A 57,671-nucleotide genomic window follows, 5' to 3' on the forward strand; every position below is an offset into this window, starting at 1 on the left:
CAGGTGGACCTTGCCGCGTGCGAACGGATCGACCGATTCGACGGCCTTGATCTGTTCGCGCTCGCTGACGAGAATCAGGTCGGCGTCGCGCACGATCCGGCGCGACAGCCGCCGCGAGCGGTGCGTCGTGGCATCGACGCCGCGCTCGGCGAGCAGTTGCCGCATCACCGGATCGATGCCGTCGCCGTCGTTCGCACGCACGCCGGCGGAGTGGAACGTCACGCGCGGGCCGCCGCGCGACGCGGTGTGCGACTTGAACAGCATTTCCGCCGCCGGACTGCGGCAGACGTTCGCGTGACAGACGATCAGGATGTTCCGGAACATGGCGTCTCGATTCGGTAACGGGTAACGACGGGTACGGGCCGCGCGCCGGTTACGCGTTCGCGCGCACGGCGCCCGGCACGCGGGCGGCGACGGCCTGGCGCGAGCCGGGGCGGCCGATCGGGTGATACTCGATGCCCTGCTCGCTCATCGTCTCCGGCTCGTACAGGTTGCGGCCGTCGAAGATCACCGGCGACTTCCACTGCCGGCCGAGCGCGGCGAAATCCGGGCTCTTGAACGCCTTCCATTCGGTGACGATCACGAGCGCATCGGCATCGCGCGCGGCCTGCGCCTCGTCGTCGACGAAGGTGAGGCGCTCGAGCCAGCTCGGGTGATTCGCGAGATCGAGCGCGAGCACGCGACGCGCTTCCTGCTGCGCGACCGGGTCGTACGCCGCGATGCGCGCGCCGCGCGACAGCAGCTCGGCGATCAGCTCGCGGCTCGGCGCTTCGCGCATGTCGTCGGTGTTCGGCTTGAAGGCGAGACCCCAGATCGCGAACGTGCGGTCCGTCAGGTCCTCGCCGAAGCGCGCGACGATCTTGTCGGCCAGCACGCGCTTTTGCGTCGCGTTGACCGACGACACGGCCTTCAGGATCTGCAGCGACTGGCCGTGCTCGTCGGCGGTACGGATCAGCGCCTCGACGTCCTTCGGGAAGCACGAGCCGCCATAGCCGCAGCCCGCGTACAGGAAGTGGTAGCCGATGCGCGGATCGGAGCCGATCCCGCGGCGCACGGCCTCGATGTCGGCGCCGAAGCGGTCGGCCAGGTTCGCGAGCTCGTTCATGAACGAGATGCGCGTGGCGAGCATCGCGTTGGCCGCGTATTTCGTGAATTCGGCCGAGCGCACGTCCATGTACAGCGTGCGTTCGTGATTGCGGTTGAACGGCGCGTAGAGCTTCTTCATCAGTTCGCGCGCGCGCTCGCCCGGCACGTCGTCGTCGCAGCCGATCACGATGCGGTCCGGCCGCGTGAAATCGTCGACCGCCGCGCCTTCCTTCAGGAATTCCGGATTCGACACGACCGAGAACATCTGGGCGTCGTTGCCACGCTTGGCGAGTTCCTCGGCGACCGCCGCGCGCACGCGCTCGGCCGTGCCGACCGGCACCGTCGACTTGTCGACGATCACCTTGAAGCCCGTCATGTGGCGGCCGATGTTGCGCGCGGCCGCGAGCACGTACTGCAGGTCGGCCGAGCCGTCCTCGTCGGGCGGCGTGCCGACCGCGATGAACTGCACGTCGCCGTGCGCGACCGCGGCCTCGATGTCGGTCGAGAAGCGCAGGCGGCCCGCCGCGCGGTTGCGCGCGATGACTTCCTTGAGGCCCGGCTCGTGGATCGGCACGCCGCCGTTGTTCAGGATGTCGATCTTCGCCTGATCGACGTCGAGACAGAACACGTCGTGCCCGATGTCGGCGAGACAGGCGCCGGTGACAAGACCTACGTAACCGCTGCCGATGATAGTCAGATTCATGATGTGTCGGACCTCGTGACCAATGATTCGAAATTCGTTAAACCGGAATGCCTGCACGGTGCCGCGGGTCGCGCGGCGACAGGACACCTAGTAAGCGTTGCTGCCGGTGAAGCCTTTCCAGAGCGTCAGCACGACGATCTTGATGTCGAGCCAGAACGACCAGTTCTGCATGTAGTACAGATCGAGCTTCACGCGTCCCATCATCTTCTCGATCTGGTCGGTCTCGCCGCGAAAGCCGTTGATCTGCGCCCACCCGGTGATGCCCGGCTTGATCCGGTAGCGGAACATGTAGCCCTTCACCAGATCCTTGTAGATGTCGTCGTGCGCGAGCGCATGGGGCCGCGGGCCGACGACCGACATCTCGCCCTTCAGCACGTTGATGAACTGCGGCAGTTCATCGAGGCTCGTGCGGCGCAGGAAACGGCCGACCGGCGTCACGCGCGTATCGTTCTTGGTCGCCTGCGTGACCTGCCCCGCGACTTCCTGATGCACCTTCATCGAGCGGAACTTGTAGATCTCGAACTCGTGCCCGTCGATGCCCTTGCGCTTCTGGCGGAAGAACACCGGCCCGCGCGACGTGAGCTTGATCAGGCCGGCGATCAGCAGCATCACCGGCGCCAGCATCGTGAGCGCCGCCAGCGCGAACAGCCGGTCGAACACGAACTTCGGCAGGATCCGCACGTCGGTGATCGGCGACGCCGCGAGGTTGATGGCCGGCACGCCGAGCAGTTCGACCACTTCCTGGTTGAAGAACGACAGCGTGCGCACGTCCGGAATGAAACGGATGTTCACGAAGTCGTGGCGGAACACCGTCACGATCTGGTGAATCCGGCGCTCCTCCGTGATCGGCAGCGTGAGCCACAGCTCGCTGATCGCGCGGCTGCGCACCAGCCACACCAGCGATTCGAACTGCCGCTCGATGCGCACGTCGTCGAGCGCGACTTCGCCCGGCGCCTCGCTTTCGTCGTACACGCACACCGGCTTGAAGCCCGCTTCCGGCCGCGCCCGCATCTGCGCGATCAGCCGCCGCGCCGCCGGCGTGCCGCCGACGATCGCGACCGCCTTCAGGTTGTAGCCGCCACGGCGCAACTGTCGCAGCACGACATGCACGCAGGCCTTCGAGCCGGCGAGCAGCGCCATCGTCACGAGCGCCCAGTAACCCAGCCACAGTCGCGACAGGTCGCCCGACTGGTGAAAGCTGAAGCTCATCAGGATGCCCGCGAGCTCGACCACCAGCCACGCGAACGCGACGCGGACCACCAGCCCGACGAGACGCTTGCCGCGCCACGACTGGTAAATGCCGACGGCCGGAAAGAACACGACGACCAGCAAGCAGTCGAACAACACCGTCGTGCGCTGCAGGTCGTTGAGCCAGATGCCGCCGCCGTGCAGCGCGGCGGCGATCAACGCGCCCAACACGACCATCGCGATATCGATGACTCTCGCCAGCACGCTCAACATGTCTGTTTCCTCTTCTTTGAACAGGCGTTTGCCGAACAGCTCCTTGCGCAGCCCGTGCCGCACATTCGATTCAAACGTTGCATGACGCTATTGAAGCGGCAAGAAAATCGCGCCTCAAGCGCACAAGTATTTCGAAAAATAATCGGCAAATCTTGCCGCGATATCGCGGAATTAAATCGGCAGGTTTTCCCGAATCGATCGCGAATCGATCGTGAATCGGGAATTTTTCGGAAACTTTACGGTTTCCGCCAAACCTTGATGGGAAGGCGCTCCAGCCCGATTCGCCGAATAATTTTTTATTTTTTTATTTGCATCGGATGCTAGCGAGGAAAAATTTCCCGGATACGCGCGCGACGAATCGCGCGACGATATCGCGCAAAGCGCCCGGTTTTATTGTCGATTTACTTCATGCTACAAACGGGCACTGACTTCAATCGAGGAGAGTGTCATCATGAATGCTCCGGCCGTGGCAGCCGATACGCGCCCTTCTTCTTCCGCCGCAACCGACGCCAGCACGCGCGTCGCGGTGCAGCCGGTGATCCTTGCCGGCGGTTCGGGCACGCGTCTGTGGCCGATGTCGCGCGAACACTATCCGAAACAGCTGATCGGCCTGCTCGGCGACCAGTCGCTGCTGCAATCCACCGCACTGCGCCTCGACGGCCTCGCGACCGGCCATCCGCTGAACGACGACGTGCTGATCGTATGCGGCGAGGATCACCGTTTCACGACCGCCGAACAGCTGCGCCTGACGGGCAAGCGTGCGTCGATCATGCTCGAGCCGCTCGGCCGCGACACCGCGCCCGCGCTGACGCTCGCCGCATTGCGGATCGTCGCCGGCGGCGGCGATGCCGTGATGACCGTGATGCCGGCCGACCACGCGGTGGCCGACCAGCCGCGCTTTCACGCGGCCGTCGCGGCCGGCGTGCAGTGCGCGGCGCAGGGCAAGATCGCGACGATGGGCATCGTGCCGGGCCGCGCCGAAACGGGCTACGGCTACATCCGCGTCGGCGCGCCGCTCGGCGACGCCGCCACCGGCAAACTCGACGTGCGTCGTCTCGACCGCTTCGTCGAAAAGCCGCATCTCGAACTCGCGCAGCAGTACGTCGCCTCCGGCGAATACTGGTGGAACAGCGGCATCTTCATCGTGCGCGCGTCGGTGTGGCTGAACGCGATCCGCCAGCTCGAACCCGCGATCCACGCGGCCTGCGAGCAGGCCGTGGCCAACGGCAAGGAAGACGGTGACTTCTTCCGCGTCGATCGCGACGCCTTCGCCGCGTCGCCGTCGAACTCGATCGACTACGCGGTGATGGAGCCGCTCGCGAACCTGCCGGACCTGTGCGAAAGCGTCGTCGTGCCGCTCGACGCCGGCTGGTCGGACGTCGGTTCGTGGGACGCCATCTGGCAGATCCTGCCGAAGGACGATGCCGAGAACGTCGGCCGCGGCCACGTGTTGTTCGAAAACGCCGAATCGACCTTCGCGCATTCGGAAAGCCGCCTCGTCGCCTGCGTCGGCACGCAGAACCTCGTCGTCGTCGAAACGCCCGATGCGGTGCTGGTCGCCGACAAATCCTGCGTGCAGGACGTGAAGAAAATCGTCGGCCGCATCAAGGCCGAACGCCGCGCGGAAGCCACCGACCACCGCAAGGTGCATCGCCCGTGGGGCCACTACGACTCGGTCGACAACGGCGAGCGCTTCCAGGTGAAACGCATCGTCGTGAAGCCCGGCGCGCGACTGTCGCTGCAGATGCACCACCACCGCGCCGAACACTGGATCGTCGTGCGTGGCACCGCGCGCATCACGCGTGGCGAGGAAACCTTCCTGCTGTCCGAGAACGAATCGACGTACATCCCGCTCGGCGTGTCGCACCGTCTCGAGAACCCGGGCAAGATGCCGCTCGAGCTGATCGAAGTGCAGTCGGGCGCGTATCTCGGCGAAGACGACATCGTCCGCTTCGACGATACCTACGGACGCCAGTGATGCAACGCGTGCCGGGCACTTCCATGACGTGCCCGGCAACGCAGGCACGGGCAAGCAAAAGAAAACGCGCGGGCGCCGTGATGCACGACGACCCGCGCGTTTTTGTCCGGACGACGCTCAACCTACGCGATACGCATACTCGCGGTGCTCCGACTGCACCGGATCGTTGCGGCTCTCGGACAGCGCACCCGCGCGACGCTCGGCGATGAAACGCTTGATGTCCGACTCCGCACGCGCCAGCGCGGACAGGCCGGCCAGCACTTCGTTCTGCGGCGCACGCGCCGGCTCGTCGCTCGCCCCATGGCGGTCGATCCACTGGCGCGCCCAGTCGAGCGCGTACTGCTCCGCTTCCTCCGCATCGGTGAAGCGCGGGCCGATCAGGCCCGAGCGCTCGACGCGCCGGTCGTCCTGCGTGATCTCGGCCCACGCGCGGTACATCAGGTTCTGCACCGGCTGCGCGATGCCGCAGATCGTATAGCCGCGGTATTCGTCGACTTGCGGTTCGGCCGCGGCAAAGCTCGCGGCGGACGAACGCCCGGCGCGCAGCCCCGCGGGCTGCGCGCCGGGTACCGAGAACGACGCACCGGACGCCGCGCCCGCGTCGTGGCTCGGCATCGCCGTCAGCATCGCGCCTTCGCCGTCCCAGGCATTCGCCTGCGCGACCGGCAGTTGCCACGATTCCGGGTTCTGCCAGAACACGCCGCGCAGACGGTCGTTGTCGGGCACCGGCTCGGCACGGCATGCCGGCGCGACCGGCACGGGCGGTGGCGGCACATACGCGAACGTACGCCCGCTGAACTGGGTCAGCACGTCGATCATCTGCAGCAGCGTGCCGTTCGCGAGCCACTCTTCGTAGCGGCGGCGGCACGTCGGCCCGGACGGATAGCGTCCGGGCAGTTTGGACCACGCTTCACCGGTCGTCAGGATCCAGAGGACCGCGTTGGCAACGACGCGCGGTTCGGCTCGCGGACGGCCTCGACGGTTCAGCCGGATGGGTTCATCGGCGATCAGCGTTGAAAGACGAACCCACTCTTCATCGTTAAGCTCATCGAAGAACATAGTAGATCTCTCCACGCAGCCAGGCCGGGGCTGCGATTGTCGGCGCCGTCGTCACGCATCGCGTCACGGGGCGGCCCGGTTGCACATTATGGTTATCCGATTGTTGTGCATGCCGGCGCGGCACCGCACTTTCACGGTGCCGCCATTCCCGGCAATGACGCACAAATCACGGTCTCACTCCAATGTGGGAATTTTTGTGCACGAAGCATACCATCCTCAGGGTTTATCTCAATATGACAATGACTTAATGTTACGTACTGAAACAACCTGCGATGGATGCGCAATTGATTTACGCTTGAATTTTTTTAAGCGATCGTTATGCGTGGCGCTGGGAAGCCCCGTCTGGCGGGGCTGTGCGGGGTGCTGACGGGGCCCGTGCGGTGGGCCTTTCCACGTGTTCCGACCCTCTGCGCAACACTCCCTGGGGTCGCCGCCTAAAATCGGTAAATCAGGGGAAATTTCGTAACAAGATATTCACGAATCGGTAAATCGTTCAAATTCTGCCGAACCGAATTATCTCCGCGCACAATCTTTTTATTGTTTCTCTGCGAGTGATGAAAGCGATCTGGCGGCCAATGCACATCGCTTCCCGAGATGCAAGCGCAGACAGGTTTGTTACATCCTCGCGGAAAACGGCAGGCATTTGGCACGATCGGCCGGCCGAGACACCGCGCTTCGGGTCGGAACGGCTTGCCGAACGGCTCGCCGAACGGCCCGTCGAACGCGATTCGGACTGCGTCGCGCTACCCGCGCGCGGCGTCCGTGTCAGCGCAGGTCGCCGGCCAGCGACGCGGCCACGTCCGCGTCCACGCGTTGCGGCGGCACCCTGTAAGCCGGATGGTCGCAGCCGATCGACAGCGCCGCGCCATCCTTGAGCGCCGCACGCATCGGTCCGCTCAATTCGAAGCGCACGAAGTGCACGGCCGAGGTCTTTTCCGCGTTGTCGCGGTCGAGATCCTCGTCGGCGATCGGATACACGTCAGGATGACCGTCGATCCGCAGGTACACGCGATCCTCGACGCCGATCAGCCGCGCGAGCGCCGCCCGCCGCTCGGCCTCGTGCTCGTATTCGATCTGCAGCGTCGCCTTCAGGTTGGTACCGTCGGGCACGAGCGGCAGATAGGCTTCCAGTTCGCCTTCGATGCCGGCCTCGTCGAAGATCTTCTCGATGTGCAGCATCTCCTGGATCTGATAGCGGATCGTGGTCTCGTCCTCGAACAGGAAGCGCAGATGGTTGCCGAGCGCCACCGCGCGGCGGCGCTTGTACGCGACGAGCCGCGCGTGTTCGGCCTTGCGGATCTTCGCGTACGCTTCGAGTGTCAGCAGCGAGTCGCGGGTCAGCGTCATGGGATGTCCTCGGATTGGGATGTCGTCGATGTCGTCGATGTCGTCGCGCAATGGCCGGTTCAGATGCCGTACGCGCGGCGCAACAGCGTCAATGGATGCGCGAGCGGCGCGGCCGGCAGCCCCTGTTCGTCGATGCCCTGCACGATGTGATGGCCGGCGAGCGCGCAATCCGACGATATGACATCCGGTTTCGGCTCGGCCATCGCCTTGAACACGGGCGCGCCGATCCGCATCGCGTCGGCATGGAAGGCCTTCTTCACGCCGAATGTGCCCGCGTGCCCCGAACAGCGCTCGACGACGTTCACGCGCGTATCGGGAACGAGCGACAGCGTGTCGGCCGTCTTGCGGCCGATGTTCTGCACGCGCGCGTGGCACGGCACGTGATACGACACGGTGCCGAGGCCCTGCTTGAAATCGGTCTTCAGCAAGCCGTCGCGATGCCGCGCGATCACGTATTCGAACGGATCCCAGAATGCCTCGGCCACCGCGTGCACGGCTTCGTCGCCGGGGAACATCAGCGGCAGCTCGCTCTTGTACATCAGCACGCAGCTCGGGATCGCGCCGATCAGCGCATAGCCTTCGCGCGCATAGCGCGCCAGCACCGGGATGTTCACCGCCTTCTTCGCGGCGACGCCCGCGAGGTTGCCCTGCTCGAGCAGCGGCATCCCGCAGCAGGCTTCGCGCGTGACGAGCTCGTACGGGATCTCGTTGTGCGCGAGGATCGCGAGCAGGTCGTGGCCGATGCCCGGCTCGTTGAAGTTCACGTAGCACGTCGCGTAGATCGCGACCTTGCCGGGCGTGCGTTCGCCGTCGCGTACCGGCGGGCCGTCCGAGCGCTTCGCGGCACGGCGGAACTTGCGTGGCGCGAATTCCGGCAGCCATGCGTTGCGATCGACGCCGAGCGCCGCTTCGAGCGCGTGGCGCGCGGGCGGCGTGCGATTCACCGCGTTCACCGTCTGCGTGACGATCGGAATGCCCGCGAAATGGCCGAGCGCGTCGGTGTTCGACAGCACCTTGTCGCGCAGCGGCGCTTCGCCACGCCGGTAGCGTGCGGCCTTCGCGCGCAGCATCAGGTGCGGGAAGTCGACGTTCCATGCGTGCGGCGGCACGTAGGGACATTTCGTCATGTAGCAGAGGTCGCACAGGTAGCACTGGTCGACGACCTTGCCGAACGCGTCCTTCGGCACTTCCTCGATGTCGCCCATCGGCGTGTTGTCGACGAGATCGAACAGCGTGGGAAACGCGCCGCACAGCGACACGCAGCGCCGGCATCCGGCGCAGATGTCGAACACACGCGTCATTTCCGCATCGATCGCGGCCTGGTCGTAAAACGCTTCGGACTGCCAGTCGAGCGGATGCCGGGTCGGGGCTTCGAGACTGCCTTCCTTGTGGGGCATGGGGCGCTCCAGCGTGGCGCGCATGCGCGCGGACGCGCCGCCCGCGCGATGCGGGCAGCGATCAACGCACGGCCGGCCGCGGGGCCTGCCCGCCCGGGCCGTGCGGCCTTGACGGGCCCGCGTCAGTCGACGAGTGCGTCCAGCGCCTTCGTATAGCGGTTCGCGTGGCTGCGTTCGGCCTTCGCGAGCGTCTCGAACCAGTTCGCGATTTCGTCGAAGCCTTCGTCGCGCGCCACCTTCGCCATGCCCGGATACATGTCGGTGTATTCGTGCGTCTCGCCGGCGATCGCCGATTCGAGGTTCAGCCGCGACGAGCCGAACGGCAAGCCCGTCGCCGGATCGCCCACCGCCTCGAGGTATTCGAGATGGCCGTGCGCATGGCCGGTTTCGCCTTCGGCGGTCGAGCGGAACAGCGCGGCGACATCGTTCTGGCCTTCGACGTCGGCCTTCGAAGCGAAATACAGATAGCGCCGGTTCGCCTGCGATTCGCCCGCGAACGCGAACTTCAGATTCTCTTCGGTCTTGCTGCCCTTGAGTTGAGCCATTTGCGCCTCCGTTCGAGTCGGCGCGACCGCGTGCGAAGCCGGGCCGACGATGTATATGGGGAACGATGCGTTCGCAGAGCGCGCACGCGCCGTGCTCTTTAATCTAGGCGCTGGCGTTCGCATCCCCCAATAGGCTTTTTCAATCCGGGCGATAGCGGCGGGCGGGCATGGGGACCGGCAAGCGGGAAGCGTGGCGCGCTCGATGTGCCGCGTGCCGCCCGTGCGTTCACACCGGCGGCGGGTGTCGTGCGTCATGCATCGGTCGCGCGCGTCAACAGCAACGCCCGTTCGCGCTCGTTGCGGGTCAGGTCGGCCGCGCGGCGGAATTCGACCTTCGCTTCGTCGGTGCGGCCGAGCTTCGCGAGCAGATCGCCGCGCACGCTCGGCAACCAGTGATAGCGCGCAAGCGCGGGATCGTCGCGCAGCACGTCGACGATTTCCAGCGCCGCGGCGGGCCCGAACGCCATCCCCACCGCCACCGCGCGATTCAGTTCGACGACGGGCGATGGCGCGACTTCGGCGAGCGCGTCGTACAGCGCGACGATCTGCGCCCAGTCCGTTTCCGACGCGTGCCGCGCGCGGGCGTGACAGGCCGCCAGCGCAGCCTGCAGCGCATACGGGCCGCGCACGCCGCCCAGCTTCGTCGCCTGCTCGAGCGCCGCGAGGCCGCGCCGGATCAGCAGCGGATCCCAGCGGCCGCGGTCCTGGTCGAGCAGCAGCACGGGCCGCCCCTGCGCATCGGTACGCGCATGCAGGCGAGACGCCTGCAATTCCATCAACGCGACGAGCCCGAGCACCTCGCTTTCGTCCGGCACGAGGCCGGCCAGCACGCGGCCGAGGCGCAGCGCCTCGTCGCACAGCGCCGGACGCGTCCAGTCGTCGCCCGCGGTCGCCGCATGGCCTTCGTTGAACACCAGGTAGATCACTTCGAGCACCGACGCGAGGCGCGCGGGCCGCGCGTCGGCGGCCGGCACCTCGAACGGCACGCGTGCCGCGGCCAGCGTGCGCTTCGCGCGCACGATGCGCTGCGCGATCGTCGGCTCCGGCGCGAGGAACGCGCGCGCGATCTCGCCCGTGGTCAGCCCGCCCAGCAGCCGCAAGGTCAGCGCGACGCGCGCATCGGTCGACAGCACCGGATGGCACGACGTGAAGATCAGCCGCAGCAAGTCGTCGCCGATGTCGTCGTCGCGCGCATCGGCGAGCGCGTCCGCGATGTCGGGGACGACGTGCGCGCCGAGCGCGCCCAGTTCGTGACCGAGCTGGTCGCGCTTCGCCGCGTGCAGCGACTCCTGCCGGACCCGGTCGAGCGCGCGGCGCTTCACGGCCGTCATCAGCCACGCGGCCGGGTTGTCGGGCACGCCGTCGACGGGCCAGTGCTCGAGCGCCGCGACGAGCGTGTCCTGCGCGAGTTCTTCGGCCACGCCGATGTCGCGCACCACGCGCGCGGCGCGCGCGATGATCTTCGGCGCCTCGATTCGCCAGACGGCCTCGATCGCACGATCGGTCGCCTCGCGCGTCACGACGCCGGCCCCTGCCCGGCCGCGTCCTGCGGCATGGCCATCAGCTCCCAGGCATGGCCGTCCGGATCGTCGAACCCGTGGCCGTACATGTTCGGGTACGTTCGCGGCGCTTGCGGCGCGGACCCGCCGGCCGCCAGCGCCTTCGCGACGATCGCGTCGACCTCGGCGCGGCTTTCGCACGACAGGCACGACAGCACCTGCACGTGGGTCGCCGGATCGATGATGGCCTTGCCGGTAAACGTCTGGAAAAACGACCGCACGAGCAGCATCGCAAAGATCGTGTCGCTGATCCTGATGCAGGCGGCCTGCTCGTTGGTATAGGCCGGCACGACCTCGAAGCCGAGGGCCTGGTAGAACGCCTTCGAGCGCGGCAGGTCGGCCACGGGCAGGTTGATGAAGACCATCTTGTGCATGTCGGGTGCTCCCGGTGAGGTTGGGTTCGACTGGACGTTCAGGCGCCGGAGCGCCCGACATGGAGTTCGCGGAACCGCTCGACCGCGTCGCTGGGCGTCAGGTCGTCCAGCTCGAACAGCGGCCGCACCTCGATCTCGCAATCCATCTCCGCGCCGAACGGCGCGGGGAACCGGCGCGTCCATTCGAGCGCCTCGTCGCGCGAGCGCACCTGGATCAGCGTGTAGCCGGCAATCAGCTCCTTCGTTTCCGCGAACGGGCCGTCGACCACCGTGCCCTTGCCGCCCGTGTAACGCACGCGCCAGCCGCGCGCGCTCGGCCGCAGGCCATTCGCATCGAGCAGCACGCCGGCCCTGGCCAGTTCCTCGTGATAGACCGTCATCGCCTCGACCAGCCGGTTGTCCGGCAATGCGTCGGATTCGCTGACGGCGTTCGCCCGGATCATGATCATGAATCGCATCGTTCACTCCTTGTCGTCGGTGGAAAGGGGCATCCGTTCGTTTCAGCGGCGCCTTGTCCGGACGACGGGCGGCAGACCGCCGAATCGACGTGCCGCGCGACGAACCCGGGTAAACACCGAGCGTCGGTGCGCAGCCGTCACAGAAAGCACGGGCCGACCGCGCGCACCTCGACCGTGCACCATTGCGCGGCCGGGCACTGGCGCGCGATCTCGATCGCTTCGTCGCGCGTGGCGACGTCGACGAGGAAGAAGCCGCCGACCATCTCCTTCGCCTCGGCGAACGGGCCGTCGACGACGCGCGTCTCGCCGTCGCGTACCTGGACGCGCGTCGCGCGTTCGGTGCGCTCCAGCGACTCGACGCCGCGCAGCACGCCGCGCGCCTTCAGCGTCTCGGCGAAATCGACCATCCGCGCGTAAAGCGCCTGCCCGTCTTCGAGCGTGCGCTCGGCGCGCTGGCCGGTCGGTTCGACAATCAACAGCATGTAGGACATGAAAATCTCCCGTGGAGGCCGTGCGTGCAAGCGTTCGAATCGCAGGCCGGAATGACACGCCAGGAGCGAAGCGTAACAGCCCCCGCCGGCCCTGCCGTCATCGTTGGCCGTTCGGCACTGGCCTGATGGCCAATTCGATCGCGGCACGCGATTTTGCCGTCAAGATGCTTTCCCGACCCTTCGAATTCTCTTCCTGTGGACCGCTCCATGTCACGCCTGCCACCGCTCGCGCTCGCCGCCTCGTTCGTCCTTTTCGCGTCGTCCGCCGCCGCGCTGCCGGTCAGCGCGGAGTGCGGCGGCGCCACCACCGCGATCGCCGACATCCGGCATCCCGGCGGCCGGTCGCCCCTGGCCGGGCGCACCACGTCGATCGAAGCGATCGTCACCGCCGCATTCGGCGGCGCCGATGGCTTCGGCGGATTCTTCGTCCAGCAGGCAGACGCGCAGCGGCGGCACCGGCCGGGCACCCCGGAAGGCCTGTTCGTCTACGCGCCGAACGCGTTCGCCCGCGCGGGCGAACGCGTGCACATCACCGGCACGATCGAGCAGAAATACGGCCGAACGCAGTTCGCGCTGTCGGGCCGCGTGGCCGTCTGCGCACGCGGGCAGGCCGTCATGCCCGCGGCGCTCACGCTACCGGCCGCCAGCGAGGCCGTGTTCGCCGCGCACGAAGGCATGCGCGTGCGCTTTCCACAAACGCTGACGGTCAGCGATACCTACGAACTCGGCCGCTACGGCAGCCTCGTGCTCAGCCATGGCCGCCTGTACATGCCGACTCACGTGGTCCCGCCGGCCGAAGCCGCCGCGCAGGCGGCGGCCAATGCGCGCAACCGGATCGTGCTCGACGACGGGTCGAGCCGCGTGAACCCCGCGACCACCCGCTACCCGCCGCCCGCGCTGAGCGCCGCCAACACGCTGCGCGCCGGCTATACGGTACGCGGCGTCGAAGGCGTGCTCGAGAAGCGCTACGGCACGTGGCGACTGCAGCCCGTACCGGCGTCGGCACCGGTCTTCGTGGCCGCGTCGAATCCTCGGGCCGCCGCGCCGCCACGGCATGCGCAGGCCGACGTGCGGGTCGCGTCGTTCAATGCATTCAACTATTTCAACGGCGACGGCACGGGCGGCGGCTTCGACGATCCGGCCAATCGCGGCGCAAAGACGCCTGCCGCGTTCGCCCGGCAGGAAGCGAAGCTCGTGGCCGCGCTGCGTGCGCTGCGCGCCGACGTGATCGGCCTGATGGAGATCGCGAACAACGGCTACGGCCCGGCAAGCGCCGTGCAGCGGCTCGCGGCCCGGCTCGGCGACACCTGGCGCGCGGTCGATCCCGGCAGCGCGCGGCTCGGCCGCGACGCGATCGCGGTCGCCCTGCTGTACGACAGCCGGACGATCGAACCCGTCGGACGCGCCGCGACCGTCGCGCTCGACGGCCGGAACCGAGCGCCGCTCGCGCAGACGTTCCGCCGCCGCGGCGGCACCCGCGCGTTCACGGTCGCGGTCAATCACCTGAAATCGAAGAACTGCCCGCGCGCGCGCGGCCCGGATCTCGACCAGTCGGACGGCCAGGGCTGCTGGAACGCGACGCGCACGCGCGCGGCGGACCGCGTCGCCGCGTGGCTCGCCACGTCGCCGACCGGCGCCGCGGCCGACGGCGTGCTGCTGATCGGCGACCTGAACAGCTACGCGAAGGAAGACCCGCTGCGCGCGCTCGAATCGCACGGCTACGCGAACCTCGTCGCCCGCTTCGCCGGCCCGGCCGGGTACAGCTATGTATTCCGCGGCGAAGCGGGCAACCTCGACCACGCACTCGCCACTTCGCCGCTCGCCGCCCGCGTGAAGGCCGTGCAGGTGTGGCACATCAACGCCGACGAACCGATTGCACTGCAATCCGTGCCCGATTACAAAACCCCGGCGCAACGGGCAGCCTATTACGCACCCGATGCATACCGTTCGTCGGATCACGACCCCGTCGTCATCGACCTCGCGCTGGACGAAGGCGTCACTTGAGCCTGTTCGGGCACGAACGCTGCTCCTCCACACCGTGACGATTAGTGCAATTGCATCAACACAATGCGTGCAACGGCACTATTTACCTGATTCACCGGGCGACGCCATATTTACCGGACTCATTGCCGCGTGCAACGAGCCCGCCACGCCGCTGCGGCCGATCGCGAATTTTTTTCAACCGCTGCCCCGCCCCCTGCGGCGGGGCTTCCCGGGAAGCTTCCGGAAGAATTGAAAATTTGTCTCGAAACTCAATGGGCTAATGTGAATCACACAGGTTGCTGGGATTCGTCTTATCTTCAAATTGGCCTGTAAATCAAATCGAAGGAGGATAAACACCATGGCGCTCACCGACTCGATCGAACACAAGCTGGACCGCGGCCTGTCCGACATCCGTCGCACCGGCCGGCGCGTGGGCCGTACGGCGCGTTCGGCCGCCCGCGACCTGCATGCGGACGTGACCGACGATCTGCGCGGGCTGGTCGACGAACTGGAAGATCTGCTGAAGAACGATGGCGACGGCGACATTGCCGCGCTGCGCAAGCGCGTGCAGTCGCGGCTCGACGAAGCGCGCAGCACGCTCGACTACGCGTCGGGCTCCGCGGCCGCCCGGCTGCGCGACTCGGCCGAACGCGTGTCGCAAGCCGTGCACGACAACCCGTGGCAGACCGCGGGCGTCGTCGCGGGCCTCGCGTTCGTTGCCGGCCTGCTCCTTTCCCGCCGTTGAACGAGGCTGCCGCACCGCCGGCCGCCCTATCCGTCCTCAACCCGACAACGAAGGAGAATCGCCATGCAGAAATCCCTCGCCCTGAAAGCCGCCGCCGCCGTCATGCTCGGCAGTCTCGCGCTGGCCGGCTGCACCACCACGCGAGACAAGCCCGATAACGCGGCGACCAGCGCGTCCAAACGCGAGTCGATCGATTCCAGCGTGAATGCGACGCTGTCGCGCCTCTACTCGACGGTGCCGGGCTCGCGTGAGCTCGTCGCGAAATCGCGTGGCGTGCTCGTGTTCCCGAACGTGCTGCAAGCCGGCTTCATCGTCGGCGGCCAGTCCGGCAACGGCGCGCTGCGCGTCGGCGGCAGCACCGTCGGCTACTACAACACGTCGTCGCTGTCGGTCGGGTTGCAGGCCGGCGCGCAATCGAAGGCGATCGTGTTCCTGTTCATGACGCAGGATGCGCTCGACTCGTTCCGCAAGTCCGAAGGCTGGTCGGCCGGCGCCGACGCCTCCGTCGCGGTCGTGAAGGTCGGCGCGAACGGCGCGGTCGACTCCAACACGGTCACCGCACCGGTCGAGGTGCTGATCCTGACCAACGCGGGCCTGATGGGCGACCTGTCGGTGAACGGCACCAAGGTCACGCGGCTCCACATCTGACGATCCGGCGCGGCCGCGGCCGCGCAGTGTCCGATATCCCGGCAACGCCGCGGCTCCGGCCGCGGCGCTTTCGCATGCGCCACGCGCAGCGGCTATGATGGCGACACCTTTGCGGGCATACTGCCGATCGGGCCGCCCGCCGCGCGCTTCGCCGCGAACTCCGTGACGTTCGCGAGCCGATCGCGCCCGAGGCAACGAGATTCAATCAAAACAGGCATCAATCTGCGCGAACCACCCATGGATAGCGGACACGATCACCAAAAATTCTTCTACTTCCTGCTGTTCGCGGTCACCGTCGGACTGTGCTGGATACTCGCGCCGTTCTCCGGCGCCGTCTTCTGGGGCACCATTCTCGCGATCCTGTTCCAGCCCGTGCAGCGCTGGCTCGCCGCGCGCCTCGGCAAGCGGCGCAACCTGGCCGCGCTCGTGACGATGTCGCTGATCATCCTGATCGTGATCCTGCCGCTCGTGTTCGTCGCCGGGACGCTCGTGCAGGAAATCGCGTACGTGTACCAGGAGCTGAAGAGCGCGCAGCCGAATTATTCGCAGTACTTCCATGACATCATTCACGCGCTGCCGACGTCGATCCAGAACCTGCTGCAGAAATACGGGCTGACCAACATCCCCGGCATCCAGAAGAAGCTGACCGACGGCGCCGCGCAGATCAGCCAGTTCGCTGCGACCCAGGCGCTCAGCATCGGCCAGAACACGTTCCAGTTCGTCGTCAGCTTCGGCGTGATGCTGTACATGGTGTTCTTCCTGCTGCGCGACGGCGGCGAGATCGGCCGCCGCGTGCGCCGCGCGCTGCCGCTCGACGAAGAGCACAAGAACCTGCTGCTGGCGAAGTTCACGACGGTCGTGCGCGCGACCGTGAAAGGCAACATCGCGGTCGCGCTCGTGCAGGGCGCGCTCGGCGGCCTGATCTTCTGGATCCTCGGAATCGAGGGCGTCGTGCTGTGGGGTGCGCTGATGGCGTTCCTGTCGCTGCTGCCGGCGATCGGCGCGAGCCTCGTGTGGGTGCCCGCCGCGCTCTACTTCCTCGCGATCGGCGCGATCTGGAAATGCGTGATCCTCGTCGCGTTCTGCGTCGGCGTGATCGGCCTCGTCGACAACCTGCTGCGCCCGATCCTCGTCGGCAAGGACACGAAGATGCCCGACTGGGTCGTGCTGATCTCGACGCTCGGCGGCATGGCGCTGTTCGGCATCAACGGCTTCGTGATCGGGCCGCTCGTCGCCGCGCTGTTCATGGCCAGCTGGGACATCTACGCGCGCGCCGAACAAGGCGAATGACGCGGCGCGCGGTCACGCCGCCGCACGAACGGGCGCGGCCCGTTACGGATGACGAATCCTGACCACGACGGGCGCCACGGCGCCCGTTTCCTTTTCCGGCGCCGGCCCCGCCACCGTCATCACGCCGCCATACGGGCCGACACGATGTGCCCGGCCCGGTTCGACCGGCACGCGTCGATCGTCGCGCGCATCGAGCCAGGTCGCGCGAACCCCGGCCGCGGCAGCCGGCGCAAGCGGTTGGCCGTCCCGCCCCACGAGCGTCACATGCGCGCCCGGCAAGCGCCGGCCATGCGCATCGAACCGGAGCGTCACCGCCGTCGCGCGGCCCGACACGTCGACCGACGGCGCGTCGAGCGTCACGTCGTACAGATCGACCAGCGCGCCGGTGAATCGCACGATGCCATCCGCGTTCGCCTGCTCGGCCGCGCCGGCCCCTGACATCGCGAACGCGACGCCCATTCCGATCGCGACCGTCCGCAGCCCGTGGCCGACGCGACGCATCGATCGGTCGCGCATCGCCGCCGATACGGCCTGCCTGGTGTTCGTTCGCATCTCGAGCCTCCCTTTCGCCGTGCAAAAAAAAACGGCGGCGTGACGCGCAGGTCACGCCGCCATTCACTGGCAATTACTTTAAGGAGCGCAGCCGGAACAATATATGGGACAAGTCCTAAATCGATATCGGACTACTCGGACACTCGGACACTCGGACTCAAGGCGCGCGAACGCGGCCGTTCACGCGTCCGGATCGACGCGCAGCACGAGCTTGCCGCGATGGTCGCCGTCGAACAGCCGATTCAGCACGTCGGGGGCGTTCTCGAGCCCGTCGGCCACGGTTTCCTCGGCCTTGAGCCGGCCGTCGCGCAGCCATCCGGCAAGCGTCTGCACGGCTTCGCGGCTCTTGCGGTAATCGAGGATCAGGAAGCCGCGCATCGTGATCCGCTTCGAGATCAGCACGCCGACGTCGTCCGCCGCGCGGCCGCTGTTGTAGTTCGAGATCACGCCGCACAGCGCGACGCGGCCGCCGATCACCATCCGCGCCAGCACCGCGCGCATCACCTCGCCGCCGACGTTCTCGAAGTTCACGTGCACGCCGTCCGGTGTCGCCGCCTTCAGTTGCTCACGGAAATCGTCGGCCTTGTAGTCGACGGCCGCGTCGAAGCCGAGCGTCTCGGTCAGGTAGCGGCACTTGTCCGCGCCGCCCGCGATACCCACCACGCGCGCGCCGTGGATCTTGCCGATCTGGCCCGCGATCGAACCGACCGACCCGGCCGCCGCCGACACGACGAGCGTCTCGCCCGGCTGTACCGGCGCGATGTCGGTCAGCCCGTAGTACGCGGTCAGGCCGCTCATCCCGCACGCGCCGAGCAGCGTCGGCAGCGGCAGGCCCGACTGCGCGGGCAGCTTCACGAGCTGCGCGGCCTGGTCGGACGGTACGACCGCGTAGTCCTGCCAGCCGACCAGCCCCTGCACCAGATCGCCTTCCGCGAAACCCGCGTTGCGCGACGCGACCACGCGCCCGATGCCGAGCGCGCGCATCACTTCGCCGATCGCGACGGGCGGCAGATATTGCGGCACGTCGCTCATCCACACGCGGTTGGTCGGATCCATCGACAGATACAGCACGCGCACGAGCACCTCGCCGTCGGCGAGCGCCGGCACGGGTGCGTCGACGAGCGAAAAGTGCTCGCGGCCGACCCGCCCTTCCGGGCGCGTCTTCAGCAGCAGCTGGCGGTTCACGGGTGTCGTCACGATGTTCTCCTCCGGTTGTTGTCGTCGATGCGCGTCAGACCGCGCACATGCCGCCGTCGATCACGAGTTCGGCGGCCGTCACGAAGCGGCTCTCGTCGGAGGCCAGATAGACGGCCGCATGCGCGACGTCGTCCGGATCGCCGAGCCGGCGCAGCGGAATGCCGCGCACGAGCTTGCGCGTCGCATCGCGTTCGCCGAGCGACTGGAACAGCGGCTCGACGATCCCCGTGCGAATGAACGCCGGGTGAATCGAATTGCAGCGCACGTCGATCTCGCGGCGCGCGCAATCGATCGCGACCGACTTCGTCAGCGACGCGACCGCGGCCTTCGAGGCGTTGTACGCGGTGAAATCCGGCTCGACCTTGAACGCGGCCACCGACGAGATGTTGATGATCGATGCGGGATGGCTCTCGGCCAGATACGACAGCGCATGCTTGCAGCCGAGCACGATGCTCTCGACGTTGATCGCCATCACGCGCCGCCATTCGTCCAGTTCGATTTGCGCGGGCGAGCCGATCGAGCCGACACCCGCGTTGTTGACGAGCACCGACAACCCGCCCATTGCATCGACCGCCTGCGCGAGCAGCGCCTGCCAGCGCGCCTCGTCGCGCACGTCCTGGATGGCCGCGAACGCGACCGGCACCGCATGCCCCGCATTGAGTTCGTCGGCGAACGCGTCGAGCACCGCCGCATCGGCGACGTCGGTCAGGAACACGCGCGCGCCCTGCTCGACCATCCGGTGCGCGATCGCGCGGCCGAGGCCGCCGGCGGCGCCCGTGATGTACGCGCACTTGCCTGCGAGGCGCGAGGAAACGACTGTCATGGAACCTGCTCCTATCGTGAATCGTCGTGGCGGACCGCTGCCGCGACGGCGGTTGCCGGGCAACGGCCAACAGCCAACAGCCGACGGCCGACGGCCGCGCGGTTGGCGCGAGTATAGCGAGCCGGCCGTGCCGCACCGGGCAAACCGGACGGCCCGCCGCTGCCGCCCCGATCGATCGATCGAACGCCAGCGTACGCGATTGCCTCCAATCGATGAAATGAATATTCGTAATGCCCGGTCATAGACATGACTCATGACCTGCGCTCCCCCGGCCGGCGGGACGCAATGGCACGGTGCGCTCGCTCGACCCGGGTATGGGTCCGACAAACGCCAGCCGCCGGCCGTTACCGGCGATGGGAAGCGAATGGAAAGGAGCACGCGGCGTGCCGCCGCGCAGCGACGACCCGCTCCGACACCGGCGGACCGAGGCCCCGGGACCCGCGGCAAGCCGCCGTCAGAACCCGTCGCCGGACGCGCGCACGAACGCGCAGAACTGCGGAGAATGCGTGTCGATCATCTGCTGGAACGGGGCACGATGCCCGTAGGCGATGCCGGACACGAGGAGCAGGCAGACGGCCGCGATGCGCGGCGAGAACGTGCGCTTGCGCGCTGCGGCGTAGGCGCGCAGGAACACCAGCGCGACCAGCGCGCCGAGCAGCCAGCCGACGACGACTTCGGGAATCGTGTGCGAATGATCGAACACGCGTGCGATGGCCGTCACCGCGCCGGCGGCGAGCCCGGCCGCCGCGCCCGGCACCTTGCCCGGACGGAACGCCTGCCACACCATCGACAGCGCGACGGTCCACACGGACGTCGACAGCATCGTATGGCCGCTGATCACGCGGAAATCGAACTGCGGGATCTCGACACCGCAGCCCGCATAGAGGATCTTGGTCGCCCCGACCAGGCTCATGCCGGCCGCGAGCAGCACGATCCAGCGCACGGCGAGCCGCCAGTTGGACAGCGCGAGCCAGACCGCGCAGGTCAGGGCGACCGGCAGGGTCAGCGCGGCATCGCCGATGTTACTGATTTCACTCCACATGACGCACGTCGAACGGCTAGCAAAAGGCCGCAGTTTACCGCAAGCGCGTCACGCGCCTGTTTCAGCCTGTGACAGGCTGTATCAGCCCGCGACGCCCGTCATCAGCAGCAGGTTCGTGGCGGTGACGACGCCGAACAGCGCCCAGGCGGCCACCTGCATCTTGCGGCCGATCGCATGCTCGCCCATCGTGTTGCGATCGCTGACGGAGCGGATCAGCGGCCACATCGCGAACGGCAATTGCAGGCTCAGCAGCACTTGGCTCCAGACGAGCAGCTGCCCGACCGACCCTTCGCCAAGCCACAGCACGCCGATCAGCGCCGGGACCAGCGCGAGCCCCCGCGTAATCAGCCGGCGCTGGTAGCACGGGATTTTCGTATGCAGGAAGCCGTCCATGATGACCTGGCCGGCGATCGTGCCGGTCAGCGTCGAGCTTTGCCCGGACGCCAGCAGCGCGATGCCGAACAGCAGCGCGGCAGCGCCGCCCGCGATCGGGGTGATCAACCGGTACGCCTGCTCGATGTCGGTCACGTTGTGCTGGCCGGTCGCATGGAACGCCGCGCCCGCGACGATCAGGATCGCCGCGTTGACGAGCATCGCGACGAACAGCGACACGCAGGTATCGATCCGCACCAGCGCGAGCGTATCGCGAACCAGGCCGCGCGCACCGCCGACGACATGGCGCGTCTGCACGACCGACGAATGCAGATACAGGTTATGCGGCATGATCGTCGCGCCGACGATGCCGAGCGCAAGCACGATCGCATCCTTGCGATCGCGCCCTGGATCGCCCGGCAGGAGCCCCTTCGCGACTGCATGCCAGTCGGGCGGCGTGATCGCGACCTGCGCGACGAAGCAGAACGCCATGGTCGCGATCAGCGCGAGCACGATCGCCTCGATCTGGCGGACACCCTTGCCCTGCAGCCCGAGCACGATCACCGTGTCGAGCGCGGTCAGCACGATCCCCCACGCGAGCGGCACGCCGAGCAGCAGCTTGAACGCGAGCGCGCAGCCGAGCACTTCGGCGATGTCGCACGCGATGATCGACACCTCGGCGGTCACCCACTGCACGACGCGGCCGAAGCGGCCATAGCGGTCGTAGCTGGCCTGCGCGAGATCCTTGCCCGCGACGAGCCCGAGCCGCGCGGCGAGCATCTGCAGGAAGATCGCCGCGAGGCTCGAGAACGCGACCACCCACAGCAGCGAATAGCCGAATTGCGACCCAGCCTGGATGTCGGTGGCCCAGTTGCCGGGATCCATATAGCCGATCGCGACCAGCAGGCCCGGGCCGAAGAAGCGCTTGAGCTTCATCCAGCGCGACGCACCTGCGTCGATCGTGATGCTGCCCTTTACTTCCGACGGGCAGAAGGGGGCGGTGGCGGTGGTGGGGAGCAGGGGCATGGGTTTGACGCGGTCGGTAATGCGGTGATTGTACGAAAATGAAGGCTCCGCGGGAGCCGCCGCGCCTCATGCACCGCCCGACGCGTCAATGCCCGGCGCGCCCCGTCGGCAGACGCCGCGGCCGGGCCGTCAGGCGGGCGCGCAGCAGCATCCACGCGAATCGGCTGTTCGTCGTCCAGTAACGCTTCCACATGCGTCTCGGCTCCTGAAGCACGCGAAACAACCATTCGAGACCAGCCTTCTGCATCCAGCCGGGCGCGCGCCGGACTTTTCCGGCAACGACATCGAACGTGCCGCCCACGCCCATCACGAAATCGACGCCCATTTCGGCCTTCCATCGATTGATGAAATTCTCCTTTCGAGGTGACGTGATCGCGACGAAAAGCAGCCGTGCACCGGACGCGCGAATCATGGACACCACGGCTTCCTCGTCGTCCCAGAAATAGCCATGATGCATCCCCGCGATCTTCAAGCGCGGATATTTCTTCTGGACGGCGCGTGCCGCCCCGGTCACAACGGCATCGGTACCGCCGAGCATGAAGATCGGCAATGCCTCCTGCTGCGCCATTCCCAGCAACCGATCGAACAGGTCGATGCCGGCGACACGCTCGGCGACCGGATGACCGAGCGCACGCGCGCCCCACACCACGCCCATGCCGTCGATATTGATGATGTCGCACGCCCGCACCGACCCTGCCAGTTCCTCGTCGGCCTGCATGTTGACCAGCTTGGCGACGTTGACTACCACATGCTGGGTGAATTGCCGATGCGCAATGCGACTACGGATCAGTTCGACGGTCTCCGACATCGTCGCGACGTCCATCGGACAACCGAACAACTCGATGCGGTTCATATGATTTCCCGTTCAGGTAGACGCGCGCTGGCGAAGTTGGCGGTGTTGGCGGCACACGCGCGGTTCGCGAGCAACGCGATGGAGTAGAACGACCACGCCTGGGTCCACCGCAAATAGTCGATCCGGTTCGTGAAGCGTGCGCTGCGCTGATAGACGAAGCGCCCCTTTTCCGGCATGTAGAGCGTTTCGACCGCGCGCTCGAATACGCGCATGGCCAGCGCGTAATCCGCTTTCGACGTCGAGACGGTCAGCAACGTGATCAGCGCCTGCGCGACAGAGTGCATGTCGAGCGGCCAAATCGTGTCGTCGTAGTACTTGACGGTGCCGTCGGAGAGAAAAAACGTGTCGCGATAATAGTCGAGCCCGAGGTCGATCGATTTCGCAAACACTTGGGTTCCGCACGTATGTTGAAGCCGCTGCAGTGCCTCGAGGTTATAGCCGGTATGGAATCCATCGACGAACCCGTGATGATCGCGCAACCCGTACGCCCACGCGCCGTCTTCTCGCTGCATGGAGACCGTCAACCTCGCCGCCGCCATCGCACGTTCACGCATCGACGTGTCCCCGGTGCGCAAACCCGTTTCGGCAACGAACGCCGCGCTCCACAGATTCGCGTTATGAACAAAGGCGCGCTCACCCGGGATGTAGGCGAAATAGCCCGAACCCTGATGCGGCAGGTAAAGCGAATCGAGAAAATGGCCTGCATCGATCGCCACATCGGTGAACCGCGCCTCCCCGGTGGCACTGCCGAGCGCGTATAACGCACGCGCCACATAGCAGGTACTGATCGCATTCGGCGTGCCGACCGGCACGAAGAACGCCCTCGCCGCCCAGTCGAAGTGATAGCCCCACGCGCTATGGCGCCAGCGCCTGCGGTCCACGCGCTGCTCCAGCAGCCAGTCGCCGAGTGCGCGCGCTTCGCCGAGACTGGCCCCGTCGCCGGTCCGCTCTTCGCGCTCGAGCAGGCCGAGCACGATGAGGGCGACGCCCTTCGGATTGCGCATGCGCGGAACACCGAGCACCTGCCTGAAATTGAACGGGCTGCGCTTGTGCGCTTGCAACCACGCAATGCTGGCAAACGGCAGTTTCGACAACCCCGTGTATCTGAACAAGCGGCTGTTCAAACCGTCGAACGGGTCGTGGCCGGCATACGCGTGTCGGCGGCAATGCGCCAGCACGGCGTCCGACACCTGCGCGGGATCAGGCCGCGCGCTCACCGCCTGGACTTCCTGTCGCCAATCACGACCTTGCCGAAGTACAGCGTGATGGCGTCGATGTCCGACGGCTCTTTCTGCCAGTCTGGCTTGTATACCCCGAATTTCAGGTAGGCGCGCACGTCGCCGGGATACGCATTCGGCTTCCCGCTCCCTTCGAAAACGCTGGTGCCGTTTTTCCACAGGCGCGTGATCGCGTGCTCGCCGCTTGCATCGGGCGTGTACTGGAGTGCCCAGTCGACCCATTTCCCGCGGTCGTCTGACGCGCAGCAAAGACGTCCGCCGAAGCCATGGGCGGTATTGGTCCCGCCGCGCACGGAAAACGTGTACTCGTTGCCAAGCAGCGTCAGCATGAACGGCGGCGACCCCGTCAGGCCGCTCTGGTGAATCTGCGTGATGATTTCCATCTGCTGACCATCCAACGCGAAATCGCGCGGCAGGTAAGTACGCCACAAAATCAGATAATCGTGCCCGGGAGAGAAGACGACGTCCCGTGGCAATGTGAATTCCGCGCGCGGCGATCCATTGATCAGATTCGTGAAATTCTCGCTTTTTTGAATGTGTACGCGTATCGATCGACGTGCGGGATCCGCCGGATCCGCCGCCAGCATGACGTCCGAGGGCCGGACCGCCTGGATTTCGATGTCGCCGATTCCGCTTCGCCAGTCGTTCGTGTAGATCGGCCGATAGGATTCGACGTGCACCTCTTTCGTTAAATCGGATGCAGACGCCTTCGCGTCGCCTACAGCCGTCATGCCGATGCACGCTACTACCAATGCACGCTGAAACGCTCGCCTTGCATTCATATCAGTTCCTTCCGACTATTTGTCGATAACAATCAACATACCGAGCGACGACCCTCTCGGTCGTGTACAAACGATGTGCGCGCTCGCGGGCGGCCTGCCCCATTCGCTCGCGAAGCGCCGGATCGTGGGCAATGTCGTGAATGACTCGCGCGAGCGCCGCCGCATCGTCCAGCTCGACCAGGTATCCCGTGACGCCGTCATCGACCAGTTCGCCCAGGCCGCCCACGCGAGTCGCCACGACCGGGACCCCGTAAAACATCGCCTCGAGCGCGGCAATGCCGAACGACTCGAACCGGCTCGGCAGACAGAACAACGTCGCCTCCCGATAAAACCGGGACTTGAATGAACCGGTGAGCCACCCGGCGAATTGGACGCGATCGGCCACGCCCCGGCTTCGAGCGTAGTCTCGCCATCGCCGTGTGTCGCCCTCGCCGGCGAGCACGAGATCGATCTCGCACCCCAGCAGGCTCAACTCCGCCAGCGCGTCAATCAGCATCGGAAGCCCTTTCTGCTCCGTCAGCCGCCCGGCAAACGCGATGTACGGACGAACGAGTACGGGCACTGCTGGAGCAGGTGCCGACGCGTTCTGCGCCTCGATTGCCATGTTCTCGATTACGCGTGCAACGCTCGAGCCGCCCCTGAACCGATCAAGCACGTGCGCGCTTGCCTGCGAGACGCCGACGGCAGCGTCGGCATTGCTGATGAACCAGCGGATCGCCCTACGCGTCAGCGGCCCGGCACGGTCGGCGAACCGATCGAAATTTCCCGAGTGAAGATGGAAAACGGTGCGGCGCCGACAGAGTTTCGCGATTCGATACAGGAGCAGCTTGCGGTAAAACGAGCCGCGCACCGAAACGTGAAAGTGCACGATGTCCGCCCACCAGACGGCACGGAGGAATCGTGCGATATCCTGCCACGCGAACATCGTCGCATCGCGCATTTTTCTAAAGCCGTGCGTTCCAAAGAACGCCAAGTCGACCGCCGCGGTCGCGAACGCTTCCTGCTGCGCGGCCAGTTCACTCAGAACCGACGCGACTCCGCCGCGCTGTCCGTAGCCGGGACCGACATGCAATACACGAATGCGGTGCAGGCCGTTAGACGCTTGCTTACCCCTTGCGGTATTTTTCATACCTCCACTGCCTCCCGATCCGCCTGCTGCATGTCACGGCGGATCATGATCGTGATCAATCCGAGAAACGGACTGATGACGGCCGACCCCAGCACATGCCCCGCCGTCGATGCCATGGCAAACAGCACGACAAAGAACAGCCGACCGAATCTGCGCGACATAGTCCGCGGCCCTCGGCGCAAGAATGCGCGCGAAAGCGCGACGAAATACACACTGAAGAGCGGCAATCCCAGCATCAGCACCAAATCCGGAATATCGATCTCGACCATGTAGCGCACAACTGGATATCCGCCGGTCAGCAATACGAAGAAATTTCCTTGCTCCAGATCGTCCCAGACGTTCGCGAATTTGAGATTGCGCCCGGAAAGCAGCAGCGTGAGAAATTTGTCACCGCCGATGCGTCCACCCTGATGGGCGAAGTAGCGCTGACTGAGCTCCACCGCATCGCTGACCGCAGGAATGAACAGATACGCAAGGATCGCAGACGCACCGAGCACCGCGATAGCGATGCCGACATAGCGGGTTGCCTTGATGACGTCGAATCGGGCGTAACAGTAGGCGCAGGTCATTCCCAGTGCGCCGATCATCGCGCCTTTCGTCCCGGACAACATTGCCGCGACCAGCATGCATGTCGTCAGCGCCACGCTGCGCGTGCTCCAGCCGCGTGTCAGCGCATGCAGATAGCCGAATCCGAGCGCAACAACGATCAGTGCCGCGGCTTCGTTCTGCGCATAGACGATTCCCTTGTATCCCGATCGAATGTGCGTCTCCGCCTGGTAGCTGCGGAACATCTCGATCGACATCGCCGCGCCCATCACGATCGATGCGCCATAGATCAACAGCACGACAAACACCACCGATTCGATCTGCGCCAGGCGTCGATCGCTGAGCAGCGCCATGGCCGCCGGATACACGAAAAACGAAAACACCTTCAGCACGAACACGCTCTGCTCGATTACCTCGCGGTCGGTCAGCGTGCCGAGCACATAGGCGCCGAGTGTCACGCAGACCGCCAGCATCGCCACTATCGTCACGCGAATGCCCGACATCCTGACGCGAAACCCCGACAGCGTGACCGCCAGAAGGCCAGCGACCATCGCGCCACGGACAAGCAACGAGATGCGCGCGTCGTTTCCGTGCGCTGCCGCACTTTTCGTCATGTAGAGCGACAGGAAATCTGCAATCGGCGACAGGATGAGGCCAATCCCGAGGATGGCCCATACCAGCGTCGCGGCGATTCGCGTGGCCGGATCGGTCACGTGTCGCGGCGAGCGGGTGCCGTACGAGAAGCGAAGGCTGTCATCCATGGCGAGCGAAGAGTTTGCCGCGCGACGCGGTGATGGCCAGCGTCGCCACGATCAGCCAGCGAAACGCGGCACGCACCACACGCAGCGGTTTGAACGACAGTTCGAGCAGGCCGTGACGCCGTGACGACAACGCGGCGCGCCCCGCTTCGATGGCGCTCGGCATCGTCTCGAAGGCCTCCCATACGGCATACGGGCGCAACTCGGCGATGCGCAAGCCGCCCTGATCCCGATGCCACGGCCAGTCGTCCAGCAGGGCTTCGACCGGACCGCGCGCATGTTCGAGCGCCTTGCGCGCGCCGTCCACACCGATCCAGTAACCCACCGCTCCGCTCGTCCATTGCTTGAACGGCACGCCGATCTGAAGCCCGCCGATTCGCCGGGCCCGCTTCAGGGGCTCGTACAGATAGGCCCAGGCCGCGCGGTCGCGGGACAGCTTCGAGCGGCCAAGCAGCACGAGATCGGCATGGTCGACGAGCAACTCGCCGGGAATCGCCAGGAAGCGTTCGAACAGCGCGTCGTCGAACAGCGCGTCATCCTCTAGGACGATCGCCGCGCGCCCCGACCGGACGATTTTTTCCCACACGTGCACATGACTCATGAAGCAGCCGATTTCGCCGCGGCTAAGCGGCCGTCCGTAGCGTGCGATGACCTTCGCGGTATCCGTCATGGCCGAACATGCGGCTGCGTCGAGCCCCCGTGCGTCAAACGCGTCCTCGAAGTCGAAATCGACACCGTGACGGCTCAGGGTCTGCCGGATGGCCGTGCGTCTCGGCGAATCCACCAGCGATATCACATGAATATCAAACGTCATGGCGCGCCCTCATGTTTTCGCCAGCTGCGCAAAGTGTGCGCGCAGCGCTGCCGACCGGACGATCCAGAATGCGAAGACTGCAAGCAACGCGATCTCGGCAATCAGGTACGCGGCAGCCGCGCCGACGGCGCCCAATCGCGGAACCAGCAGCAGCGCAAGCAGTACGTTGAGCAATCCCGCCGCGAGCATCACACGGGCGCGTCGCCGCGTGCCTCCGAACGGCACCAGCACCTGAAGACCGAGGAAATAGGCGAGATTGCCGAACAATGTCGACAGGCAAAGCACATTCACGACCGACGACGCGCCGGCGAACTTCTCACCCAGCACGAGCCGGGTCAGCATGTCCGACGTCGACAGGCAGATCGCGATGCCGATACCCGTCACGAACACGATCGCGATGCCGCCGGATACCGTGAGGCGCGCTGCCGCTCGCGCGCCTTCCGGCTGCCGGTCCGAGAACAGCGCGGAAATGCGCGAGTAGAGCACCGTGTTGATCTGGGCGGGCACCATGTTGCCCGCGGTCTTCAGCTTGTCCGCGGCGGCGTACAACCCCACCTGATACGGCCCGGCGATGGCGCCGACGATCACCGCATTGGCAGCGCTGAACAAGCTGACCGACGCGGTCGAGACGAACATGTCGGCACCCGCGATCAACTGCGCACGAATCGCCCGCCAGGAAAGACGCCCGTAGCCCAGCAATCCCAGGCGACGGGCCATCAGCATCGACCCGCTTGCCGCGAGCACCGACGTCAGCGACTGGATCGCGATCGCCTTGTCGACGTCCGCTGGCGAGCGGACCAGCCAGAATGTCAGCGGTAGCGCGACGAACCGGCTTGCCAGCGCGACCACGGTAAATGACGAGAACCGCTCGAGGCCCTGCAACAGCCAGTTGAGCGTCCAGACGTTCGCGATCACACCGAGCCAGCCGATCCAGATCGCCGTGGACATGGCGGCAAGCGTGCGGTCGGCCATCAGCACGACGGCCAGAATCGCGCAGGACGCCACGCACAGACACGCCTTCGCGCCGACGATCGACCAGACCAGTTCGCTCAACTGCCGCGAATCGCCGCGGTACTGCGCGACCGCTCGCGGGCCGCTCAGGTTGAACCCCCATTCGGTCAGTATCGTTCCATACACCGTCAAGGCCGTCACATAGCCGACCACGCCGAACTGCGCCGGGCCGAGCACGCGGGTCAGATACGGAAACGTGGCGAGCGGAACGACATACATGCCGATCTGCCACAGCAGCATCGCGGCAAGATTGCGGCCGAGCCCCGCCGAGCCCGGCCGCGAGCCGGGCGAAGTCATCGCACGAGTTGCGTTCGACATGCGTGCCGTCATCGGATCAGGCCGCCTGCCGTTCGCGTGCCAGCAACCCGCGCGTATCGATCACGATCTTCGTGTGCAGCTTCATCGGATCGATCCGCTTGAATTGCCGGTGATCGACGAGAATGACCACGATATCCGCACGCGCGAGCGCATCGGCGACTTCGCCGAGTACCACGTGCCCTTCCAGCGACGCGGGAAGCTGACGGATGTTCGGTTCGACGGCGATGACCTGCCCGATCTCGCGATTCGCCAGTTCCCGGACGATGCCGACGGCGGGGCTTTCGCGCAGGTCGTCGATGTCGGCCTTGAACGCGAGCCCGAAGCACGCGATCACCGGCTCGCGAAAGCGTTTCGCGACATGCTCGATGCGGTCCAGTACGTAGTTCGGCTTGTCGTCGTTGACGGTACGCGCGGTGCGGATCAGGCGCGCATGCTCGGGCGCGGAGTCGACGATGAACCACGGATCCACGGCGATGCAGTGTCCGCCCACGCCGGGTCCCGGCTGCAGGATGTCGACGCGCGGATGCCGGTTCGACAGCCGGATCAGTTCCCACACGTTGATATCGAGCGACTCGCAGATGACCGACAGTTCATTGGCGAACGCGATATTGACGTCGCGGAACGAATTCTCGGTCAGCTTGCACATCTCGGCGGTGCGCGCGTCGGTCAACACGCACTCGCCGCGCACGAAGACCCGATACAGTTCGGCGGCCAACTCGCTGCACCGGCGGGTCATGCCGCCGATCACCCGATCGTTTTCCACCAGTTCGCGGATCACGTGCCCCGGCAGGACGCGCTCCGGGCAGTGGGCAATCCGGATATCCGACTGCTCGCCAGCCTGCTGCGGGAACGTGAGATCGGGCCGCATCTCAGCCAGCCAGGCGGCGATCTTCTCCGTCGTGCCGACCGGGGACGTCGATTCCAGCACGATGAGATCGCCCTTCTTCAGAACCGGTCCGATCGCGCGGCTCGCCGCTTCGACATAGGTCAGATCCGGCTTGTGTCCGGCAGCGAACGGCGTCGGTACCGCGATCAGGAAGGCATCGGCCGGCTCGATCGTGTCGGTCGCCCGCAGGTGTCCTTGCGTCACCGCCGCGCGCACGAGCATGTCGAGTTCCGGCTCGACGATATGCACCTCGCCGCGATTGATCGTGTCGACCGTCGCACGGTTGACGTCGACGCCGACCACCGATTTACGTCGCGCCGCGAATGCCGCGGCAGTCGGCAAGCCGATGTAGCCGAGGCCGATTACGGAAATGACATCGAAAGACATGAGTTGATCTCGTTGTATTGTGATTAGGCTTCACGCAAGCCGGCCAGCCAGGGCTGCCGCCGTGCGGAAATCGGACGGGGCGGTCGTCAGCAGGTCGACGATGCGCTCGCTTGCGTGGCCGTCGCCATACGGGTTGTGCGCCCGGCTCATCGCGCGGTACACGTCCGGGCACTCCCACAGCTGCGTGACCTCGCTGACCAGCCGGTGTGCGTCGGTGCCGACCAGACGGACCGTGCCGGCCGCGACGGCTTCCGGACGCTCCGTCGTGTCGCGCATCACGAGGACCGGCTTGCCGAGCGACGGCGCTTCCTCCTGGATGCCGCCCGAATCGGTCAGGATCAGCCACGCGCGACTCATCAGATAGACGAACGGCAGATACTCCTGAGGCTCAATCAGGATGACGTTTTCAATGTCGCCGAGCATGCGCGTCACCGGCTCGCGGACGTTCGGATTCAGATGCATCGGATAGACGATCCGGCACTCGGGAAAGCGCGTCGCGATCGTCGCCAGGGCCTCGCAGATCTGTTCGAAGCCCGAACCGAAATTCTCGCGCCGGTGCCCCGTGACGAGAATCATGCGGCACTCGTTGTTCAGGAACGGAAAGGCGGCACGCATCCGCGAGCCCAGTTCGGGCTCGCACGCCAACCGTTCGGTCACCGTCAGCAACGCGTCGATGACCGTGTTGCCCGTCACGTGAATCCGGTCGGCAAACACGCCTTCGGCCAGCAGGTTCGCCTTCGACGTCTCGGTCGGCGCGAAATGATGCAGCGCGAGCGCGCCGGTCATTTTCCGGTTGGCCTCCTCCGGCCATGGCGCGTACAGGTTCCCCGTCCGCAGGCCGGCTTCCACGTGTCCGACCGGAATGCGGCGGTAGTAGGCCGCGAGCGAAGCACCCAGCGTCGTCGTGGTGTCGCCATGCACCAGCACGAGATCCGGCCGGAACGACTCGAGCACCGGATCGAGCGTCGTCAGGATCTGCCCGGTCAGATTGCCGAGCGTCTGCCCGTTGCGCATCAGGTCGAGATCGAAATCGGGCACGATGCCGAACAGGTCGAGCACCTGATCAAGCATCTGCCGATGTTGCGCGGTCACGCATACCGCGCATCGCACGCCGGCGCGGGACTTCAGGCGGCGCACGACGGGCGCCATCTTGATGGCTTCCGGGCGCGTGCCGAAAGTGACGAGAATGTTTTCATGACGGACAGTCATCGGCTTCTCCCTGAACGGCTCACATGCGCTCGACACGCGCTTCCACCTCGGCGCCTTCGTACGCATACGCGCCGTAGTTCCCGTACTGCGCGGATCGCAGCCCCGGCCGGAAGCCGTTGAACACGACGCCCGTTACCGCGGCGCCCACGCGCTCGATCCGCTTCACCGACTCGAGAATCTCGCCCTGGCTCGTCATGCCGGAACGTGCGGCAAGCAGGATCGTGCCCGCGTGCAGCGCAAACACCGTCGCATCGGTGACCGGTAGCAGCGGCGGCGCATCGAGCAGGACGATGTCATAGCGATGCGAAACGTCCGCGAGCACCATGGCGAGGTCGCTGGACGCGAAAAGCTCGACCGGTTGTCCCACGCGCGGGCCGGTGGGCAGGAAATCGACGTGCGGGGTCACGCCGCGCACGATCGCCTGATCGACCGTGGCTTCGCCGCGCAGGACGCTCGACAAGCCGGGCGCCGACTGAATCCCGAAGTCCTTGGCGAGACGCCCACGCCGCAGGTCGCCGTCGATCAGCAGCACACGCTTGTTCGACTGCCCGAGAAGCGCCGCGACGTTGGCCGAGATGAACGATTTTCCGATGCCGGCAGCCGGCCCGGTGATCAGCACCACGTTGTTCTTCGGCCGCTCGAGCAGGTGAAACTGCAACGCCGTGCACAGGCTTCGCAGTGCCTCCACAGCCGGCTCGTGCGGCCGGGCCAATGCCAGGATCGTCGCGTCCTGGCTCGCGCCCGCACCGATCCGCGTCAGTTGACGCTGAACCGGGCTCAGCGGAATGGTCGCGATGACGTTCAGATCGGCGTCGCGCTCGATCTCCGACGGATCGGTCACCCCGCCGAACAGCACCGCGCGCGCGATCGCGACGCACGCCCCGACCACCAGGCCGATCACGGCAGCCAGCACGACGACGAGCACCGGCTTCGGCCAGACCGGCTGATCCGGCACGATCGCGTGGTCGATGACGCGCACATTGCCGATCTTGCTGGCTGTCGCGAGCCGCAACTGCTGGATGCTGTTCAGGAGCCCGACGTAGATTTCCGTCTGGACGGTCACGTCGCGTCGCAGCCGGACGATGTTCTGTTGTGCGTCGGGCAGGCGCTGGATCGCGTCGTTGAACGTGCCGACGTTGGCCTTGGCCGCGGCAATCTGCTGGTCGAGCGACGCGAGTTGCGGGTGCTCGGGCGTGTACATCGACGCCAGCGCCTTGCGCTTCTGCTCCAGTTCGAACAACGACGTCTGCGCGCTGACCGACTGATTCAGCATGGCCTTCGCCTGCTCGGTCAGGTCGATCACTTCATGCTTGGTCTGATAGGCGTTCAGGCGATCCTCGACCGCGCGCAACTGCTTCTCGACGTCGGGAACCTGCTCATTCAGGAATCGCAGCGACTTCTCGGCGGTCGCGGCTTTCCGATCGGCATTCTGGCGGACGTAGTTGTCGGCGATTTCGTTCAGTACGCCGGCCCCCAGGACCGGGTCGTCGCTCTCATACGTGACACCGATGACACCGGACTGATCCTTGCCCTTTTCGGTGATCGTCAGCGCCTTCTGGAGCTTCGTCAGCATTTTCTGTTTCGAGAATGCCTTGAGGACGAATCGGGCGCCCGGGCGTCCTTCGATCGCCGCCACCGTCAGCGTCACATCGCCGGCCGGCGTGCCGACCTGCAGCGGCACCCCGACGCGGCCGACTGCATCGGCGTCCAGGTCGCCCCCCGAAAGACGATAGCGGCCGTCGCCGAGGAACGTCACGAAGAACCGGTCTTCGAGGAAATCTCGCGGCACCTCGAACGTCGGAACCGAAATGCGTTCGCCGCCCCATACGTACCCGCCCATCCCCAGCAGCCCCGGCGTCGAGAGCTTCTTGTTGAAGCGCGCGATCACCGCGCCGACGACCGGGAAATAGTCCGGCCTCGCTTCAATGGCCAGGTGCTGACCGACCACGACCGGCTCGGTGACGAGTCTCGATCGCAGGATTTCCATTTCACCGTCATCCGTCGACTTGACGTCGAACAGCGAGCTGAGACCGCCGACGAGACTACCCGCCGCGCCGCCCATCATGTCGGCACCGTTGCTCTCGACCTGCACGACGATGTCGACGCTGTACACCGGTTTCGCGACGAGCGCGTAGAGCCCGCCGAACAGGACGAACGCGCACGTCACGAGGCCGATGACCCTGACGTTCTTGATCATCATGTCGGCGATGCCTCGAAGGTCGACTTCGTCCGAGTCTCGCGAGAAATGGGGTGTTACTTTCATAGAGTTCATGGTGACTGCCGATATCCTTGGGCTAGCGAGCCGGGCGGCTCAACGGGCGCGCTCGATCAGGTTGCCGATGCGCTCGACCCAGTCGTTGACGCCGTGCTCGATCAACGTCAGCGCATAGTCGTAACTGCGCTGCGAACGGCGGTACGGGTCCGCCACATCGGATGGAAAGGCTTCGGCGATGCGATAGATGCGCCCTCGCGAAGCTGGGTGGAAACGCTCGATCGCCTTGCGTTGCTCGAGCTCCATCACGAGAATCAGGTCCGCCGCGCTACACATGCGCTCGTCGAGGCGTCTCGCGCGATGTCCGGACATGTCGATGTTCCGCGCCTTCAGCAGCGCCGCGGCAACGGCGTCGATCGCCATGCCGTTGCGGGCCGACAGGCCGGCCGATGAGACCGACACGTCGGGAAGCAAGCGCTGGAACAGCCCCTGCGCCATCGGGCTGCGACACACGTTGCCGTGGCAGACGACGAGCAGATGCCTGATCATTTGGAGACGATCGCCGCGGTCATGCCTGCATTGATCGCGGGCAACAACAAGCTCAGGACCCGGCTGAACCGGACGAGCCCGTTCCCGTCGACATAGACGACATCTTTCGGTCGCAACTCGAACTGGTTCGCCAGCACCATCGATACCGGCGATCGCGCATCCAGGTGATAGACCTGCGGCGCCACGCCCTGCGCGCCGCGGATCACGTAGAGCTGCGCGGCGTCGGCGCTCGCGCTGTTGAGACTGCCGGCTTGCGACAGTGCGTCGCTCAGGGTCAGCTTGCCGGTTCGCAGCGGCAATGCCGTCACCGGCTTGGTAACCTCGCCCATCACGTAGACGCCGTTGTCCTCGCGCGGCACGACCCGAAGCGAATCGCCGTCGCGCAGCAGAATCGACGCGGGATTCACGTTGCGTGCCAGCATGCCCGGAAGGTCGAGCGGGTACGACACGCCATCGCGCACGAGGACCAGATGGCTCTGATCCGCCGTGGGTGCGAATCCGCCCGCCCGATTGACCGCCTCGAACAATGTCATCGGAATATCGTTGACCGGCACATTGCCCGGCGTACGAACCTCGCCGTCGACGTAGACTTGCTTCGCCCTGAACGACGCGACCCGGACCATGATCTTCGGCGTGACAAAGTAGCGTGCCATCGCACGGGTGATCACCTTGCGTGCGTCGTCGACCGTCAGTCCGGCCACCTGCACGTTCCCCGCATACGGCACCTGCACGTTGCCGACGTTATCGACGACGAACCCTTGAGGTGGATCGAACGGGCGTCCGTTGGTCTGTTGCGGCGCGCCCTGAGCCTGCGTCAGTTCCGGATGATCCCAGACGGTGATCTGGAGGACATCGCCGGCCCCCAGCGTATAGGGTTGCGCCTTTCCGACAAGCGCGTTGAAACGCGTGCTGTCGTCGGTGCTCGCAGCCGCGCCGAGTTGGCGAATCAGGGTCGCGTTGATCTCTTCGATCGGAATCTGCATCGACTCCGCAGGCGCCTTCCCGTCTCCGCCGGCTACCGCGAGCGTCGCGGGTCCGGTCATGCGCATCCCCGGCGCGAACGAACATCCTGACAAGGCCAGACAGGCGCCGGCGATGAGCGTGGTTGTCCAGCGACCGCGCAGGCCAGGCGAGCCGGAATGGACAGCTTGTTTCACTCGATTGTTCATGATTTCGATTTCATCGACATTCTTGTACACACCCGCCGCCCCTCGTCGCTCCAGCGGCCCCTCCCGGCACGAACGCTCGCGCCGCCGCGCCATCAATACGCATTGCTCCCCGCGAACCCTTTCAGAATCGTGGCCCCCACGATCCGCATATCGAGCCCGAACGACCAGTTCTGCAGGTAATAGAGATCGTGCTCGACCCGCCCCTGCATCTTTTCGATGCGATCGGTTTCACCGCGATATCCGTTGACCTGCGCCCAGCCCGTGATGCCCGGCTTGATCCGGTAGCGCTGGATGTAGCGATCGACGACCTTGCGATACAACTCGTCGTGTTCCAGCGCGTGCGGGCGCGGCCCGACGACCGACATGTCGCCCTGCAGCACGTTGATGAACTGCGGCAGTTCGTCGAGGCTCGTGCGCCGCAGGAACCGCCCCAGCGGCGTGACGCGCGCATCGTGGCGGGTCGCCTGCCGGACGATGCCCGGCTGCTCCGCGTGCAGCCGCATCGTGCGAAATTTGTAGATGTTGAACACGCGGCCGTCCGCCCCCTTGCGGCGCTGCCTGAAAAACACGGGCCCGCGCGACGTCGCCTTGACGCCCATTGCGATGACCAGCATGGCCGGCATCAGCGCCACGAGCGCGCATGCCGCAAAACATCGATCGAAAATCTCCTTGCTCAGCAGCGCGTGCGGCGGCAGCGGCGACGCAGCGAGATTGATGGTCGGCACGCCAAGCACGTCGGTGAGTGAACTGTCGAACAGCGACAACGCACTGACGTCCGGCATGAAGCGGATGTTCACGAGCTCGTCGCGGAATTCGGAGACGAAGCGCAGGATCGTGCGTTCCTCCGACAACGGCAGCGCGAGCCAGAGTTCGCGCATGCCTTGCTGGCGCACATAGGCAATGAATGCGGCATCGCTCTCGAAAGTCGCGATGCCCGGCACCGGCCCGCACGTCGCGCGATCGACGTCGAATACCGCTGCCGCACGAAACCCGCTCGCGGGCGACCGCGCGATCGTGCCCAGCACGCGACGGCAGTATTCGCCGCGCCCCACGACCGCAACCGATCGCAGGTTCATCCCCGCATGCCGCAACCGGCGCAACATCGCGTGGACGCCGAACCTCACCACGACGAGTGCCGTCCCCGTCATGCCGGTCCAGTACGCAAACCACAACCGCGACACGGCGTCCGACCGGTGAAGCGTGAACGTCACCACCAGCGCGCCACCCTGCGCGATCAGCCAGCCCAGCGCCAGTCGTCCGGCAAGCCCGTACAGCGAACGCCCGCGCCACGACTCGTACACGCCGAGCATCGGAAACAGCATCAACGAAAACGCACACGAGAACGCCACGACCGACGCGTCGAGCCGGACATTCACGACCGCGTCGAACCGGAAATGCGCGGCCAGCACGGCACCGAACACGATCAGCATCAAATCGACCGAACGCGCGGCGGCCCCTTGGACACTCGCCGCAGCCGGCCGGTACTCCACATGTGGCGTCTTGCTCATCTTTCCCCCGCATACGCAACGTGATCGGCGACGCCGGCATCCCGGCGCGCACGCCATTCGACGCACGGTGCCGCCACCGCGCGCCACGGCATGCCGGGCGCCGCTCGATAGCCGATCGTCATATAAGGATTCCTATTTATCCAATTCCGTGAAACGAATCACGACGATTTCACGTTATTGATCCGGACTGGCGCACACGGCATGACGCACGCATTGGGGCGTGCGGATACGCCGCCTCGTCCGCGCGGAAAGGCGACCTATGCCGTGATGCGATCGACGGTTAAATCAGGGATGCGGGCTCCGGCGTTGCAGCATGTGCGGGACTGCCCGCCTGCTGCTTGCAGGGCGAATGAATGGCATCGACGGCATTTCCCCGGCGCCGATACCGAAAGTCGGAATTGAATACATGATTGGTCTGATGTTATTGATGTTAAATGCTGCGACACACTAGAAAGCAGGAAGAAAGTAAGCAGAAAGCATGCCAGCCGGATAATCACGATGCACGTCCGTTCCATATCCGACGAAAATCCTCGTGAAATCCGTGGATTACGCGGCATCCGTCAGGAATCGGATTCCGGCGTGGCCGGCGCGCATGGCGCGTGGCGAGGTCGCTGTTACGTTACGCGCCGCGTAACATGTGGCGTAACGCACGAGGTTTCGGTCACCGACGCGTCATCGCATTTCGGCCGAATCGCGGCGCCGCTCCAATATCGGCCACTCTTCTTCAATCGTGCGTTCGCCGGGTCGAGCGATCGTGTGTCGCGCCGGTGGCTCGGCGCCGCGGCGCACGCCAGTGCGATTCCCGCCTTTGCGATGCGCTCGCGCTCGGCCGCGCGAAATTCGCTGGGCGACAGCTGAAGGTGTTGCCGGAACAGCTTTGCGAGGCGCTCGCCATTGCCGAGACCGGTACGCCGCGCCACCTTGTCGGCGGGCAGACTGGTGTGGACCAGCATGTGGCATGCACGCTCGAGACGAATGCTCAATACGAATTCCGTCGGCGTCACCCCGACGTCCTTCTTGAAGCGCCGCAGAAAGTTGCGCTCGCTCATCGCCACGGCTTGTGCCACCTGGACGATCGAGATGCGCCCGGCACTGCATGCACGCAGTTGCTGCATGGCCGCGCGAATCGGCTGGCTCGCGGCCAGTTCGCGCACGGACCACGCGGCCGACTGCACGAGCCGTTCGCCGGAATCGCGGCAAACGTGGCGTTCGATCTCCTCGGCCGCGGCGGTGCCGACTTCATGTCTGAACAATTCCAGCAAGACGGGGAGGATGTCCGGCCCTTGTGTCGTCCCGTGCGTCGGCCCGCTTGGGTCGAGCGCGGAAACGAGGCTCAACATCGACGCGGCGGGCTGCGGGTCACCGGCCCGCTTCGAGACGGTGACGGCGGGTATTTTCACGTCGTCCGCGATCCATCGCGCTTGCGCATGCACTTCCTGAAGCCGGCGCAGCAACGCGTCGGTCCACGCGAACAGCACATGGCCGCCGTGGAGATGAAAAAAAGCATGCACGCACCGCGCGTGCGCGTCGTCGAGCATGTCCGTCGTCACCTGGACACCGGACGAGGACGGCAGCAACCCTCCGCTGGCCGACACGAACGTCACCTGATATCCCGGGCCCACGGGCAGCAAGCGATTGGCGAGGTTGAACGCCTCGATCATGCACGCAGCCTGGGCCAGCGAGAAACCCGCACTCAAAAAGACGACAACCACCCGTTGTTCACCAGCATCCACTTGCCCAGCCCCCGATTCTTTCTGCCCGCTTCTCTTGAATGCGCTTTTTTATTTGACTGACGCGCTCTCTATGCTTTTAAAAGCGTCCGCATCATAGCTTTAAACCGGGATTTTCCGCAGAACTGGCCGATGCCGACAGGGTTGTGGCGGATTGATACAAGTCCGCCGATGCAATGCGCCTGAATCATTCAATAAAGAACCCATTACCGCCATCACGATAATCAGTTCCGGAAAACACGAAAAATCGGCCTCTCTTTATAGGATTAAAAACCAACCGCGCGCCCCGGCTTCGTATTTTTTATAGATTATTAAACACCTTTCACCGGCTCCGTCTATTCGCCCGGCATTGAAGAAAGTCCGTCGGAATGGGTAATTCGATCGATGCAAACGTTGTCGTAAGCCGAAGCGGGCGCTATCGGCACCGTTCAACGGCACGGCGGTCGGCCGCCGGCCTGCCCCGCTTCCTCGGCGAGCGCTGGCCGGCGGCTCTAGAATGGGCCACTTTCCCACTTCGGTTTCGCCTCCGTGCCCGCCGACCATCGTCTCGACCTGAACCTGTTCCGCGTGCTCGACGCCATCTACGTGCACGGCGGCATCGGCGCGGCCGCCCGCGCGCTGCACCTGACGCAGCCGGCCGTCACGCATGCGCTCAACCGGCTGCGCGCGCATTTCGACGATCCGCTGTTCGTGCGCCAGGGCAACCGCGTCGCGCCGACCGAACGCACGCGCGCGATCATCGCGGACGTGCAGCTTCACCTCGCCGGCCTGCAACGCACCGCCCGCGACCCGTCGGCGTTCGATCCGGCGACGCTCGACCTGAGCATCGCGGTCGGCATCCGCGACGTGCTCGAATCGATCGCGTTGCCGCAGATCGTCGCCGCGTTCGCGAACGAAGCGCCGGGCCTGCGTTTCGTGAGCCGCCGCGTTGCGGTGCATGACATCGAGCGCGAGCTCGCGTCGGGGAATCTCGATCTCGTCGTCGAGCGCCGGGTCCAGACGGGCCCGCGCATCGCGACCAAACACCTGCTCGACGATTCGCTCGTCGTCGCGATGCGTCACGATCATCCGCTGATGAGCGGCCCGCTGCGGCGCGGCGACTATTTCGCCGCGCGGCATCTCGCGGTGTCGTCGCACGGCGAACCGCAATCGCTCGACGTGCTGCTTGGCAACGACGGGCGCTTCCGTCACATCCAGCTCGTCTGCCAGCATTACTTCGCCGCCTGCCAGATCGCCGCGGCGGGCGACCTGCTGCTGACGCTGCCGCGCACGTATGCACTGCGGATGACGGCGCTGCTGCCGATCGCCGTGCAGCCGCTGCCGCTGCGGCTCAAGCCGTTTCCGCTGCTCGCTTACTGGCACGAATCGCGCGAGACGGACCGCGCGCACCAGTGGGTGCGCGAACGCGTTGCCACGCTCGTGCGCCAAAACGCCGAAGTCGTCGGAGTCGTCGAAGCCGTCGGCTGAGCCGCCCGCTCCTTTCGAGCCGCGTCGATGCACGCGGCGCCCGCGATTTCCGCCAAGACGGTATGCTGGCGGCTCGAACGCCGCGCCTCGACGCGGCGCCCGCCTTCCCGCCTACCGGAGACTTGCCATGCCGCTCATCCACGCTGCCGCCACCCTCGCCGCCGACGCGCCCGACTACGTCGTCCAGCTGCAGGCCGGCACGCATGCGCTGACCGGCGACGAAGCGCCACGCGAAGGCGGACAGGGCCTCGGGCCGGCGCCGTTCGAGCTCGTGCTGGCCGGCCTCGCGCAATGCACGGCCGCGACGCTGCGCATGGTCATGCAGCGCAAGACGTGGCCGGCCGTGCACATCGACGTGCGCACCGAGCTGCATGCCGATCGCGACGGTCAGCAATACGTGCGCCGCGTCGTGACGCTCGACGGCCCGCTCGACGACGCGCAGCGCCAGCGCCTCGCGGAAATCTGCGAGAAGACGCCGGTGACGCTGTTCATCAAGCGCGGCACGCGCATCGAAACGACGCTGAACTGACGCGCGGCATACGCCGCGTGGGGGCCGGGCGAGAGGCACACCGCACCGCACGGCGCCACACGCGATCGACGCACCAAGCAAAACGGGCGGGCCGCGCANGATGCGCGGCCCGCCCGTTTGCAGTGCTCGTCTAGTGCTTACAGTCCGAGCGCGGACAGATCCAGCTTGCCGTCCTTCACCGGCGGGCACCAGAAATACGCGCCCGTCAGCGGCCGCGTGAAGCGGAACAGGCCGTCGACGATGCCGTCGTCCGCGCCGCTCATCCGGCGCATCTGCACGTCGAACGCGCGGAACGAACAACCGAACGCGACGAAATAGAGCCCCGCACGGCGTGCGTCGGACCACGGCGACGAACGACGCAGCATGAACGCCTCCGGCTCGAAGCTTTCCTGCGCGGTGCGCTTCACGTGCGCGAACTCGGGCGCGTCGTCGAGCTCCTCGTTGTCCGAGCGACGGCGGCCGATGATGTGATCCATGTCGCCCGACGCGATGCGCTCCATCTGGTCGAAGTCGTGCAGCCATTGCTGGACCGCGACGAAGCTCGAGCCGTCGAGCCCCGCACCCTGCCCCGTCACGATCGCCGCGGCCAGCGCGTCGTCGCCGGTCGGGTTCTCGGTGCCGTCTTCGTAACCCGACAGATCGCGATCGTTCGAATAGCGGAAGCCGTCGACCACGTCCTGCAGCGCGAACGCCGGCGCGAGCGCACGCTCGATCGCCCGCGCGCGCAGCAGCAGTTCGCCGCGATCGTCGCCGCGCAGCCAGATCCAGACGTCGGCCGGCGTGATCGGCAACGTGCGGTCGTTCACCGCGAACGACGGGTATTCGGTCAGGCCCGGAACCGGGCGCCCGAGATGCGCGGCCAGCGCATGGCCGAAGCCTGCGACCGTGTCGCGACCGTCGACGAGCTCGCGCAATGCCGTCAGCGCCGCCGCGACATTGCCGTTGTCCGAAATCGTGAAAGTGAGGTATCGGGCCGCCGTGTCGATCGGAGCCAGGATGCCTTGCTGAACGTCGCTCATCGTTTCCTCAGGAATGTATCGGGGTGAATCCGCGCGACCGCAGGCCCGCGCGCAACGCCAAAGTGTAATCGATGCGGCCCGCCGCCCCGTGCGGCGCCCCACCGCGGACCGCGAACGAAACAGGGCCGGAACCCCGGATACTAACCGTATCGACGCTGCAACGCCGCATTCGTCAGACGTTGCGGCGGGTCCGGCACTGCTGATAAAATCCCTTCACGTCTTTTCGGCGTCCTTTCAACGTTCACTTCAGGGGAGGTGCAGATGTTCCGAATGCCAGCAGCCTTCCCGAACGTGGTCCCACGACGCGGCTGATCCCGCCCGTCGTCCGCGCCGGCGCCCGAGTGCTCCACTAGCCCGTCAGCCCGCGCATTTTCCCGACAGCCCGTCTCGCCTCGCCCGTTTCGTTCGTTGTGTTCGTGCGGCCCGGCTGTTGCGTTTTCGACGTTCTCTGAACCGGAAAGTCCCGTCGCGCGATGCGCCGGGCAACGATACATGACCAGAAAAACCACCCATCTGGGCGGCCAGGCATTCCAGGCCGTCTTCGGCTTCACGTTCCGCTACTGGCGCAAGCAGCCGGTGCGCATCGCGGCGATTGCGGCGCTGGCGCTGCTCGGCGCGCTCGCCGACGTGCTGACGCCGCTGTTCGCCGGGCGCCTCGTCGATGCGCTGTCGACCGGCCTGACCGACCGCGCCGCCGCGTGGCACGCCGCCGTCACCGCATTCGGCACGCTGGCCGCGCTCGGCATCGGCGCGACGCTGCTGCGGCAAGGCGTCTACCTGAACATCATCACCCTCACGCTGAAGATGATGAGCGAAATCGCCGCCGCGTCGTTCCATCGCGTGCAGCGCTTCTCGACCGACTGGCACGCGAACAGCTTCGCGGGATCGACCGTGCGCAAGATCACGCGCGGGATCTGGGCGCTCGACCTGCTGAACGACACCGTGCTGATCGCGCTGCTGCCGTCGGTCACGATGCTCGTCGGCGCAACCGTGCTGCTCGGCACGCACTGGCCGGTGATGGGGCTCGTCGTCGGCGCGGGTTCGCTGCTGTACATCTCGGTGACGGTCGCGGTCTCGCTCGGCATCGTCGCGCCGGCCGCGCGGCTCGGCAACCTGTGGGACACGCGCATGGGCGGCGCCCTCGCCGACGCCGTGAGCTGCAACGCCGTCGTCAAGGCGTTCGGCGCGGAAACGCGCGAGGAGGCGCGCCTCGCGCGCGTGATCGACAAGTGGCGTCGGCGCACGCGCCGCACGTGGGTGCGCGGCACCTTCAACGGCGGCTTGCAGGGCGCGATGCTCGTCGCGATGCAGGCGGCGATGATCGGCGTCGCGCTGCGGCTGTGGGCGAACGACGAAGCGAGCGTCGGCGACATCGCGTTCTCGCTGACGATGTTCTTCATGCTGCAGGGCTACCTGCGCGACGTCGGCATGCACATCCGCAACCTGCAGCGCTCGGTGAACGACATGGAAGAACTCGTCGCGCTCGAGCGCCAGCCGCTCGGCATCGACGATCGCCCCGGCGCGCCGGCGATCCGGATCGGGCAAGGCGAGATCCGCTTCGAGCACGTGACGTTCCGCTACGGCAATCATCCGGTGCCGCTGTACGACGACTTCTCGATGCGCATCGCGCCGGGCGAGCGCGTGGGCCTCGTCGGTCATTCCGGGTCGGGAAAGACGACGTTCATCAAGCTGATCCAGCGGCTGTACGACGTGTCGGGCGGCCGCATCGCGATCGACGGCCAGGACATCGCACAGGTGCGGCAGGATTCGCTGCGCAGCCAGATCGCGATCGTCCAGCAGGAGCCGGTGCTGTTCCACCGCACGCTGGCGGAGAACATCGCGTATGCGCGTCCCGATGCGAGCCGCGCCGACATCGAGCGCGCCGCGCGTCTGGCCAGCGCGCACGACTTCATCGTCGCGCTGCCGGACGGCTATGACACGCTCGTCGGCGAGCGCGGGATCAAGCTGTCGGGCGGCGAACGCCAGCGCGTCGCGATCGCGCGCGCGTTCCTCGCGGATGCGCCGATCCTGATCCTCGACGAAGCAACGTCGAGCCTCGACAGCGAAAGCGAGGTGCTGATCCAGCAGGCGATGGAGCGGCTGATGGTCGGTCGTACGACGCTCGTGGTCGCGCACCGGCTGTCGACGGTGCGTTCGCTCGACCGCCTGCTGGTGCTCGATCGCGGCAAGGTGATCGAGGAAGGCAACCACGACGCGCTGATTCGCGTCGACGGCGGCATTTATCGGCGGTTGTTCGAACGGCAGGCGCTGGAACTGGCGAAGGGTTTGATCGATGCGCCGCGGCGCATGGTCGGCGATGATGCCGGACCGCTGGGGGAGCCGGCGGAGGTTTGATGCAGGCAGGTCGCGATGTGACCCGATGGTGAGTGGGTTGCCGTCGGGTCACGTTCGCGCTCGAGTTTGAAGCGACGCCGTGCCGGTGCACGACCGGGTTTGGTTACCGCGGCGTCCGTGGCTGCCACCGCGCCGCAACCCTGCTCGCAATGGGGGTTCCCCGGATCACTTATCATACCGGCCAGGCAATTCGCGACGAAAGGCAGATCATGTTTACAGGCATTGTTCAGGGTGTTGGCGTCATCAAGGCCATCAAGGATCACGGCGAACTGAGAACGTTCAGCATCGAATTTCCCGAGCGGTTTACCGCCGACATCGAGATCGGCGCGAGCGTGTCGGTCGACGGCGTCTGCCTGACGGTGACGACCATCCACTCCCCGGCGCTGATCGACTTCGACGTGATGTTGCCGAGCCTGAGAATCACCACGCTGGCCGACCTGACGACCGGCGCCCGGATCAACGTCGAACGGGCCGCGAAGGACGGCGCGGAAATCGGCGGACATCCGCTGTCCGGTCACGTCGATTTCATGGGGACGATCCTGCACATCGCATCGTCCGAGCACAACCGGATGATCCGCATCGGCGTGCCCGCCGAGTTCAAGCGCTATGTGTTCGCGAAGGGCTATATCGCGATCAACGGCTGCAGCCTGACCGTGTCGGACGTCAATCGCGACGAAGGCTGGTTCGACGTCTGGCTGATTCCCGAAACGCGCCGCGCGACCACCTTCGATACGAAGGGTGTCGACGACCGGATCAATATCGAGATCGAGCGCAGCACGCAGGTCGTCGTGGATACGATCCGCGAGTCGGTCAAGGAGACGCTCGGCGAGCTGAGCGGAATCGTGACGACGTTGCTGGCCGACAAGGGCATCGATATCGAGGAACTGCTTGCGCGGAATGTCGCGAAGCTGCCGAAGGAATAACGAGCGCTCCGGTTAACGGCGATCCGCGGGATCGCCGGATCTCGGCTGCCGGCCGCCCGTCACGGTCGACCGCCCCGCACACCGCCGTCACTCCGCCTCGACCCGCACCCCCTTCCCCACCGCCACCCGCTGCGCGCGATAGATCCCCGCGTGTCCGGAAAACAGATACGCGACCACGCACGCCACGATCGCATACACGCCGATATCCGCGCCGAACAGCTCGATCGCCATGATCGTCGATGCGATCGGCGTATTGGCCGCGCCCGCGAACACCGCGACGAAACCGAGCCCCGCGAGCACCGGCACCGGCAGCGCGAGCACCTGCCCCAGCGCATTGCCCAGCGTCGCGCCGATATAGAACAGCGGCGTCACTTCGCCGCCCTTGAACCCGGAAGCGAGCGTGACGACGGTAAACGCGAATTTGCCCGCGAAGTCGTAAACCGGCAGCGGCCCGTGAAACGCGGCCTCGATCGTCGGAATCCCGAGACCGAGATACTGCGGCACGTTGAGCGCGGTGGCGGCAACCGCCACCATCACGCCACCCAGTACCGGCTGCAGCGGCGCGTAGCGGACGACACGCCGGAACCATGCGGTCAGCGCATGCGTGGCGAACGCGAACAACCGGCCGACGACGCCGAACGCGATGCCCGCGACGACGGCCGCGGCGAACCGCGTCGCCGATACCGCCGGCACGAACGGAATCGCATACACGGTGTGATGCACGCCCCACGCGCGGCACACGACGTCCGCGACGATCGCCGACGCCACGCACGTGAGCAGCGCGTCGTACCGGACCCGGCCGATCGCCAGCACCTCGAGCCCGAATACGGCACCCGCGAGCGGCGTGCCGAACACCGACGAGAACCCGGCGGCAATCCCGCCCATCAACAGCACGCGCCGATGCTCGCGATCGAGACGAAACAGGTGCGTAACGCGATCGGCGAGCGCGCCGCCCATCTGCACGGCCGTGCCCTCGCGCCCGGCCGACCCGCCGAACAGGTGCGTGACGACGGTCGCGACGAGCACGAGCGGCGCCATCCGCTTCGGCACGAGCGCCTTCGGGTCGTGAATCTCGTCGATCAGCAGGTTATTGCCGCGCGCAACCGACTGGCCGAACCGGTGGTAGACCCAGCCCGTCGCAAAGCCGGCCGCCGGCAGCCCCCACAACAGCCACGGATGCGCGACACGCGTGCCGGTCGCCCAGTCGAGCGCGATCAGGAACAGCGCGGAAGCCGTGCCGGCCAGCGCGCCGAGCAGGGCCGAGAGCGCGAGCCAGCGGCACACGTAGCGCACGGTCGCGAAAAAATCGGCAGAAGTCGAGAAAAACATGATTTCCAGATTCGACAGGACATCAAAACCTGGGCGGCAGAATACCGCATGGACGGCCTGCGACCTCCTGACAACCCAGGAACACGCAGGCATCATCAGCCGGGCCAACCGGCGGTTGAGGGCCGAACCGCGCGCGCAATGCGCCGGGATCGACCGCAGGGAGGCATGCCATCTCCGCAACGCGCCATTGTAAGCGACGCCCCGCTTCGCACGCAACGGGGCCAGGCCGGACCGGCAAACGGCAGCCGGCAGCCAGCCGCGGCGGCGGCGGCGCGCCGTCAGTCGAACGGCACGCGCGTCACGCGCGAGATCAGCTGGGGCGCGATCCGGTCGAGCGGCAGGATCGCCGACGCCGCGCCGATCGCGGCGGCCGCCTTCGGCATCCCGTAGACGGCGCTGGTCGCCTCGTCCTGCGCGATCGTGTAGCAGCCCTTCGCGCGCATCGCCTTGAGCCCAAGCGCGCCGTCGCGCCCCATCCCGGTCAGCAGCACGCCGAGCGCGTCGCCCTGCCAGCCGTCGGCGACGCTGTTGAAGAACACGTCGATCGACGGCCGGTACGGCGTCTCGGCCGGACACCGCGTATAGCCGAGCACGCCGCGCGGCGACAGGCACAGGTGATCGTTGGTCGCCGCGAGCAGCACCTCGCCCGCCTGCGGCACGCTGCCCTGCCGCGCGACCCGCACGGGCAGCCGCGTATGGCCGTCGAGCCACTCCGCCATGCCGAGCGCGAACGCCTGGTCGACGTGCTGCACGATCACGAGCGCGGCCGGAAAATCGGCCGGCAGCGCGCGCAGCAATGCGGTCAGCGCGGTCGGGCCGCCCGCCGACGCGCCGATCGCGATCAGCGTCGGCAGGCCGCGCGCGGGCGCCGGCCCGGGCGGCACGAGCGTCGCGGTCCGGCTTTCGAGCAGCCGGCCGATCTGGTCGATCTTCGCGAGCAGCGGCTGCGGCGCCGCATCGGACGGCAGGCCGAGCGCGAGCGTCGGCGTGTCGACCGCATCGAGCGCGCCGGCGCCCATCGCCTCGTACACCGACGACGTGTTCGCGCTGACGCTCGCGGTCACGATCAGGATCGCGCATGGCGCACGCGCCATGATCTGCCGCGTCGCGGCCACGCCGTCGAGCTTCGGCATCACGAGATCCATCAGCACGAGGTCGGGCGGATGCGCGACGCAGAAATCCACCGCCTCGTCGCCATCGGTCGCCACCCACAGCACGCGGTGATCGGTGCGCCGCGCGATCACGCGGCGCAGCGTCTCGACGGCAAGCGGCAGGTCGTTGACGATGCCGATGTTCATGCGCGCGCCTCCCCGATCAGATCGTGCACCGCATCGAGCAGCGCCTCGTCGTGGAAACTGCTCTTCGCGAGGTAGTAGTCGGCGCCGGCGTCGAGCCCGCGCCGGCGATCCTCGTCGCGATCCTTGTACGACACGATCATCACCGGCACACGCTTGAGCAGCGGGTCGCCCTTGATCAGCGTGACGAGCTCGATGCCGTCCATGCGCGGCATGTCGACGTCGGTGACGACCAGGTCGAACGCGTCGCTGCGCACCGCGTTCCAGCCGTCCATCCCGTCGACCGCGACGGTCACGTCGTAGCCGCGCTTTTCCAGCAGCTTGCGTTCGAGTTCGCGCACCGTCAGCGAATCGTCGACGACGAGCACGCGGCGGCGCCGGGCGGCGAGCGCGAGCTGCGGGTCGCGCGTGAGCTTCGCGAGCTGGCCGCCGCGCACGAGCTTGTCGACCGAGCGGATCAGGTCCTCGACATCGACGATCAACACCGGGTCGCCGTTCTCGAGCAACGCGCCGGCCGCGATGTTCTGGATCTTGTTCAGGCGGCTGTCGAGCGGCTGCACGACGAGCATCCGTTCGCCGAGGAAGCGATCGACGGCGACGCCATACAACTCGGGCTCGCCGCCGACGACCACGACCGCCGTGCTCGCACGCGCGGCGTCGGGCTCGCCCGCATCGAGCAGCTGATGCGCGGCGACGAGGCCCGCACGCCGGCCGTCGAACGGAAAATGCGGCTGCCCTTCGAGCACGTCGATGTCGTCGTGCGCGAGCTCGAGCGTGCGGCGCACGTGCGCGAGCGGGAACGCATACGGTTCGCCGCCGACCTCGACCAGCAGGCTGCGAATCACCGACAGCGTGAGCGGCAACTGCAGCACGAAGCGCATGCCCGCACCGGGCTCGTTGAAGATGCGCACCGCGCCGCGCACGCCGCGCACCATCTCCTGCACCGCGTCGAGGCCGACGCCGCGCCCCGACACGTCGGTCACCGCGTCGCGCATCGAGAAGCCCGGCAGCAGCAGGAATTCCAGCAGTTCGGGATCGGACAGCCGCGCGGCGGTCTCGTCGTCGGTCAGGCGCTGGCGCACGACGGCCGCGCGCAACGCATCCATGTCGACGCCCGGCCCGTCGTCGATCACGCTGACGAGCAACGAGCCGGCGCTGTGGCGCGCCTCGAGCGTCACGCTCGCCTCGGCCGGCTTGCCGCGCGCGCGGCGCGCGTCGGGGGGCTCGACGCCGTGATCCATCGCATTGCGCAGCAAATGGCCGAGCGGCGCGTCGAGCAGGTCGAGGATGTCGCGGTCGACCTGCGTGCCTTCGCCGACGATCGAGAAGCGCACCTGCTTGCCGAGCGAGCGCGCGAGATCGCGGACGATGCGCGGATACGCGCGCGTCGCGTCGCCGAACGGCCGCATCCGGCACTGCAGCGCCTCGTCGTACAGCTGCTCGGCGATATGCGTGCTGCGCCGCTCGAAGCGATCGAATTCGTCCATGCGCTCGGCGAGCGAGCGCTGCAGGTCGTTGAGCATGTGCCGCACTTCGTTCACCGACGCGAGCACGCCCGCGTCGAGATCGTCGGCGAACTGTTCGTACAACAGATCGAGCGAACGGGCCGCATCGCGCTGCGCGCGCTTCACGCGCAGCATCGATTCCGCGAATGGCTTAAGCCAGCGCGATTCGACGAGCGACTCGCCGGACAGGCTCAGCAGCCGGTTCAAGGTATCGGCCCGCACGCGGCGCATCGCCCCCGCACCGGCCGCGCGGCCGGCCTGGGCCGGATCCGGCACGGCCGCCGACACGGCGAGCGGCGGCACCGCGGCGCCGGCCCCGACCGGCTCGTTCGCCGCGTTGTCGTGCTCGCGAAACGGCACGACGAACGGCGGCGGCGCGGCATAGGCCGAGGCCGAGGCCGCCATCGCGTGCGCGCCGTCGGCACCCGTCAGCGCCAGCGCGAACGCCTCGATCTCCGTCGACGACACCGGCTGCGACTGCGGATCGGCGACGCGCACCAGCAGGTCGACGCCCGCGAGCAGCACGTCGACATGCGTGGCCGTCAGCGCGATCGTGCCGGCCTGCGCGGCGACGAAGCATTCTTCCATGCGCCCCGCGATGTCGACGCCGAGCGGCACGCCGACGATGCGCGCGGCGCCCTTCAGCGAATGCGCGGCGCGCATGCACGCCTCGAGCGCGGCGGAATCCGGTTCGCCCGACTCGAGCGCGAGCAGGCGCTCGGACAGCGCCTGGGTCTGCGTGCGCGTCTCCTCGCGATACAGCTCGAGCAGCGACAGGTGGCTCAGATCGTCATCGCCGCTCATCGCATGCTCCGCGTGACGGCATCGAACAGCCGATCGTCGTCCAGCAGGCCGACCGACTTGCCGCGCCACGACAGCACGCCGCGCGACAGGCCGGCGCTCGCGCGCCCGACCGTCGCCGGCACGGGCACCCAATCGGATGCGCCGACGCGCAGCACGCCCTCGACTTCGTCGACCGGAAACACGACCGGATCGCCCTGGTGCGCGGCGACCAGCAAGCGCGTGAAGCGGCCGTCCGCGTTGCCGCCGCGGCCCTTGCCCGCGTCGAGGCCGAGCAGCGCGCCGATCGAGATCGCGATGCGCAGCGTGCCGCGAATGTTGACCACGCCCCGCACGGCCGAATGACGGCGATGCGGGAGCGAATGAATCGGCCGCGTGCCGGCGATCTCGCGCAGCACGCCGATCGGCAGCGCGAGCCATTCGTCGGCGACGCGAAACGCCAGCGCCGCCTGGTGCGTATCGTCGTCGCCGTGCACGCCGGCCCCGTCGAACGCGCTGATCCGCCGCGTGGCGTCGGCCATCTCGGCGACGTCGAGCGGACGCTCGAGCAGGTGCGCCGCGTGCGACGCGTAGACCGGGCAGTTCAGGCAGCGCAGGCAGTCGGCCAGGCGCGCGCACGTGCGGTCGCCGCGCGTGCCGATCCGGTTCCAGCAATCGTCGACGCCGATCGTCGTGTCGTCAGCGGCAACGGCGTCGCGGTTCATTCTTTCCTCGGTCATCCCGATGTCGGCTCCCAACCCGTATCCTCATTATCCGGCCGAGCGGCGCGCACGCTCGAGCAGCCATTGCGCGCCGGCGCCATCGCCGCCGACGTCGAGCAAGGTCGCGAGATGCGTCAGCGCTTCGTGATGCGTGGGCTGCAGATACAGCGCCTTCCGGTAGAAGTCGCCCGCTTCCGCGACACGCCCGCGCGCATCCGCGATCAGTCCGTTCAGGTAGAACGCGTCCGCGTGCGGTCCGGCATGCGCGGAAAACCGCGCGAGCACGCGCTCGGCGTCGTCGAAGGCCCCCGCGTTGGCCAGCGCCTGCGCTTCCTCGAGCGTCGGTGCGGCGCTGTCGGCGACCGGCGCCGCCGGTGCGGGTGCATGGGCCGCATGGGCCGCATGCGGCGCGCGGGCGGTATCGGCCGTGCCGGTCAGCGAGTCGATGCGCAACTCGGCCAGCGGCTCGAACGCGGGCGGATGCTCGACCGGCACGCTCGCGGCGCGCGACGGCGCGGCACCGGTCCACGTCGGCGGCACGACCGCCAGCAGCGGGCGCGCGGCGGGTGCCGGCGCGACCGCGAAGCGCTCCGCACGCCGGAATGGCGCGACCGCGGGCATCGGCGCCGCGTGCCGCGACGCGTACCCGTCCACCGCGCCGCGTTGCGCGCGATGGAACGCGAACGCCAGCGGCACGCGCGCCGAGCGCATCCCGTGCCGCATCGCGACGCCGGTTTCGGCCGGACCGACGAACAGCATCCCGTCGTCGGCGAGCCATCCGTCGAGCGAATCGATCACGCGATCCTGCGCGTCGCGGTCGAAATAGATCAGCACGTTGCGGCAGAACACGAAGTCGTAGCGGATGCCCGTATCCGCGCCCGGTTCGACCAGGTTCGCCTGCCGAAACTGCACGCACGCGCGCACGCGTTCGTCGAGCAGCCAGCCGTCGGCGGCCGCGGTGAAGTAGCGGGCGCGAAACTCGGTCGCCGTGCCGCGAAACGCATTGCGCCCGTAGCAGCCGAGCCGAGCCTGTTCGATCGCGCGCGCACTCAGGTCGATCGCGTCGATCGTGAAACTGGCCGGATCGAGCCCGGCGTCGAGCAGCGCCATCGCCGCCGAATACGGCTCCTCGCCGGTCGAGCACGGTGCGCTCAGCACGCGGATCACGCGCCCGGGCGTCGCGGCAAGCCGCTCGGCGGCGAGCCGCGCGAGGGTCGCGAAGGCCTCGCGATCGCGGAAGAACCACGTTTCCGGCACGACGAACAGTTCGATCAGGGCACGCCGCTCGTCGGCCGATGCGTTGAGCTGCTGCCAGTACGCATCGAGCGCTTCCGGCGTGACGGACGGGCGCGCCGCCGACGGCAGCCGCTCGCCGTCGCCCTGCAGCGCGTGCACGCGCTCGGTGAGCGCGCGGCTCAGGAAATCGTTGCCGAGCGAATCGGGATCGATGCCGGTCTCGCGCAGCAGCCAGCCGCGAAATCGCGAATCGGACGCTTTCATGCAGGCTCCCCTCCGTGGCCCGGCAGGCCGTCGAACAGATACAGGCGCGCAACGTCGTCGATCAGGTCGGACACCGAGACCTGCTGCACGATCCCGTCGGGCGTGTTCGCGACGCGCCCGAGCCAGCGCGTGCGCGCGGTCGATACGCCGCTGGCGCGGAACGCGGTACGGTCGATCCGCAGCGTCCGCGTCGCGCGCTCGACGATCAGCCCGATCACGCGCTCGCGATCGACCTGCCCGACGCGGTAGCGGACCATCACCAGCCGCGTCGAGCGCAGCGCATGCGCGCGCCGCCCGAGCGCCAGCATCGGCACGTCGATCACGGGCACCGGCTGACCGCCGCGCATCAGCAGCCCGGCGATCCATTCGGGCGCACCGGGCACGGCCTTGGTCGTCGCGAGCGGCAACACCTCGTCGATGTCGGCCGCGTCGAGCGCATAACGCTCGCCGTCGAGCTCGAACATCAGGAACAGCGCGTGCACGCCGCCGTGCGACTCGACGCGCGTCACGCGTCGACCTTGAAGCGCGACACGCTGGTGCGCAACTGGTTCGCGACGAGCGTCAGGTCGTCGATCGCCTGCGACGACTGGCGCAGCGATTCGGCCGTCTGCTGCGCGGCTTCCGACAGTTGCGACAGCGCCTGGGTGATCTGCTCGGCACCGTTCGCCTGCGTCTGCATCCCTTCGTTGACCATCTGGAAGCGCGGCGCGAGCGTCTGCACTTCGGCGATGATCTGCGAAAGCTGCCCGCCGACCTGCTGCACGTCGAGCATGCCGCGGCGCACTTCCTCGGAGAACTTGTCCATCCCCATCACGCCCGCCGACACCGCCGACTGGATCTCCTTCACCGTCTGCTCGATATCGTAGGTCGCCACGGCCGTCTGGTCGGCGAGACGGCGGATCTCGGTCGCGACGACCGCGAAGCCGCGGCCGTACTCGCCGGCCTTCTCGGCCTCGATCGCCGCGTTCAGCGACAGCAGGTTGGTCTGGTCGGCCACCTTGGTGATCGTCGCGACGACCTGGTTGATGTTCAGCGCCTTCTCGTTGAGGATCGCCAGCTTCGCGTTCACCGAGCCGGCCGCGTCCATCACGCTGCGCATCGTATCGCCCATCCGCGTGAGGCCGCTCTGGCTCACGCCCGCGAGCGTCGCCGACTGCTCGGCCACGCCGGCCACCTCGTTCATCGTGCGCAGCAAATCGCGCGACGTCGCGAAGATCTCGCGGGACGTCGCGCCGATCTCGGTCGTCGTCGCCGCGGTTTCGTTGGCGGTCGCCTGCTGCTCGCGCGACGTCGCCGCGATCTCGGCGACCGATGTCGTCACCTGCAGCGACGACTGCTGCGCGCGCGCGACGAGCCCGGTCAGTTCGTCGGCCATCCGGTTGAAGCCGGTCTCGAGCGTGCCGAATTCGTCGCGGCGGCGCAGGTCGAGGCGGTGTGTCAGGTTGCCGGTGCGCATCACGTCGTGCACCTCGACGAGCCGCGCCATCGGTACGGTGACCGAACGGTACAGCCCGTAGCCCAGCCCCAGCGCCGACAGCAGCACGATCGCCAGCGCGATCGCGAGGACGACCTCGGTGTCCTGCACGGATTCGCGGATCAGCTTCGCGGACTGGTCGGCGAACTTGCGGTTCTCCTGCACCAGGATATTCGCGTTGCGCACGACCTCGGCCCACGAAGGCTGCACCTTCGCGTAGGCGGCGACGGCCTCTTCGCGCGACACGCGGCTCTTCTGCACCGCGTCGTTCAGCAGCGGCAGGTAGCGGTCGAACGAGCCTCGAAAGGTCGCGAAGCGCTGGCGGTCGTCATCGCGAAACGTCGTGTTCTGGTAGTCGACCGACAACGACTCGACGTCCTTGAGCGCGTCGCCGATCTTCGCGAAATCGCGCTGCACGAGTTCGGGATCGGTATCGACGAACGTCGCCTGCTGCAGCAGCGCGAACGATTCGTTGACCGACCCGCGCAACGATGCGGCGAGATAGACGCCGGGCAGCGAGTCGCGCTCGATGCTGACGGCTTCGCCGTTGATCGCGCGCAGACGCTCGTAGGACACGCCAGCGGTCACCAGCATCAGGACGAACAACACGCCGAAACTGAACAGGATGCGGTTGCCGAGCGTCAGCCGGGCGGCGGCGCCGAGCGTCGGATGCAGGCTTTCATTGGTCGCACGGGGTGTCACGGTGGCCATGTTCGTTATGGGCTTTCCAAATTCAGCGTTAAAAAAACCGCGCCCGCCCGCGCGCCGGACGGCGCGCCACGAGCGCATCGGGGTCTCTCGGGCAGCGCGGCACCGGCGGGCCGCACCGCGAAATCACCGCTCCGCTTGTGCCGGCAGCCGAAGCGCGACCATGAAGCCGCGCGCCGTATTGCGCATCAGGATCTGGCCGCGATGCCGCGCGGCCGTCGCGCGGACGAACGCGAGCCCGAGGCCGAAACCGCCGCGGGCCGCGCCATGCGCGGACTCGAGCCGCACGAACGACTCGGTCGCCGCCGCGCGCTGTTCGGGCACGATGCCGGCGCCGGCGTCCTCGACGCCGATCAGCCAGGCGCCGTCGTCGTCGCGCAGCGTGCAGTGGACGTCCGTGCCGGCCGGACCGTACTTCAGCCCGTTGTCGATCAGGTTCGCGACCGCGCGCGTGAGCATCATGCGGTCGCCCATCGTCACGCACTCGGTGTCGGGCACGTGGGCGACGACGCGGCTGCCGAACCCGGCCGCCTTCTCCCACAGCTGGTCGACGGCATCGAGCACGATCTCGTTGAGGCTCAGGACCTCGTGCGCACGGCGTTCGGACCGCGCGCGGGTCAGGTGGATGAAACCGTCGGCGAGCGCGAGCGCGCGCCGCGCGTGGCCGGCAATGCGTTCCATGATCGCCGGCATGTCGCCGTGCTCGGTCCGGTAGACCTCGAGCAGCGCGAGGATCGACGTCTGCGGCGAACGCATGTCGTGCGACAGGAAGTCCAGCGCTTCGTCGCGCTGCCGTGACATCAGGTACGAATTCGAGTGATAGCGGATGCGTGCGGTGAGTTCCATCGCGTCCGGGAGTTTCACGAGATAGTCGTTCGCGCCGGCGATGAACGCCTCGCGCTTGACGATCGGCTCTTCCTTCGCCGACAGCACGATGATCGGCACGCGTGCGGTGTCGGCGTCCGCGCGCCACGCGCGAACGAGATCGAGACCGTCGATTTCCGGCATCACGAGATCCTGCAGGATGACCGTCGGCTTCACGTCGCGCGCGACCGCCATCGCCCGGTGCGCGTCGGTGCACACATGCAGGTCGATATCGTGCTCGCCGCGCAGCGCGCGGCGGATCACCTCTCCGACGAACGGCTGATCGTCGACGAGCAGAACCGATAGCCCCGATTCAAGGCAATCCGGCGCATTATCACCGCTCGATTCTTTCATAAATACCGTTTCAAACGCCAAATCTCCAATTGATTATTTCACAGGAGTTGTTTATACGACTTGGACGCCATCTTGATTTGGCAGCGGGTAATTCCGCCTGGTATCGCCGATCTGGCCTGTCGGCATTGCCTCGCGGGGATCCGGGCGCCGATTTTCCCCGTCGACGGCCGCATTACCTCCGCGCGCTTTCTCTCAATAAAAATAACCGGCTGATTCTAAATGAAATTGGAACACAGCATCTATCTCCTTCCGGTTTAGTTTTGCCAAATATGGTGAAAGAGCGCGATTCAGATAAATCAGATCATTTCCGGAATCGAAAGACGGGAACGTTTGCACAGCCGGCGCCGCGAGTTTGCATGCGCTGCAAGGCTGGATGGCCGAATGTATCGGGACCGGATTCCAATGCACCGGAATCGGAGAAATGGCGGGGGAAAAGTCGCGCGCCGCGACCGGGCGGCCGCGACGCGGAGGCCGGGCGTCCGGCCGGCAAGAACGACGACATGGCCGGCGGTGCGGGCGAGGGCCGCCCGCTCGGCGGCTACCCGCGCGCGTGTTGCGCGGACACTTCCTGCAGGTCGAGGTCGCGCTCGAGCATGTGCAGCATCTCGTCGTGGATGTGGCCGGAACGATGCAGACGCAACAGTTCCGTACGCCCAGCCTTGATCGCGGCCAGCACGACGTCGTAGTGCGCGATGCGGACCTCCGCCGGATAGGCCGGCTCGTTCTTCGCCCGCTCGGTCAGTTCCGCGCGATACGTGTATTGCTCCAGCAGGCGCGGGTGAATCACCTTGCCGCTCTCGTCGCGCACCAGCGGCTGGATCGCCGCGAGCTGCGCGGCCTCGACATGCGCCCACGCCTGCGGCTCGGTCAGGTGATGCGCGGCGCGCTCGTCGCGTTGCGGCAGGCGCAGCAGCCGGATCAGCGGCCCGATGGTCGTGCCCTGCAGCAGCACGGTGACGAGGATCACCGCGAACGACGCGACCAGGATCAGGTCGCGGCCTGGCATCGTCTCCGGCAACGACAGCGCGATCGCCAGCGTCACGACCCCGCGCATGCCGGCCCAGCTCATGATCGTCGCCGCCTTCCAGTCGGGCGCGGCACCGCGCCGAACGATCCCGCGCACCGGCACCTTCAGCGCCTCGACCGCATAGATCCACACGAAGCGCGACACGACCACCGCCGCCAGCACCGCAAGCACCGGTGGCACCATCGTGGCGAGCACCTGCTCGAAGCCGCCGAGCCGGTGTATCGCGCCGCGCAGCGACAGTCCGATCAGCACGAACACCATCGATTCGAGCAGGAACACGATGACCTGCCAGAACGCGGTGCCGCGCGTGCGCACCGCGGCCGAGAACACTTCATGCTGATGCCAGCCGACGATCATGCCGGCCGTGACCGTCGCGATCACGCCCGACACCTCGACCATTTCGCCCGCGATGTACGCGATCCAGCCGGCGATCACCGCAACGGTGACCACCAGATAGTCGTCGTCGAGCAATTTCAGGAACCACACGACGAGCTTGCCGACCAGGAAGCCGACCACGACACCGCCGAGCCCGAGTTCCGCGAAGCGCACGACCGCGTGCTCGAGACTGAATGCGCCCGTCAACGC

The 57,671-nt window shown here is 66.8% G+C and carries 49 protein-coding genes and 1 riboswitch (2 of these 50 running past the window's edge); of the genes, 9 read left to right on the plus strand and 40 right to left on the minus strand.

What is annotated here, in order from left to right; genetic code table 11:
* From ACTJKF_RS01200 to ACTJKF_RS01210, 3 genes are all read right to left on the minus strand, one after another.
* Positions 1 to 324 carry the 5' portion of a low molecular weight protein-tyrosine-phosphatase gene (locus ACTJKF_RS01200; protein WP_440621711.1) on the minus strand. 120 nt of this gene lie to the left of the window's left edge, so the window shows 324 of its 444 coding nt (coding positions 1-324); the start codon lies at positions 322 to 324; the stop codon falls past the left edge of the window.
* A 49-nt stretch (positions 325 to 373) separates the two neighbouring features.
* Positions 374 to 1,789 carry a UDP-glucose dehydrogenase family protein gene (locus ACTJKF_RS01205; RefSeq protein ID WP_440621712.1) on the minus strand — a complete coding sequence of 472 codons (1,416 nt, stop codon included), beginning with the start codon at positions 1,787 to 1,789 and terminating at the stop codon, positions 374 to 376.
* Between the two features lie 87 nt (positions 1,790 to 1,876).
* A complete protein-coding gene (locus ACTJKF_RS01210; protein ID WP_440621714.1) occupies positions 1,877 to 3,250 on the minus strand; it encodes an undecaprenyl-phosphate glucose phosphotransferase in 1,374 nt (457 codons plus the stop codon).
* Positions 3,251 to 3,701: 451 nt separating this feature from the next.
* On the opposite strand from ACTJKF_RS01210, the gene ACTJKF_RS01215 reads away from it, so the two are divergent.
* A complete protein-coding gene (locus tag ACTJKF_RS01215; protein WP_440621715.1) occupies positions 3,702 to 5,228 on the plus strand; it encodes a mannose-1-phosphate guanylyltransferase/mannose-6-phosphate isomerase in 1,527 nt (508 codons plus the stop codon).
* 117 nt (positions 5,229 to 5,345) lie between these two features.
* Here ACTJKF_RS01215 and ACTJKF_RS01220 read toward each other — a convergent pair whose 3' ends face one another.
* From ACTJKF_RS01220 to ACTJKF_RS01255, 8 genes are all read right to left on the minus strand, one after another.
* Complete coding sequence (locus ACTJKF_RS01220; RefSeq protein ID WP_440621716.1) at positions 5,346 to 6,287, minus strand: transposase; 942 nt, start codon at positions 6,285 to 6,287, stop codon at positions 5,346 to 5,348.
* Between the two features lie 765 nt (positions 6,288 to 7,052).
* Positions 7,053 to 7,634: a DUF3501 family protein gene (locus ACTJKF_RS01225; protein ID WP_440621717.1), complete on the minus strand. Its 582-nt coding sequence runs from the start codon at positions 7,632 to 7,634 to the stop codon at positions 7,053 to 7,055.
* 59 nt (positions 7,635 to 7,693) lie between these two features.
* Positions 7,694 to 9,031 (minus strand): heterodisulfide reductase-related iron-sulfur binding cluster, encoded by a 1,338-nt coding sequence (locus tag ACTJKF_RS01230; RefSeq protein ID WP_440621718.1) that lies wholly within the window; start codon positions 9,029 to 9,031, stop codon positions 7,694 to 7,696.
* A 122-nt stretch (positions 9,032 to 9,153) separates the two neighbouring features.
* Entirely contained in the window at positions 9,154 to 9,576 is a 423-nt protein-coding gene (locus ACTJKF_RS01235) for a rubrerythrin family protein (protein ID WP_440621719.1), read from the minus strand.
* Positions 9,577 to 9,827: 251 nt separating this feature from the next.
* A complete protein-coding gene (locus ACTJKF_RS01240; RefSeq protein ID WP_440621720.1) occupies positions 9,828 to 11,096 on the minus strand; it encodes an RNA polymerase sigma factor in 1,269 nt (422 codons plus the stop codon).
* Complete coding sequence (locus ACTJKF_RS01245; RefSeq protein WP_440621721.1) at positions 11,093 to 11,509, minus strand: VOC family protein; 417 nt, start codon at positions 11,507 to 11,509, stop codon at positions 11,093 to 11,095. The genes ACTJKF_RS01240 and ACTJKF_RS01245 overlap by 4 nt, the downstream gene beginning before the upstream one ends.
* 38 nt (positions 11,510 to 11,547) lie before the next feature.
* Complete coding sequence (locus ACTJKF_RS01250) at positions 11,548 to 11,967, minus strand: YciI family protein (RefSeq protein WP_440621722.1); 420 nt, start codon at positions 11,965 to 11,967, stop codon at positions 11,548 to 11,550.
* Between the two features lie 137 nt (positions 11,968 to 12,104).
* Positions 12,105 to 12,458 carry a YciI family protein gene (locus ACTJKF_RS01255; RefSeq protein ID WP_440621723.1) on the minus strand — a complete coding sequence of 118 codons (354 nt, stop codon included), beginning with the start codon at positions 12,456 to 12,458 and terminating at the stop codon, positions 12,105 to 12,107.
* Positions 12,459 to 12,665: 207 nt separating this feature from the next.
* Between ACTJKF_RS01255 and ACTJKF_RS01260 the strand changes: the two genes are divergently transcribed.
* The 4 genes from ACTJKF_RS01260 to ACTJKF_RS01275 all read left to right on the plus strand — a co-directional run bounded on the left by ACTJKF_RS01260 (position 12,666) and on the right by ACTJKF_RS01275 (position 17,124).
* Positions 12,666 to 14,462, plus strand: coding sequence for an ExeM/NucH family extracellular endonuclease (locus tag ACTJKF_RS01260; RefSeq protein ID WP_440621724.1), 1,797 nt, complete (start codon positions 12,666 to 12,668; stop codon positions 14,460 to 14,462).
* A gap of 337 nt (positions 14,463 to 14,799) precedes the next feature.
* On the plus strand, positions 14,800 to 15,186 hold the full coding sequence (locus ACTJKF_RS01265; RefSeq protein WP_440621725.1) for a DUF883 family protein: 387 nt from the start codon (positions 14,800 to 14,802) through the stop codon (positions 15,184 to 15,186).
* A 63-nt stretch (positions 15,187 to 15,249) separates the two neighbouring features.
* Entirely contained in the window at positions 15,250 to 15,834 is a 585-nt protein-coding gene (locus ACTJKF_RS01270) for a BPSL1445 family SYLF domain-containing lipoprotein (RefSeq protein ID WP_440621726.1), read from the plus strand.
* A gap of 237 nt (positions 15,835 to 16,071) precedes the next feature.
* Entirely contained in the window at positions 16,072 to 17,124 is a 1,053-nt protein-coding gene (locus ACTJKF_RS01275) for an AI-2E family transporter (RefSeq protein WP_440621727.1), read from the plus strand.
* A gap of 42 nt (positions 17,125 to 17,166) precedes the next feature.
* On the opposite strand, the gene ACTJKF_RS01280 is transcribed toward ACTJKF_RS01275, so the two are convergent.
* The 19 genes from ACTJKF_RS01280 to ACTJKF_RS01370 all read right to left on the minus strand — a co-directional run bounded on the left by ACTJKF_RS01280 (position 17,167) and on the right by ACTJKF_RS01370 (position 39,238).
* Positions 17,167 to 17,676 carry a thioesterase gene (locus tag ACTJKF_RS01280; RefSeq protein WP_440621728.1) on the minus strand — a complete coding sequence of 170 codons (510 nt, stop codon included), beginning with the start codon at positions 17,674 to 17,676 and terminating at the stop codon, positions 17,167 to 17,169.
* 180 nt (positions 17,677 to 17,856) lie between these two features.
* On the minus strand, positions 17,857 to 18,873 hold the full coding sequence (locus ACTJKF_RS01285; RefSeq protein ID WP_440621729.1) for an NADP-dependent oxidoreductase: 1,017 nt from the start codon (positions 18,871 to 18,873) through the stop codon (positions 17,857 to 17,859).
* A 34-nt stretch (positions 18,874 to 18,907) separates the two neighbouring features.
* On the minus strand, positions 18,908 to 19,696 hold the full coding sequence (locus ACTJKF_RS01290) for an SDR family oxidoreductase (RefSeq protein ID WP_440621730.1): 789 nt from the start codon (positions 19,694 to 19,696) through the stop codon (positions 18,908 to 18,910).
* Positions 19,697 to 20,150: 454 nt separating this feature from the next.
* The gene (locus tag ACTJKF_RS01295) at positions 20,151 to 20,738 is read right to left on the minus strand and encodes a phosphatase PAP2 family protein (RefSeq protein WP_440621731.1); all 588 of its coding nucleotides are present in this window, start codon (positions 20,736 to 20,738) and stop codon (positions 20,151 to 20,153) included.
* An 81-nt stretch (positions 20,739 to 20,819) separates the two neighbouring features.
* The gene (locus ACTJKF_RS01300; RefSeq protein WP_440621732.1) at positions 20,820 to 22,136 is read right to left on the minus strand and encodes an Nramp family divalent metal transporter; all 1,317 of its coding nucleotides are present in this window, start codon (positions 22,134 to 22,136) and stop codon (positions 20,820 to 20,822) included.
* Between the two features lie 85 nt (positions 22,137 to 22,221).
* Positions 22,222 to 22,989, minus strand: a complete 768-nt coding sequence (locus tag ACTJKF_RS01305; RefSeq protein ID WP_440621733.1) for a WecB/TagA/CpsF family glycosyltransferase — start codon at positions 22,987 to 22,989, stop codon at positions 22,222 to 22,224.
* Entirely contained in the window at positions 22,986 to 24,206 is a 1,221-nt protein-coding gene (locus tag ACTJKF_RS01310) for an aspartate-semialdehyde dehydrogenase (RefSeq protein WP_440621734.1), read from the minus strand. The genes ACTJKF_RS01305 and ACTJKF_RS01310 overlap by 4 nt, the downstream gene beginning before the upstream one ends.
* Positions 24,203 to 25,009: a heparin lyase I family protein gene (locus ACTJKF_RS01315; protein ID WP_440621735.1), complete on the minus strand. Its 807-nt coding sequence runs from the start codon at positions 25,007 to 25,009 to the stop codon at positions 24,203 to 24,205. The genes ACTJKF_RS01310 and ACTJKF_RS01315 overlap by 4 nt, the downstream gene beginning before the upstream one ends.
* A 1-nt stretch (position 25,010) precedes the next feature.
* Positions 25,011 to 26,138 (minus strand): glycosyltransferase family 4 protein, encoded by a 1,128-nt coding sequence (locus tag ACTJKF_RS01320; RefSeq protein ID WP_440621736.1) that lies wholly within the window; start codon positions 26,136 to 26,138, stop codon positions 25,011 to 25,013.
* Complete coding sequence (locus ACTJKF_RS01325) at positions 26,135 to 27,445, minus strand: hypothetical protein (RefSeq protein WP_440621737.1); 1,311 nt, start codon at positions 27,443 to 27,445, stop codon at positions 26,135 to 26,137. Before ACTJKF_RS01325 ends, ACTJKF_RS01320 begins: the two co-directional genes overlap by 4 nt.
* Entirely contained in the window at positions 27,438 to 28,256 is an 819-nt protein-coding gene (locus tag ACTJKF_RS01330; RefSeq protein WP_440621738.1) for a glycosyltransferase family 25 protein, read from the minus strand. Before ACTJKF_RS01330 ends, ACTJKF_RS01325 begins: the two co-directional genes overlap by 8 nt.
* 9 nt (positions 28,257 to 28,265) lie before the next feature.
* Positions 28,266 to 29,597, minus strand: coding sequence for an oligosaccharide flippase family protein (locus ACTJKF_RS01335; protein ID WP_440621739.1), 1,332 nt, complete (start codon positions 29,595 to 29,597; stop codon positions 28,266 to 28,268).
* 4 nt (positions 29,598 to 29,601) lie between these two features.
* Entirely contained in the window at positions 29,602 to 30,858 is a 1,257-nt protein-coding gene (gene wecC / locus ACTJKF_RS01340; protein ID WP_440621740.1) for a UDP-N-acetyl-D-mannosamine dehydrogenase, read from the minus strand.
* 30 nt (positions 30,859 to 30,888) lie between these two features.
* Positions 30,889 to 32,067, minus strand: coding sequence for a non-hydrolyzing UDP-N-acetylglucosamine 2-epimerase (wecB, locus tag ACTJKF_RS01345; protein WP_440621741.1), 1,179 nt, complete (start codon positions 32,065 to 32,067; stop codon positions 30,889 to 30,891).
* Positions 32,068 to 32,086: 19 nt separating this feature from the next.
* Positions 32,087 to 34,339 (minus strand): polysaccharide biosynthesis tyrosine autokinase, encoded by a 2,253-nt coding sequence (locus ACTJKF_RS01350; protein ID WP_440621742.1) that lies wholly within the window; start codon positions 34,337 to 34,339, stop codon positions 32,087 to 32,089.
* A 39-nt stretch (positions 34,340 to 34,378) separates the two neighbouring features.
* Complete coding sequence (locus ACTJKF_RS01355) at positions 34,379 to 34,828, minus strand: low molecular weight protein-tyrosine-phosphatase (protein WP_440621743.1); 450 nt, start codon at positions 34,826 to 34,828, stop codon at positions 34,379 to 34,381.
* Positions 34,825 to 35,871 (minus strand): polysaccharide biosynthesis/export family protein, encoded by a 1,047-nt coding sequence (locus tag ACTJKF_RS01360; protein ID WP_440621829.1) that lies wholly within the window; start codon positions 35,869 to 35,871, stop codon positions 34,825 to 34,827. The genes ACTJKF_RS01355 and ACTJKF_RS01360 overlap by 4 nt, the downstream gene beginning before the upstream one ends.
* A gap of 218 nt (positions 35,872 to 36,089) precedes the next feature.
* The gene (locus ACTJKF_RS01365) at positions 36,090 to 37,505 is read right to left on the minus strand and encodes an undecaprenyl-phosphate glucose phosphotransferase (RefSeq protein WP_440621744.1); all 1,416 of its coding nucleotides are present in this window, start codon (positions 37,503 to 37,505) and stop codon (positions 36,090 to 36,092) included.
* Between the two features lie 614 nt (positions 37,506 to 38,119).
* A complete protein-coding gene (locus ACTJKF_RS01370; protein ID WP_440621745.1) occupies positions 38,120 to 39,238 on the minus strand; it encodes a helix-turn-helix domain-containing protein in 1,119 nt (372 codons plus the stop codon).
* Positions 39,239 to 39,763: 525 nt separating this feature from the next.
* Here ACTJKF_RS01370 and ACTJKF_RS01375 point away from each other — a divergent pair.
* Positions 39,764 to 40,702, plus strand: coding sequence for a LysR family transcriptional regulator (locus tag ACTJKF_RS01375; RefSeq protein WP_440621746.1), 939 nt, complete (start codon positions 39,764 to 39,766; stop codon positions 40,700 to 40,702).
* A 127-nt stretch (positions 40,703 to 40,829) separates the two neighbouring features.
* On the plus strand, positions 40,830 to 41,231 hold the full coding sequence (locus tag ACTJKF_RS01380) for an OsmC family protein (RefSeq protein WP_440621747.1): 402 nt from the start codon (positions 40,830 to 40,832) through the stop codon (positions 41,229 to 41,231).
* 137 nt (positions 41,232 to 41,368) lie between these two features.
* On the opposite strand, the gene ACTJKF_RS01385 is transcribed toward ACTJKF_RS01380, so the two are convergent.
* A complete protein-coding gene (locus tag ACTJKF_RS01385) occupies positions 41,369 to 42,250 on the minus strand; it encodes a Dyp-type peroxidase (RefSeq protein ID WP_440621748.1) in 882 nt (293 codons plus the stop codon).
* A gap of 492 nt (positions 42,251 to 42,742) precedes the next feature.
* Between ACTJKF_RS01385 and ACTJKF_RS01390 the strand changes: the two genes are divergently transcribed.
* Together ACTJKF_RS01390 and ACTJKF_RS01395 are read left to right on the plus strand one after the other, a co-directional pair.
* A complete protein-coding gene (locus tag ACTJKF_RS01390; protein WP_440621749.1) occupies positions 42,743 to 44,605 on the plus strand; it encodes an ABC transporter ATP-binding protein in 1,863 nt (620 codons plus the stop codon).
* Between the two features lie 209 nt (positions 44,606 to 44,814).
* A complete protein-coding gene (locus ACTJKF_RS01395) occupies positions 44,815 to 45,528 on the plus strand; it encodes a riboflavin synthase subunit alpha (RefSeq protein WP_440621750.1) in 714 nt (237 codons plus the stop codon).
* Positions 45,529 to 45,615: 87 nt separating this feature from the next.
* Here the strand turns inward: ACTJKF_RS01395 and ACTJKF_RS01400 are convergent, their stop codons facing one another.
* From ACTJKF_RS01400 to ACTJKF_RS01440, 9 genes are all read right to left on the minus strand, one after another.
* Positions 45,616 to 46,857, minus strand: coding sequence for a voltage-gated chloride channel family protein (locus tag ACTJKF_RS01400; RefSeq protein ID WP_440621751.1), 1,242 nt, complete (start codon positions 46,855 to 46,857; stop codon positions 45,616 to 45,618).
* Between the two features lie 79 nt (positions 46,858 to 46,936).
* A riboswitch (Fluoride riboswitch) is annotated at positions 46,937 to 47,042 on the minus strand.
* A gap of 93 nt (positions 47,043 to 47,135) precedes the next feature.
* Positions 47,136 to 48,155, minus strand: a complete 1,020-nt coding sequence (locus tag ACTJKF_RS01405) for a chemotaxis response regulator protein-glutamate methylesterase (RefSeq protein WP_440621752.1) — start codon at positions 48,153 to 48,155, stop codon at positions 47,136 to 47,138.
* Complete coding sequence (locus ACTJKF_RS01410; RefSeq protein WP_440621753.1) at positions 48,152 to 50,461, minus strand: hybrid sensor histidine kinase/response regulator; 2,310 nt, start codon at positions 50,459 to 50,461, stop codon at positions 48,152 to 48,154. The genes ACTJKF_RS01405 and ACTJKF_RS01410 overlap by 4 nt, the downstream gene beginning before the upstream one ends.
* On the minus strand, positions 50,458 to 51,162 hold the full coding sequence (locus ACTJKF_RS01415) for a chemotaxis protein CheW (protein ID WP_440621754.1): 705 nt from the start codon (positions 51,160 to 51,162) through the stop codon (positions 50,458 to 50,460). Before ACTJKF_RS01415 ends, ACTJKF_RS01410 begins: the two co-directional genes overlap by 4 nt.
* 45 nt (positions 51,163 to 51,207) lie before the next feature.
* On the minus strand, positions 51,208 to 52,659 hold the full coding sequence (locus ACTJKF_RS01420) for a CheR family methyltransferase (protein ID WP_440621755.1): 1,452 nt from the start codon (positions 52,657 to 52,659) through the stop codon (positions 51,208 to 51,210).
* Entirely contained in the window at positions 52,656 to 53,168 is a 513-nt protein-coding gene (locus ACTJKF_RS01425) for a chemotaxis protein CheW (RefSeq protein ID WP_440621756.1), read from the minus strand. Before ACTJKF_RS01425 ends, ACTJKF_RS01420 begins: the two co-directional genes overlap by 4 nt.
* Entirely contained in the window at positions 53,165 to 54,844 is a 1,680-nt protein-coding gene (locus ACTJKF_RS01430; RefSeq protein WP_440621757.1) for a methyl-accepting chemotaxis protein, read from the minus strand. The genes ACTJKF_RS01425 and ACTJKF_RS01430 overlap by 4 nt, the downstream gene beginning before the upstream one ends.
* 123 nt (positions 54,845 to 54,967) lie before the next feature.
* Entirely contained in the window at positions 54,968 to 56,059 is a 1,092-nt protein-coding gene (locus ACTJKF_RS01435) for a hybrid sensor histidine kinase/response regulator (protein WP_440621758.1), read from the minus strand.
* A 538-nt stretch (positions 56,060 to 56,597) separates the two neighbouring features.
* On the minus strand, positions 56,598 to 57,671 hold the 3' portion of the coding sequence (locus ACTJKF_RS01440) for a Na+/H+ antiporter (protein ID WP_440621759.1). It continues 510 nt past the right edge of the window; the window shows 1,074 of its 1,584 coding nt (coding positions 511-1,584); the start codon falls outside the window, past its right edge — the gene reads right to left on this strand; the stop codon is at positions 56,598 to 56,600.

The sequence above is a fragment of the Burkholderia sp. 22313 genome, from assembly GCF_052045245.1.
Lineage (GTDB): Bacteria > Pseudomonadota > Gammaproteobacteria > Burkholderiales > Burkholderiaceae > Burkholderia.

Bases quoted from the DNA above. Each gene is read 5' to 3' on its own strand.
- ACTJKF_RS01205 (WP_440621712.1), bottom strand. From the start codon at position 1,789: ATGAATCTGACTATCATCGGCAGCGGTTACGTAGGTCTTGTCACCGGC.
- ACTJKF_RS01210 (WP_440621714.1), bottom strand. From the start codon at position 3,250: ATGTTGAGCGTGCTGGCGAGAGTCATCGATATCGCGATGGTCGTGTTG.
- ACTJKF_RS01215 (WP_440621715.1), top strand. From the start codon at position 3,702: ATGAATGCTCCGGCCGTGGCAGCCGATACGCGCCCTTCTTCTTCCGCC.
- ACTJKF_RS01220 (WP_440621716.1), bottom strand. From the start codon at position 6,287: ATGTTCTTCGATGAGCTTAACGATGAAGAGTGGGTTCGTCTTTCAACG.
- ACTJKF_RS01225 (WP_440621717.1), bottom strand. From the start codon at position 7,634: ATGACGCTGACCCGCGACTCGCTGCTGACACTCGAAGCGTACGCGAAG.
- ACTJKF_RS01230 (WP_440621718.1), bottom strand. From the start codon at position 9,031: ATGCCCCACAAGGAAGGCAGTCTCGAAGCCCCGACCCGGCATCCGCTC.
- ACTJKF_RS01235 (WP_440621719.1), bottom strand. From the start codon at position 9,576: ATGGCTCAACTCAAGGGCAGCAAGACCGAAGAGAATCTGAAGTTCGCG.
- ACTJKF_RS01245 (WP_440621721.1), bottom strand. From the start codon at position 11,509: ATGCACAAGATGGTCTTCATCAACCTGCCCGTGGCCGACCTGCCGCGC.
- ACTJKF_RS01250 (WP_440621722.1), bottom strand. From the start codon at position 11,967: ATGCGATTCATGATCATGATCCGGGCGAACGCCGTCAGCGAATCCGAC.
- ACTJKF_RS01255 (WP_440621723.1), bottom strand. From the start codon at position 12,458: ATGTCCTACATGCTGTTGATTGTCGAACCGACCGGCCAGCGCGCCGAG.
- ACTJKF_RS01260 (WP_440621724.1), top strand. From the start codon at position 12,666: ATGTCACGCCTGCCACCGCTCGCGCTCGCCGCCTCGTTCGTCCTTTTC.
- ACTJKF_RS01265 (WP_440621725.1), top strand. From the start codon at position 14,800: ATGGCGCTCACCGACTCGATCGAACACAAGCTGGACCGCGGCCTGTCC.
- ACTJKF_RS01270 (WP_440621726.1), top strand. From the start codon at position 15,250: ATGCAGAAATCCCTCGCCCTGAAAGCCGCCGCCGCCGTCATGCTCGGC.
- ACTJKF_RS01275 (WP_440621727.1), top strand. From the start codon at position 16,072: ATGGATAGCGGACACGATCACCAAAAATTCTTCTACTTCCTGCTGTTC.
- ACTJKF_RS01280 (WP_440621728.1), bottom strand. From the start codon at position 17,676: ATGCGAACGAACACCAGGCAGGCCGTATCGGCGGCGATGCGCGACCGA.
- ACTJKF_RS01290 (WP_440621730.1), bottom strand. From the start codon at position 19,696: ATGACAGTCGTTTCCTCGCGCCTCGCAGGCAAGTGCGCGTACATCACG.
- ACTJKF_RS01295 (WP_440621731.1), bottom strand. From the start codon at position 20,738: ATGTGGAGTGAAATCAGTAACATCGGCGATGCCGCGCTGACCCTGCCG.
- ACTJKF_RS01300 (WP_440621732.1), bottom strand. From the start codon at position 22,136: ATGCCCCTGCTCCCCACCACCGCCACCGCCCCCTTCTGCCCGTCGGAA.
- ACTJKF_RS01305 (WP_440621733.1), bottom strand. From the start codon at position 22,989: ATGAACCGCATCGAGTTGTTCGGTTGTCCGATGGACGTCGCGACGATG.
- ACTJKF_RS01315 (WP_440621735.1), bottom strand. From the start codon at position 25,009: ATGAATGCAAGGCGAGCGTTTCAGCGTGCATTGGTAGTAGCGTGCATC.
- ACTJKF_RS01320 (WP_440621736.1), bottom strand. From the start codon at position 26,138: ATGAAAAATACCGCAAGGGGTAAGCAAGCGTCTAACGGCCTGCACCGC.
- ACTJKF_RS01325 (WP_440621737.1), bottom strand. From the start codon at position 27,445: ATGGATGACAGCCTTCGCTTCTCGTACGGCACCCGCTCGCCGCGACAC.
- ACTJKF_RS01330 (WP_440621738.1), bottom strand. From the start codon at position 28,256: ATGACGTTTGATATTCATGTGATATCGCTGGTGGATTCGCCGAGACGC.
- ACTJKF_RS01335 (WP_440621739.1), bottom strand. From the start codon at position 29,597: ATGACGGCACGCATGTCGAACGCAACTCGTGCGATGACTTCGCCCGGC.
- wecC (WP_440621740.1), bottom strand. From the start codon at position 30,858: ATGTCTTTCGATGTCATTTCCGTAATCGGCCTCGGCTACATCGGCTTG.
- wecB (WP_440621741.1), bottom strand. From the start codon at position 32,067: ATGACTGTCCGTCATGAAAACATTCTCGTCACTTTCGGCACGCGCCCG.
- ACTJKF_RS01350 (WP_440621742.1), bottom strand. From the start codon at position 34,339: ATGAACTCTATGAAAGTAACACCCCATTTCTCGCGAGACTCGGACGAA.
- ACTJKF_RS01355 (WP_440621743.1), bottom strand. From the start codon at position 34,828: ATGATCAGGCATCTGCTCGTCGTCTGCCACGGCAACGTGTGTCGCAGC.
- ACTJKF_RS01360 (WP_440621829.1), bottom strand. From the start codon at position 35,871: ATGACCGGACCCGCGACGCTCGCGGTAGCCGGCGGAGACGGGAAGGCG.
- ACTJKF_RS01365 (WP_440621744.1), bottom strand. From the start codon at position 37,505: ATGAGCAAGACGCCACATGTGGAGTACCGGCCGGCTGCGGCGAGTGTC.
- ACTJKF_RS01380 (WP_440621747.1), top strand. From the start codon at position 40,830: ATGCCGCTCATCCACGCTGCCGCCACCCTCGCCGCCGACGCGCCCGAC.
- ACTJKF_RS01385 (WP_440621748.1), bottom strand. From the start codon at position 42,250: ATGAGCGACGTTCAGCAAGGCATCCTGGCTCCGATCGACACGGCGGCC.
- ACTJKF_RS01390 (WP_440621749.1), top strand. From the start codon at position 42,743: ATGACCAGAAAAACCACCCATCTGGGCGGCCAGGCATTCCAGGCCGTC.
- ACTJKF_RS01395 (WP_440621750.1), top strand. From the start codon at position 44,815: ATGTTTACAGGCATTGTTCAGGGTGTTGGCGTCATCAAGGCCATCAAG.
- ACTJKF_RS01400 (WP_440621751.1), bottom strand. From the start codon at position 46,857: ATGTTTTTCTCGACTTCTGCCGATTTTTTCGCGACCGTGCGCTACGTG.
- ACTJKF_RS01405 (WP_440621752.1), bottom strand. From the start codon at position 48,155: ATGAACATCGGCATCGTCAACGACCTGCCGCTTGCCGTCGAGACGCTG.
- ACTJKF_RS01410 (WP_440621753.1), bottom strand. From the start codon at position 50,461: ATGAGCGGCGATGACGATCTGAGCCACCTGTCGCTGCTCGAGCTGTAT.
- ACTJKF_RS01415 (WP_440621754.1), bottom strand. From the start codon at position 51,162: ATGAACCGCGACGCCGTTGCCGCTGACGACACGACGATCGGCGTCGAC.
- ACTJKF_RS01420 (WP_440621755.1), bottom strand. From the start codon at position 52,659: ATGAAAGCGTCCGATTCGCGATTTCGCGGCTGGCTGCTGCGCGAGACC.
- ACTJKF_RS01430 (WP_440621757.1), bottom strand. From the start codon at position 54,844: ATGGCCACCGTGACACCCCGTGCGACCAATGAAAGCCTGCATCCGACG.
- ACTJKF_RS01435 (WP_440621758.1), bottom strand. From the start codon at position 56,059: ATGAAAGAATCGAGCGGTGATAATGCGCCGGATTGCCTTGAATCGGGG.